Genomic DNA, 45,433 nt, shown 5'->3' with positions numbered 1-45,433 from the left:
GGCTCCTTGCGTATGCGCACCGTGACGGTCGTGCCTTGCCCGCGCTCGCTGCGAACCTCCAGCCCGCAGTCGCCGCCGTATTCCAGCTTGATTCGCTCCTGCACGTTGCGAAGTCCGTATCCGCTGCGGAACAGCGCCTGATCGCCGGCGGTCTCGAGCGGCCGGTCCTCGCGGAAGCCCACTCCGTCGTCCGTCACCTCGAACACGATCATCTCCCCGCTTGTCTCTGCGGTTACCGTAATCAGACCTTTGCCGCGCTTTTCGCTGATGCCGTGCTTGATGGCGTTCTCCACGAGCGGCTGCAAAATCAGCTTCAGAATGCGCAGCTGGCGCACCTCGTCGGGGATGTCGTAGCGGATCTCGAATTTGTCCGGAAACCGCATCAGCTCGACGGTGACGAAGCTTTGCACGAGACGGATCTCTTCCTCTACCGGAATGAATTTGTCCCCCTTATGCAGGCTGATGCGGAAGAAGGTCGCCAGCGAAGCGATCATTTTCTCGATGTCGGGCTGCTTCTTGAGCCGCGCGATCCAGGCGATCGCATCCAGCGTGTTGTACAGGAAGTGCGGATTGATTTGCGATTGGAGGGCGACCAGCTCCATCTTGCGCTGTTTCTCCTTCTCCTCGTCGTTCTCGGTCAGCAGTTGGTTGATGCGCTCCACCATCTGGGAATAGCTGTTTTCCAACTCGTTGATCTCGTCGCCCCGGAGATGTCGCGTCTCCAGCGCCTTCAGCCCGGTTTTGCCGATCGTGCCGATCTGTCTTCGCAGACGCAGTACCGGATCGGTAATTTTCGCGGCCAGAATCAGGGACAACGCCAGCAGGAAAAGGAAGGTCACGGCGGCGAACGCGATCGCGGCCCGATTGCCCTCGGACACGGCCGTCAGCAGCTCGGGGCTGGAGACGACGCTGACGAACTTCCAATCGATGCCGAGCGCCTGCAGCCTCTTGTTCAGCGGATACGTAATAACCAGATGCGATTGGCCGTTCAGCGTCACCGAGCGGTAGCCTGCGCTGCCGCCGGGATGGAGCAGATCGGTTTCCGGCAGATCGTCCCCCAGTCTCGATTTGTCCGGGTGGGAGACGAGGCGGTTGCCGTTGCCGGCGATGAAGGAATAGCCGAGCCCTTCCATGCTGTTCTCGTATACTTCGTAGAACTCCGATTCTTTAATGTAGAAAATAAGGTCTCCGATGTTCTGTCCGGTATTGAAGTTGCGCAGTCGCTGTCCGAAAGGGATGTAAGCCGTTCCGTCGAGACTGTGCTTAACCGTCCCCACGACCGGAATGCTGGAGGTGCGAATCCGGTGCAGGAACAGGTCGTCGGGCCGTTCCACGATCCGGCTGTCGTCGAGCAGGCGATAGGAATCGGAATTCCCCGTAATGACGAATACATCGCCGATCAACTCGTTGCGGTCGATGGTCTGCGCCGCGAGCGATCGGAAACGGTTCTGCTTGTCGGCCGGAGCCAATCCGTCGTCCTCGATCAACCGATAGATGTCGGAGTTGACCAGAAAGCGCAGAAACAGCATCTGGATGTCGTCGACGAGCAATTCGATGCTGAGGCCGATCTGGATGTGGGTTTGCTCGACGTGCCGATACAGGCTGTTCTTCAAATATTTCTGGGAGAACACGTTAAACACGACCAGCATAAGCGTCAGATGCAGCGTTAATCCGGCCAGCAGGACGAAGACGATCCGCGACCGGATGTTCAGCCTCCGCAGCCCTCCCGCCGCGTTATCCTTCTGTTCTTGCATATTCGCTCGGCGTCATTCCCGTCATTTTTTTGAAAATCTGGCTGAAATACTTCGCATCCCCGAAGCCGACCCGGTCGCTCACCTCGTACACCCGGTATCGGGGGTCGCGCAGCATTAGCTTCGCTTCTTCGATGCGGCATTCCGTCAAGCATTCGTAGAATGTCTTGTTCAGCTCTTTGCGAAACAGGTGCATGAGATGGGTAGGGCTGACGAACACCTCGGCGGCAACCTTCTCGACGGTAATGCTATCGGAGTAGTGGCGGCGAATGTACGCCAGCGCTCCGCGAATTTCCCGCCGGGTCGCCATCTCGCCGACGTCCTCGGCATACCAGACGCCTCCGACGCTGGATGCGGCTCGTTGGACAGCCTCGACCGCGCTTCCGTAGGAAACGTTCAGCTGTCCGGAAGTCCCCGCGAGTTTGCCGATGCCGATAGCCAGTTCGAGTTCTCCGGCTTGTTTCGCGCGGGCGGCTAGCCCGTAGCCGAAAGCCCGGATACGGCCTAGCGTCTCGCTCCATTCCCCGGATGCCGCCAACACGACGGTCCATTGCCCCGGGCCGGACGGCACGATGGCTTCGGCCTGCAAGGAATGCGCTTTCAGTTCGGCGTCAACGACCGCCTCTCCGACGAGCGCGCTGCCGGAAGCGGAAGGAGAGGAGGCGCGCTCCTTCGGCTCAAGCACGACGGCGATCGCGTATTCCGACTGCTCCTCAAGCCCCAGCAGCCGACGCTTGCTCGCGATTTCTTCCTCCTGCCGGATTCTGCCGTGCAGAAGATCGAGCCAGAACTGCCGGGATATGGCCGGAAGCTCGCCCTTCAACTTGCCGTAGTAATCGCGATCGCGCAATCTTGCCTGCGCCTCGAGACCGATCGCGCGGACGGAAGCGGCCAACTCGTCGGTATCGACCGGCTTGAGCAGATAGGAGGAGGCTCCGTGGCGGATCGCCGCCTGAGCGTATTGGAATTCGTCGTACCCGCTCAGCACGATGATCCCGGCGTTTAACCGATATTCTTTTAATTTCTCGATAAATTCGATTCCGTTCATGTAAGGCATGCGGATATCCGTTACGATCACGTCGGGCTCGTGCTGCATCGCCAGCGTCAGACCGTCCGAGCCGTTATCCGCTTCTCCGACAATCTCGATGCCGTGCGAGGCCCAGTCGATCGTCTCTCGAATGCCCATGCGCACCAAATATTCGTCGTCGACGACAAGCGCTTTCAACATGCTGCTCACCCCAAGTTAGACTGATCGAATGCTGCTGTATAACCCTTTCGACAATTCGAGGACAAAAACCTTCCTCGCCGCCAAGCTGAGCAGGATGGCAAACCATTTCGCAGCATTCCGGGCTACAGCGCGGGGAAAAGGGCGTGATACGATGGGCGGGAAAACGCATCGGAACAGGAGGAGACGGGGGATGGATGACGGAGGACAAGGAGCGGGGAAGAAGGAGCGTTCGGCGGCGTATGTCCTGGCGCTGATGCTCGCGGCTCTGCTGCTGGCGGCGGGTTCGCTCGCTGCGGGGTACGGCTGGGCGGATTCCGGCTCCGCATCGGAGCAGCGGGAGCTCTCGGTAAACGGCGAGCCCGTAACCGCGGAGGAGCTGGCGCTGTACGTCAGCCGGAATCGCGCCCTGGTGGCCGATTACTTCCGGCAAGCTTACGGAGCCGAGTACTCGGAGGATTTCTGGTCGGCTTCGTTCTCCGGAGAGGCTCCGCTGCTGAAGCTGAACGAGGCAGTGAAGGAGCAGCTTGTCCGTACGAAAGTCGAGCTGCAGCTCGCCAAGCGCGCGGGCGTGGAGGAGAACATCGGCTATGAGCATTTTCTGGAGCGGCTGAAGATCGAGAACGCACGCCGAGCCGCTGCGGTCGAGCGCAACGAAGCGGTGTATGGCCCGACGCGGCTGGATGCGCGGAGCTACTACTTCCATGAATTGACGCTGATTCGCCAAGCTGCGATCGAAGCGATGCTGGCCAGCGGAGCTCTCTCTGTGACGGAGACGGAACTGAAGGAGCAGTATGAAGCGTACAGGACGCTTGCTGCCGAAGCAGCGGGAACGACGATCGCGCAATGGGCTTCGCTGGCGTACGGGGATGCCGCAGGGGCTCCGACCAGGGAGCGGGCTTACGAACGGATGCGAGAGCTTCAGTCGGCGTTGTCCGCTGGAGAGGCTCTGGAGGAGACAGCCGCTCTGCTTAGTATTCCGTTTGCGAGCGCGACACTGAACGAGACGACCCGTCGTTCGTACGCATTGGACCATCCGTTGGCGATCTTGGCAATCGACGGCATGGAGGCCGGAGAGGCAAGCGATGTGCTGGAGGAGAACGGAGCCTTCCATCTGATCCGGGTAGAAAAGAGAACGCCGGCTGAGGCGCGGGAGTATGAGGAAATCCGCGGCAGTATGGCCGAGCGGCTGGCGGAACGGAAGTATGAGCGGCTTGTCGAGGCGGAGGCAGGCGCGGCGGATGTCCAATGGGACGACGGATCGGCGGCGGCGCGGATTGGCCGGGTTCTTGGAATCGAATAGGCGGAGCAAGGCGATTTTGCGCAGGGTGGTCCTCCTTTTCACAGGATCGTCTACTGTCGAAAGCCGCTTTTTCTCTGCTAAAGTTCAAACTGCACGACAGAAAGAAAGCGCTTTATTAAAAAGGAGGAGACAAGATGATGTTCAGAAAAGGGTTAAGTCTGATCTTGGCTGCGCTGCTGTTGTTTACGCTCGCGCCCGTGATGCCAAGGGCCTTCGCGCATGCGGAGGTTACGATTAACGATCCGCTCGAGAATGGCTCCTACGTGTACTCGCACACCGCAAACTGGCTCTTCGATACGACGAACCCGTCGTATTTCGGAGGAGATGCATCCAGACTCGTCAGAACGAACACCGCAACGGCTTCCATTGTCTATCAGCTTCAGCAGATGCAGGAATTCAGCGTGGTCGCGCACGCGTATTCCTCTTCTGCCGGAACGGTCAAGGTGTACAGATCCGCGAACAATTCGACCTGGACGCAAGTGCCCACCGTGCAGAGTACGCCGGTGTCCACCGGCAATCCGGCATGGAAATCCTCGATCTATTCGCCGGCGGCCGCCCTGCCGACAGGAACGCAATATTTGAAAATCGAGCTGAGCGGCGGAAGCGCGAATTGGCATCTGCAGCTCGGTTCGGTCAGCGTCTCGAACGTGTCCTCCGCTCCCGTCACGATAACGGATGAGCTTGCGGACAACTCCAAGCTGCATGCGTTCACCTCGGGGTGGACGATCGATTCCACGAATCCGGCCTTCTTCGGCGGGGATGCGAACCGCAAAGTTCGTACCGGTCTGACGTCGCAATCGATTACGTACCATCTGCACAACATCCAAGCCGCCTCCGTCAAGCTGCACAGGTATGCCGGCTCGACAGGCGCGCTGAAGGTGTACGGTTCTCCCGACAATACGTCTTGGACGGAGCTGATGACCGTTCAGGATACGCCGGTGTCGACGGGAGATCCCGTCTGGTCGTCCGCCAATCATACCCTTGTCGGCAAGCCTCCGGCAGGCATCCACTATTTGAAAATCGAGCTGAGCGGCGATGTGGCCAACTGGCTCATGCAGCTCGGATCCGTCACCTTGTCCAATGTCTGGGGCGGGGTAGGCAGCACGGGCGGACTTGGAGACTATTACGTCGACTCCGCGAGCGGCGACGACGGCAATGACGGTCTGTCTCCGGGAACCGCCTGGAAGACGTTCGCCCATGTCAACAATACGATCTTCGCGCCGGGCGATCGCATTCTCTTGAAGAAGGGAGGCATCTGGAACGGGCGGCTGTATCCGAAGGGAAGCGGGGCTTCAGGCAATCCGATCACCGTTGCGTCGTATGGAACGGGCGATCGTCCGATCGTGAACGGAGGGGGGATGGCCGGAGCGGCGGTCTATCTGCGCAACTCCTCGCACTGGGTCATCCGCGATCTTGAGGTGACCAATTACGCGCCGGAGCGGGGCGACGTCTTCCGCCAGGGCATATTCGTCGAGAATGCCGGAGGCGGTACGCTGAGCGGCATCGAGATTGCGGACAACTACGTGCACGAGGTGTCCGGCAGCTTCAGATATCCGGTCGTGGCCGGATTTAACGGCGGGCCGCACGCTTTCGGCGGCATCTCCGTCTATGTCGGAGGAAGCGTGGGCACGGACAAGTTCGACGGGGTGCTTATTCAAGGCAATTTGGTGGAAGACGTCGGACGGTCCGGCATCGTCGTATGGGATCAGGTGTGGAACGGCGCAGGATACGCGACGACCAACACGGTTATCCGCGAAAACTCCGTCAAGCGCTCGGACAGCGACGGCATACTGACGTTCGGCGCGGACGGCGCGCTGATCGAACACAACGTGGCCGAAGGGATCGGCTGGTATTCCGAGCCGAACCAGTTCAACGGCTCCGCGGGCATCTGGCCGACGCGCGGCAAGAACAACGTCGTGCAATTTAACGAAGCGTTTAATACCCGCCGCACGGAAGGCGACGGACAAGGCTTTAATCTCGATATGGATTCCAAGGACAGCATCGTCCAATACAACTACAGTCATGACAACGAAGGAGGATTCGTGCTGCTTGTCGACGCTCCGAACGTGCCTGGCGTCGAGAACGGCTCGGAGAACAGCATCGTTCGCTACAATATCAGCCAGAACGACCGCAAGCATCTGATCACCTTTGCCGGAGGCGTCACAGAAGGAACGGAAATCTATAACAATACGTTCTATATCGGCAAAAACCTGCACACCAAAATCATCGATCATGAATGGGACGATGCCGGAAACTTGAACGGGCATTATTCGTTCAAGAACAATATCGTCTACAATCTCGGCTTGGGAGATTACAAGCTGCCGGGCGTGAACGGGGTGTTCGACAGCAACCTGTTCTACGGCAATCATCCGGCCAACGAACCGTATGACGCCAACAAGATCACGGCGAATCCGCAGCTGGTCGCCCAGGGAACCGGAGCGACGGGCTGGAGTACGGTGTCGGGCTACATGCTGAGAGACGGCTCGCCTGCGCTTGGAGCGGGGGCCGTCGTTGCGAACAACGGCGGAGCGGATTATTGGGGCAATGCCGTCTCTGCCGCGGTTGCGCCTAATATCGGAGCTTACAACGGAGAGGGGATCGATCCGAACACCGTTCCGTCTCCTCCGGATGACGAGTTTACGCCGACCTATTTTCACTATTCGTTGATTCCCGCCATCGCAAATGACGGGTCCGGCGACAAGTCGCTGAAAATCGTCTTTGCCAATCCGACCGATTCGGCCATGGCGATCTCGGACCTCGCCTGGAGCGTGGGGACGTTAAGCGGCTCGGAGACGTCGATTCCGGCCATTGCTCCGCATTCGCAATGGACGTATACGGCGACCTTGTCCGGGCTAGCCGAGGGCGTGCTCTATCCGGTGGAGGTTACGGCGGACATTGCCGGATACGAGCCGCTGCAGGTCAACCGGACGATCGATTTCAACCGCGTGCTTCATAAAACCGATACGGCAAGCTCTGCGGTCATCGATCTGGCGGACGGCGTCAATCTGGTGACGGGTTACACGGGACCGGGCGATCTAAGCGGACAGGTCGAGCTGCGCTGGGACGCCGCCAATTTGTATCTGGAGGCGGACATCGTCGACAACGTTCATTCCTTCGATTCGGACGGCTTTATGATTTTCCAGAACGACGGCTTGCAGTTCAGCATCGCTCCGGGCTTGCCGGGAGAGGCGCAGGGCTGGTACGAATACGGCATTTCGCAGACGCCGAGCGGACCGCAGGTCTATCGCTGGCTGGCGATGCAGGGAACGGCAACCGGCAGCGTGACGGCCGCTTCGCTCTCCGTAACGAGAGACGAGGTCAACAAAACTACCTCCTACAGCCTGGCGCTTCCGTGGAGTGAGCTGACTCCGATTGTTGCGCAAGCTGGCGGCGTGCTCAGCTTCTCGCTGGCCGTCAACGACAACGATGGAGCCGGGCGCAAGGGCTATATCGAATGGGGTTCGGGCATCGGCGGGGCGAAGGATTCGACGCTCTTCCGCAGCGTCGTTCTGATGCCGGATTGACAGCTTTGCAAACCATTTCGCAGAGTTGACGTCTGAACGGGAGAACGCCAAGGTGGTACGATGGGCGGGAAGACATGATGAGGGAGGCTGCGAGTATGCGCGCTCTTGTGTTCAACCCGGACAATCTCGTTCCGCTTAGCGCGTTCACCGTCTTGGACGGCGATCAAGGGACGGTAGACATTGCCGTTCGCCCGACAATGATGAGCTATGTCCTTCGCAGCGGAGGCAGGCTGTCGATCGCCCGTTCCCATAACGGAACGGTAAGCATAGTGGAAGCCGACGCGTTCGACGCCGAGGCGGGCACGGTTGCGGTAAAAGCCGGAGACGGCGGCGTGGCGGTCGTCGTCTCCGGTCTTCTTCGCAACGAGTTTCCGATTGCGACGCATTGGGATGCCTCTCTGCGCGAGGGGCGAGGCGGGCCGAGAGAAGGCGCTTCCGATGCAATCGGCGAACTGAAATTGGAGATGGGGGATGGGAACGGGACCGAGCCGGGGATCGGGACCGTCACCTCCTCGTTGGAGATCAGGGACAACCGGCCGGAGAGCCCTTACGCGTTCGATACGGAGCGTCTGGGCTTGTTCTCCGCGAGGCCGGGGGAGTCCGTTCGCCGCGCTCCCGGCTTCGACCGCTATATCGGCGACGTCTACAGCCTGTACGGCGTGCCGGAGGAAGTCGCGCTGCTGCTGTCGGCGGAGGCGCTGAAGATGACGGGGTACCCGGTTATGTTCCGCAATGCGGGGAGTGGCAGCGGAGGGCCGGTCAGCGGTCTTCCCGTGTTCCAACTGTTCAACAATCACGTGATTCGGGATGCGGAAGGAATCGGCAGCTTGGCCAGCTTTATCGTGCCGCCGGGATGGTCCGAAGACCGCTCCGGCGGCTATTCGTGCCTGTTCTCCGGTTATTACGATCAGAACGAGAACGTATATCGTCATTGCGGCCTGCCGCTGATCAAGGCGATTGGCAGGGCGATGGAGCATACGGAGCAAGGAAGCGTCGGCATCGTCTGGAACGGCGGGGGCTCGATCGGCACGCGAACCCAGCATCCGTCCGCATTCGGCCAGTTGAATTTACTGTTCCGGCTCGCGGCGGACCGTTACGCCGTTAACCCTCATGCCGTCGTTACGGTCGGAGGCTCGCGCGGCGGTCTGACGGCGCTTCTGGCAGCCTGCAATCCGCTGGCGGAAGGGTATGCGGTCCAATATGCGCTGTGCTACGGGGTTCCTTTCTCGCTCTACGGTCCGGCGGCCGATTTGCTCAACGTCTCGTATCCCGCCCGGTGGGAGGCGATCTGCTCCGATATGGGTCTCAAGCACGCTTGGCGGCCCGGATGGAGGGACGAAGACGGACGAAGTGCCGTCGAACGTTACTGGCACAATACGTTCGGCACGGCGGACGAGGAACGGATCGCTCGGGAACTGCACCCGCAATCGGAGCGCATGCTTAATGCGCTTAAGGAAAGAGGTGCGCGGGTGTGGCTGAACTCGTCCACGCACGATCCGTTTACGTCGTTCGCGCCGGCTCTGGAGTGGCTGCGCCGGGCTCGGGCGCACGGCATTCCGGTTCGACACGAGATCGGCCACCGTCACGGGCATAACAACTGCACCGACTTGTACGAAGCGGCTGTTCGCTGTCTGGCGGCAATCGCGTCGGGAGAGGAAGCGGTGTCGGACGAGACCGTTCACTATCGGAGAACGGGTGAAGGAACGGACGTATGGACGCGAACGGAGAGCTACGTTCCGGAGCGGCAGCCGGTGTTCTTCGAGGGACCGAAGCTGGCAGTCGCCGGACTGACGGCGGCGCTGTCGGTGTACGGCCCGCCGGGGACGGGCTACAGGCTGGCGATTCGTCCTGCGGCGAGGGGCGGGGTGGAAGCGAATGCGAATGCGAATGCGAATGCGAGTGCGAGTGCGAGTGTGTATTCGGACGCAAGTTCGGATGCGCCCGAAGCGGGCGAGCTTGTGCTAATGGAAGGGGTTCTGCCGGCACAGGACGACCCTCTGACGTGCTCGTACGCTTCGGCGACCTGGGAGGTGCCCGGTTCGCTGGCAGGCTCTGCGTATCTATACCAACTGACGTACTGCCACGATCTCTCTGCGGGCGACTGGATTGACGTTCCCTCCGCTAACGTGCCTCATCCCGGAACGGATAGACCCCGCCGACCGGAGCTGACGATTACGGCGGAGGTTCCCGATTTTACCGGTCCGGCGTGGTTTGAAGCGACAATGGTCAATTTTATCGGCTGGGGCTTAAGCGAGATATAAATCGGTCTGACAAGGAGACAGCATAGATGACGGAGAACGATTCGTTTATTCCATTCGGTTTTCAATATTACCGCTCGCCGACCCCTTATCGGGATCAGTGGGAGACGGACTTGCGCCGAATTGCGGACAAAGGCTTTAATTGCGTGAAATATTGGATACAATGGCGGGCCAGTCACCCCGAGGAAAACCGCTTCGAATTCGTTGATGTGCGCGAACTGATGGATCTGGCCGAGCGGAATGGGTTGAAGGTCGTGCTGAACGTCATTTTCGACGTGGCCCCTGCGTGGTTTTACAGGCGTTACCCCGACTCGGTCATGATTGCCGCGGACGGCTATCGGTTGGAGCCACGGGCGCTCAACAGTCGGCAGATCGGCGGGGCGCCCGGACCGTGTTATCATCATCCCGAAGGGCAGCGGGAGAAAGATCGCTTCCTGACCGCAGCGGTCGAAGCGTTCAAGGATCATCCCGCCCTGTGGGTGTGGGATCTGTGGAACGAACCGGAGCTGACGACCAGCATTCGGCGGGAGCTGGCATTCGACAATCAGGTGTGCTATTGCGGCCGCTCTACGGCCGAGTTCGGGGAATGGCTGCGGAGAAAGTATGTCGATTTGCCCGCGCTCAACGAGAAGTGGCAGCGGACTTACGGCTCTTGGGAAGAGATCGAGGCTCCCCGCGGCAAAGCGGTCTTCAACGATATGGTCGATTGGCGGCTGTTCATGTCGGATGCGCTGACCGGCGATCTGCGCAGGCGGGCCGCCGTCGTCCGGGCGCTCGATACGCAGCATTCTGTCATGGTGCATACGGTGCCGGGGCCGATTTTCAATCTGATTACGTCCGGTTCCGACGACTTCCGGCTGGCAGAGCAATGCGACCTGTTCGGCAACAGCCTTGGATCTTCGGCGTGGTCGGCGGATTTGCTCCTGTCGGCGGCCGAAGGCAAGAAGGTCATCAATTCGGAAATTCATGCGCTTCCCGGGGATACCGCGATGAAGCCCAAGCAGCTGGAATGGTCGGAGCTTAAGCGACATATTCTGATTCCGCTGGCGCGCGGCATAACGGGGTACTTGTTCTGGCAATATCGGCCCGAGGTGCTCGGGCATGAGGCGCCGGCTTGGGGCAGCACGTATTTGGACGGGAGCGACACTCCCTGGTTGAAGGATATGGAGAGGCTCAACGAGCGGATTCAGAATTCGAAGGAGGAGCTGCTGCGAGGGAGCAGGCCGTCGGATCGAATCGCGATTCTGTACAGCCCCGAGAACCAGATCGCCAACTTCGCCGCTTACGGTCATCTGGATACGTACTTCGAATCGGTTCAGGGCGCGCACAAGCTGCTGCACGACCTCAATTACAAGGTCGAGTTTCTGCACGGAGGCCAATTGACGGAGGAGTCGCTGGCCCGTTACCGATGCTTGTGGATGCCGTATCCTCTCTATCTGGACGAGCGGACTTGCGCGGTCATTCGCGCATGGATAGAGGGCGGAGGACGTCTGGTGTCGGAATGCTCCTTCGGGGCGCTGCAAGCCGAGAACGGCTCGCACAGCTACAAGGTGCCAGGCTACGGCTTCGACGAAGTGTTCGGCGTGCGCGAGACATGGATTCACTCCGTCCAGCATCTGGAGCACAGCTATCGGGAGGAGACGGTAAGCGAAGCCGGGCGCATTCCTCTGCAGAGCTGTGACGGGGAGGAGCTAAGCGGCGCGTATTACAAGTCGGACGTTGTCGCTCGCCATGATGTAGAGACGCTCGCCCGCTATGCGCAGGGTAATGCTCCTGCGATTACGCTGGCGGACTGCGGAAAAGGGAGCGCGATGTGGATAGGCACGCTGCTCGCATCCGCTTATTGGCGGGATGGCGGAGCGGGGACGAGGTCCTTTTTCCGCAGAGTGCTTGAAGAGAAGCTGGGGGTGAGCGCCTGCGTGAAGGTAAGCGTTGACGGCGTGCGCGCGGACGTGTTGACGGACGGTTCGGAAGCGAACGGCGAAGCTCCGGTCGCTCACCTGTTCGTGCACGGCTGGGGAGAAGAGCGCACGGAGGCGATCGTCGAGCTTCCGGGCCGATACGCGGCAACGACTCCCTGGTTCGAGGACGGAGAAGCGCGCATCGAGTTCAGCGGCGATACGACGGGGATCAGAGTCGCTATCGAGCCGGGGGATATCCAAGCGTTCCGCTTGGCGCTTACTGAACATTAATGAATGGAGCTGTACGACCAGAGAGAGGCTTCGTCAGCCGTTTTGCCCATGCGCAGCATGGGCGGAGCAGGCTTGACGGAGCCTCTTGCCGTTCGCGATTCGGCGTCGGAGTTTATCGTTTTCTGCCTCTTTTGGCCGCTATCCCGTCCACTCAGCTTTTCTGCGCCACATTCGGAATGAGTACGCAGTGCCATTTCCCTTCTTTTGACGGTATCCCGTCCAATCAGGCTGGTCGTACGCCTCCTGTGAGATCGGCCATGCCATCCACACATTTGTCTGTATCCCAACAGCTCAGAAATCTGGTTATCGTGTGGAAGAATGGATGCAATCGGCGCGCAACTGGATGAGGCTCTCAACTGACTCAAAGGGATAGCGGCAAAAGGGGGGGATAACGGTAGGCAGCGGGAGTACGAACTGACCGGAGGGGATAGCGGCAAAAGGGGGGGATAACGGTAGGCAGCGGGACTACGAACTGACCGAAGGGGATAGCGGCAAAAGGGTGGATAACGGAAGGCAGCGTGAGCGCGAACTGACCGGAGGGGATAGCGGCAAAAGGGGGGATAACGGAAGGCAGAGGGAGTACGAACTGACCGGAGGGGATAGCGGCAAAAGAAGTTGAAAGTGGAGCGGGGAGGAGCAGACGACCTGATGATAGGGGGGAGTGTGAAATGGGAGAAAGGAGACGAGGGGGCTGCCTTTGTTCAACCCACCGCCCGTGAGCTCAAAAACGGTCAATTTAGGTTAAACTTCCCACTTAATTTGTTAAAGATCCTCCCGCCAATGTCGTCTAAAATAGATGTAAGCGCTGTATTTTTGGGGGTGAGGGGGAGTCCAATGTTCTATTCCATTCGTACGCAGCTGATCGCGATGATCGTCCTGCTCATCGTTCCATTCGTGCTGATGGGGTACTTTTTCTGGAATCAGGCGGCTACCGCATTGAGGGACTCCATCGAGACGACGACGGTGCAGACGATGAACCAGTACGCCGATTTCGTAGAGAGCTCGACGTCCCAGGTGCTGAATACGGCCAATCAGATTCTGAGGAACGACGCGACGCAGAGCTGGATTCGTTCGCGAATCGAGGCTGTAAGCCCGTCCGAGGCGATTCAAATGAACATCAAGATGAGAAAATATTTCGACGCCGTGCTGAGCAACACCCCGGCGGTGTTCTCGGTCAACGTGTTTTACGAGGAATGGGATTTGTGGAATTTGGAGGGGGACGAGTACCTCGGCAGCGAGTGGTACAAGGATTACCGGAACGAGGGAGCGCGTTGGTCGTCCGCCCATACCGACGATCGGCAGAACGGCACCTACCAGAACAGCGAACGGGTGAATGCGCTCGCCTATCCGCTGTCCGACCTGCTGAACCTGCGGGAGGCCGGGGTGCTGAAGCTCAACATGAAAACCGCCGCGCTGCAGGAGCCGCTGGACAGGCTGACGCTGGGCAAGACGGGCAAGGCGTTTCTGCTCGATGCCGAGGGCGCTCCCGTACTCGATCAGAGTGCGGAGGAAATTCCCCCGGCGTTGCTCGCGCGGATTCGCTCTCCGGACTGGAAGGGGCGCCAGGGCACGCAAGTATACCGGGACGACGAACGCAGCGCCATCTATTTCTATCAGCAGATGGAGACGACCGGCTGGATCGTGGCGGGGACGGTATCGGAGAAGGAGCTGTTTCTGGAAATCACCCGGGCGAGGCACAACGTCATTCTCGTCGCCGCCCTGCTGTTCGTCGTGGCCGTGTCGCTGGCGTTCTGGTTTTCGTCGGGCATCGCCAATCCGATCACGCGCATGGTGCGTTCGATGAGGTTCGTCGAGGAGGGCGATTTTCTGAAGGGAAACGCGGTCATGACGCCGAGCAGAAGCAGACAGAACGAGATCGGATTTCTGACGGCCAACTACTTGAAGATGGTGCAGCGCTTGAAGACCTACATCGAGACCGAATTCGCGCAAAACCTGAGGAGGCGCAACGCGGAGTACAAGGCCCTGCTGCTGCAGATCAACCCCCACTTCCTGAACAACACGCTGGAGGTGATCTCCTCCCTCGCGGCCCAGGGGCGCAGCGGGCATATCGAGCAGGTCGTGAGCGACCTCAGCCTGATGCTGCGCTCTTCGCTGCGGACGGATACCGAGCTGATCTCCGTGGTCGAAGAGCTTCGAATAATCCGCGCCTATACCTCTATTCTCTCCGTCTGCTACGGGAGCCGAGTCCGGTTCGAGATCGCGGACGATTCCGTTGCCGAACAGGTGCGGATGCCAAAGCTGCTGCTTCAGCCGCTCATCGAGAACGCGGTCAAGTCCAGCGTCGGGCTCGTCGAGGTCGCGATCGTCTCCATCCGAATCCGCGAGACGGAGGAGGGGCTCGTCATCGTCGTCCAGGATAACGGAGTGGGCATGCCGGAGGAGGCGCTGAGAGATTTGCGGGCGGCAGCCGAGTTGAAGGTGCCGCGGGATGCGCTGGACATCGGCGAGAAAGGCATCGGCTTCACTAACGTGATCGCGCGAGGAAGAATGCACTACGGCTCGCGATTCGTCGTCGACATTCTCAGCGCTCCGGGCCAAGGCACCGAAATTACGATGATTATCCCAATCCAGAGGTGATCCGAGATGTATAACGTCATGGTCGTGGACGATTCGGCCGAGATCCGAACGGGGTTGAAGCTGAAGCTGAACTGGCGGGAGTACGGCTTCGACGTTGCGTCGGAGGCGGCCAACGGCGCCGAGGCGCTGTCCCTGCTGGCGGACCGGAGGGTGCCGATCATCATTACGGACATCCGCATGCCGGTCATGGACGGACTCGAGCTGCTGCAGCAGTGCGCGCTTCGTTACCCCAAGACGAAGACGGTCGTCCTCTCCGGATACGACGACTTCCCGCTCGTGCAGACCGCCATTCGCAAAGGAGCCAAGGACTATTTGCTGAAACCCGTCGTCAAGACGGAGCTTGCCTCCGCTCTACTGAAATTAAAGAGGGAACTGGACGACGAGAGAGAGCGGCTGCTGGCGAGAATCGTCCGCGAGGAGCCGCTGCCGGTCGAAGCCGCGGCGATGATGGCCGCATACGGCATGCCCGAATGGTCGCAGGAGGACCGCCCCGTCGTCTTCGCGACCTCGGAGCTGCGCATTCCTCCCGGCCGCCTGTCCGGCAGCGGCGCGTACGGGGCCTCCTTCAAGGAGGCTTACCGGCTGCTCGCGCGGGAAGTCGTCTCCCAATGGGAAGACCGCATCGTTGCCTTCGAGGACGTCCATCTATCGGATCGGATTCATTATATCGCTTCATCCGCGGAGTCGCCGGAGGAGGAGGGGGAGTCTCTGCTCTCCCGGTTTTCGGCGGATTTGAAGGAGAAGGTCGTTCGCTTCTTGCGGCTTGAGGTGGTGGTAGGCATCGGTCATTCCGTGCTCGGACCGGCGGAGTGGAAGGCGGGACTGGAAGCGAGCCTGCTCGCTTTAAGCCGCAGCCGGCCGGAGCGGGTGTCGCAGACGGTGTTCGAAGGGACCGAGGGAAACGAGGAGGGGCCGCAGCCCGCGCTGCTCAAGCAGTTCGTCCTGGCGATCGGTCAGGCCGACGAAGGCGAAGCCTTGCGGGCGCTGGAGGCTATCTCCGAAGCGGGCAGGCAGGCCTCGGTGCAGGCTTTCTCCATGTTCCTTATCCAGCTGTGCCTGACGCTTGACGAAACCGTCCGCGAGCACGGGCTGAAGGAGTTCGATCTGCAGCGGATGCTGTGGCCGTACATCAATTCCGCCTGGGGGTGCGAGGCGCTGGAACGAATCGTCGGCAATATCCGCGACGTCTCACTGCAGGCGATCGCGTCGTTGAAACGCCACAAGGTCAGGGGAGGGGCGGAGGAGACGATCGAGGCAATCCGCGGATATATGCTGGCGCATTACGCGGAGGAGCTGACGCTGTCCGCTATCGCCGAGCGGTACCATTACAACGTCGCCTATTTGTCGGATCTTTTTCGCAAGCTGACCGGCTGCACCTTCAGCGATTATTTGCTGCGCATCCGCATGGAGCACGCCTCGCGCCTATTGCTGGAAAGCGAGCTCAAGATCGCGAGCGTCGCCGAGCTGACCGGCTTCTCCAGCTCCGCCTACTTCAGCAACGTGTTCAAGGGCTACTACGGCGCAGGTCCCAACGAATACCGCAGGCGAGCCGCCGATCCATCCTGAACGAAGTCCAAAAATATTGCATCCCATCGTCCAAAACGGCTGTATGTAGCCCCGGCAGCCGCCGTGCTATCCTGAATTCGCAGTCATCAATCTTGTCTAAAGGCGGGATAACATGCTCAGGTTGCGAAAAATGATGATCGTGCTGCTGATCGCGTGCTTCGGCATCGCGCTGCTGTCGGCTTGTTCGACGAAGGGGTCGGGCGGGGAAAACGCGGGAGCGGGCGGCGCAAGCCATGGAACAAGCGTGGAACCAAACAAAGGGGACGGCAAAAAAGTAGAAATCCGGTATTGGAGGCACGACTTCGCACCCGAAGTCCAAACGCTCTGGAAAATGATTCAATCGTTCGAGGCGCAAAATCCGAATATCAAAGTCAAGATGGAGGTTATTCCTTACGGGGATTACGAAACGAAGATCCGCACGGCTCTGGCCGCGGGCAACGCGCCGGACGTGATCGGCCTGGACGGCCCGACGCTGGCCGCCTACGCCCATCAAGGCGCGGTTATCCCGCTCGACGCGTACTTCGAAGCCGACGGGAACAAGGAGGACATCGCCGCTCCGGTGCTGGCGAGCTTGACTTACAAGGACCAGATTTACGCCGCCCCTCTTAACGATGCGAGCATCGGAATGTTCTACAACAAGAAGCTGTTCGAGAAGAACGGCATCGAGCTACCCTCCAAGGATCCGAACCAGGCGTGGACCTGGGAGCAGGTGCTGCAAGCGGCGCAAAAAATCAACGATCCGGCCAACAAGGTGTACGGCATCGATCCGGGCTGGGGACTGGGAGAAGGGGAAGGCTCGACGTTCGTCAAGCTGCCCTTCATCTGGCAGGCCGGCGGAGAGATTCTCAGCCCGGACGGGACCGAAGTGAAGGGCTATCTCGATTCTCCCGAGTCGAAGCGGGCTTTGTCCTTCTTCTCCTCGCTGTACAACGAATACAAGGTCGCGCCGAAGGAAATTCCTCCGGAAGCGTTCGAGACCGGCAAGCTGGGCATCGTCGTCAACGGCCCTTGGGCGATCTCGGGCTTCGCGACCTCGCATCCGGACTTCAAGCTGGGCGAAGACTGGGATATTGCGCCGCTCTGGAAGGACGCCAAGCAGGTCACGCCCAACGGAAGCTGGAACATGGCGATCACGAAGGATTCCAAGCAGCCGGACGCCGCATGGAAGTTCGTCAACTGGGTAACCGGCGTCGAAGGCGCGAAGTTCTGGTACCAGGAGACGAAAAACTTGCCCGCGCGCCTGTCCACGGCAAGCGCGATTCCCGAGCTGACCGAGTATCCGATGAACATTTTCGTTGAGCAGTCCAGCAAGTTTGCCCATCCGAGACCGGTTACTCCGGCGTACCCGGTCATTACGACGGCCGTCTCCAAGCTGTTCGCCGATCTCGGCGTCGCCGGGCGCAATGTCGACGAAGCGGTCGCGGAAGCAGTCGCCGCCATCGACAAGGCTCTGGAGAAGTACCGCTGAGCTGACGGAGGGGGCGATAGCATGAAAATGAATTCCGCATTCGGCAAACAAGAGGAGCGAGCGGCATGGCTGTTCGTGCTGCCGGCGGCGGTCAGCCTGGCATTGTTCACGTTCTACCCGATGCTGAACGCGCTGACGATCAGCTTTAAGGAATACAGCCTGATCAATCCCGAGGCCGTCTTCGTCGGACTGGCGAACTACAGCGGCCTGCTGTCCGATCCCAAATTTATCAACAGTCTGCTTCATTCGTTTCATTTCGCGCTGGTTGTCATTCCCGTACAGACGGCGCTTGCGCTAGGGCTGGCCTTGCTGATCTATCGCAGCTCGTGGGTAACCGGTCTGTTCCGGACGGTCTACTTCATGCCGGTCGTCATCGCCATAGGCGTAGCCTCGACGCTGTTCAAGCTGATCTACAACCAGGACTACGGACTGCTGAACAGCCTGCTCGGCTTCTTCGGGGCGGGGCCGGTGTCGTTCCTGTCCGATCCGAATCTGGCACTGTACGGCATTATGCTGCTCGGCATCTGGAAGTCGGCGGGCTTCTTCATGATCATTTTCGTGGCGGGGCTGAACGGCATTCCGAACGACCTGTACGAGGCGGCGGAGGTGGACGGGGCGACCCGAGTGCAGAAGTTTGTCAAAATCACGCTGCCGCTGTTAAGAAGAACGCTGACGTTCGTCATCATTATTACGACGATGGACGCTCTGAAAATTTTCGTCCCGGTCGCACTCGTCACGGGCGGCGGTCCGGCGGATTCGACGACGACGGCCGTGTACTACATCTATAAAATCGCCTTCCAGCAAATGGAGATGGGCTACGGAACGGCGGCCGCGTTTATTCTGTTCGTCATCGTCATGTGCATCTCGATCGTGCAGCTGCGCTTGCTCAGAACGGACGTGGAATATTGAGGAGTGGATCGGCTTTGGAACGCATAGGACATCTCTTGAAATGGATCGTCATGATCGCCGTCGCCCTGATCTCGCTGCTCCCGATCTTCTGGATGGTGATGGGGGCGTTCAGGCCGCGTCAGGAGCTGTTTCAGTACGTGTCGCTCGAATGGCATCTGTTCATCCCCGTCGAATGGACGCTGCAAAACTTCATCGATCTGTTCAGCGATTCGAGCAAGCCGCTGGGCAGATTCATCAACAATACGCTGCTGGTCGCCGTGTCGGTAACGCTGCTGTCGCTGCTATTCAATTCAATGGCCGCCTTTGCGTTCTCCAAGCTCAGGTTCCGCGGCCGCGGCATCGTCTTCGCGGTGTTCCTCTCCGCGCTCGTCATTCCCGGAGAGGTGACGATGGTTCCGACCTATTTGCTCGTGCACGCCTTCGGGTGGATCGACAGCTTCAGGGCGCTGATCATACCGGCCGCGGTATCGGTGTTCAGCATTTTCCTGCTCGTGCAGTTTTTTGCGGACGTGCCTCGGGAGCTGCTGGAGGCGGGTAAAATCGACGGCGCTTCATGGCCGGGCATCTATGCGAAAATCGTGCTCCCGTCGATGGTGCCTGCGCTCATTACGATGGGGCTCATTACGTTTCTCGGGCAGTGGGACGCCTATCTGTGGCCGCTGATCGTCATCAACGACGAGAGCAAGCAGATGCTTCAGGTCGCCATCGCGACCTTCACCAACCTGCAGGCGACGGAGTGGGGGAAAATATTGGCCGCGGACACGGTGGCCTCCGTTCCGATCCTGATCCTGTTTCTGTTCCTGCAAAAATATTACGTGCAATCTATCGTGAACTCGGGAATTAAAGGCTGAGCCGCCCGGAGGATGGAAGGAGTATCGCATATGAGACCTGTTCACGAATTGGTCTGGCTGGATTCGGCGTTCAAGAAATTCATCGGGTCGTTGACCTGCGATTGGCTGAGCGGCGTACGGCCCGACATCGAAGTAACCTATCCCCGGGAGGGCGTCGCCAAAGTAAGCCTCGCCTTCCTGCTGGAGGAGGAGGCGCGGCAGGACGATTGGCGGATCGAGCTGCGGCCGTCGTTCGCGCCGTCGTTCCATTGGGTTCCCCATCTTGCTCCGACGGACCGGCACATCATCGACCAGCATGTTTTCCGCGCTCCGGCGCTGATCGTGCATGACGGCGCGCGCAAGCTGACGGTCATCCCCGACCTGGACGTACTGGCGGGAGCGGGCGAAGAACCGCGGTGGTACATGGACCTCGACGCTTCGAACAACCGTCTGACGCTGGGCATGTGCCGTACATCGGTGAGAGAGCACGTGCTGTTCGTGCGCGAGCCGGGCGCCGTTTTTCCGAAGGGGCGTACGGAGTTCGGTTTTTACGTGCTGGCTTCCGACGACGCGGAAGGGATCGCCAATCCGTGGCGGGACGCGTTGGCGTTCGGTTGGGAGCGCTGGGGACGTCCTCTGCTGGAGAGGCAGGATGGAGGACGGCTGGACGTCTATGCGGAGCGGGCTTACCGATGGGCGTTCCGGGAGTGGGAGCCGGCAGTATGGCAGAGCTTCGCGGTGGACGGCAAGGAGGTCGGGGCTCCGGCTTTTATCGTCAACGTGACCCAGAGTCCGAACTACCCGGGACCGTATCGTCAGAGGGAGACGCTGTCCGTATGGAATCAGGCGTGGTTCAGCTCGCTTCGCTCGGCGCATGGCTTGTATCGCTATGCGCGGCTGACCGGGCAGCAGGAATACGCGGAGCGTGCCAGACTGATGAAGGAGCTGGCGCTGGCCGCTCCGCAGACGGAAGGCTTCTTCCCGGCGGTCGCGGCCACGGAGACGGAGCAGGTCGAGGTCGACGGCCAGACGTGCAGCCGCTCCAAAGGCTGGTCGACGCTATACTGGGGCAATTCCGATCGCAATCCGTTCGGGCTCGGCATTCGCGAGGCTCCGCTTCACGTGCTCGACATGAGCTGGACCGCTCTGCTGATGCTGCGCTGGCACGAGGAGCTGGAGCGCGACGAGCGGCTGGCAGAGTATGCGATAACCTATGGGGATGCCTTGCTGAAGCTGCAGGATGAGCGGGGGTTTTTCCCCGGCTGGATCGACAAGGCGGATTTCCGGCCGTGCGGCGTGCTCGATCAATCTCCGGAGACTTCGCTTTCCGTCACTTTTTTGCTTAAGCTGCATGAGGCTGCCGGTAGGCCGGAGTACGCCGAGGCGGCGTACCGGGCGATGGATGCGGTGTGCGCGGAAATCGTGCCGGAGGGCCGCTGGGAGGATTTCGAGACGTACTGGTCCTGCAGTCGATGGGGACAGGAAGGGCTCGGGCGCAAAATCGAGCGGAACAACCTGTACAAGCAGTGCAATTTCTCCATGTTCTGGACGGCGGAAGCGCTGCTGGCCTGTTACCGGGCGACGGGCAAGGAGGCGTACTTGCGGCTCGGACGCCGCTGCCTGGACGAAATGCTGATGACCCAGGCGGTATGGCAGCCGCCGTACATTCACGTGCCGGCGCTCGGCGGCTTCGGCGTCATGAACGGGGACGGGGAATGGAACGACGCCAGGCAGAGCCTGTTCGCCGAACTGATCGTCCAGTACGGGATGGAGCTGAATATGGACGAGTACAAGGAGCGGGGAAGGGCGGCGCTGCTGGCTTCGTTCGCGCTCATGTACTGTCCCGAGAACGAAGCGGTAAAGACGAGATGGGAGCAGGCATGGCCTTTTCTGAACGAAAGGGATTACGGCTTCATGATGGAAAATTACGGACACGGCGGAAGAACGAGCCCGACGGACGATCCGATGGGCGAATTCACGATCTTCGACTGGGGCAACGGCGCGGCCGCCGAAGGTTATCTGCGAATGCGGGAGCGATTCGGGGAAGCGTTCGTAGCCGGACAATCCAAGACGAGAGGCGGATGAGAGCATGGCGGGAAGAAGCTGGAAGCTGTTGTTGGTAATGGCGTTGGCGCTGCTGTCGGTCATGCCGTACGCCGGGCCGGCGGGCGCGGTGACTCCCTCGAACGTGACGAAAGTCGCGCGCGTGACCGGCGCTACGCCTGCAGGCGAGACGCTGCCCAACCCGAACCAGACGCATACCAATTACCAGGTGGAAGGCACGGATCTGGGCATGATGTGGGACAAGGGCGGCGGGGAGATTTTCGTGCTGTTCGGCGATACGTTCGGTCCCGGCTGGTGCGGCGACGGCGGCTGCGGCACCGGATGGAGGAGCAACGTGCTGGCGAAGTCCGCGGATGCGAATCTGGCCGACGGGCTGACGTTTGCCACGATGATTCAGGATACGCCGGGCCATGCCAAGGAAATTCTGTCGTCCAAGAAAATCAACAACGACGAGATTACCGTCATTCCGACGGCGGGAGTCACGGTCGGAGCCCGGCACTACATCCACTACATGTCCGTACACCATTGGGGAGACCCGGGCATGTGGTATACGAACTATTCCGGCATCGCGTATTCCGACGACGACGGGCAGACGTGGACGAAGCATCCGACCGCGAGATGGCAGAACAACGCGGCCTGGAGCAGCAAGTTCCAGATGGCCGCGTTCGTCAAAAGCGGCGGCTACGTCTATATGTACGCGACGCCGAACGGAAGATTCGGCAGCATCTACCTGGCCAGGGTGGCGGAGGCCGACATGCTGAACATCGGCGCTTACCGGTATTGGGACGGCAACGCCTGGAACGCCTCCGAGGCGTCGGCCGCGCCGGTCGCGATCGGGATTGCCGGGGAAATGTCGGTCGTCTACAACACGCATTTTAACCGGTACGTCATGGCGTATCTCAATCCCTACACGGAGGCGCTCGTTATGCGGGACGCGCCCTCTCCGACGGGACCGTGGAGCGGGGAGAAGATCATTTTGCGGGGCAGCGATTATCCGGGCATGTACGGCTCGTATATCCATCCGTGGTCGAACGGCGGAACGGAGCTTTATTTTCTCATGTCGGAGTGGGGGCCTTACAATACGTTTCTGATGAAGGCGGATTTGAGTCCGGACGCCTTCGGCGCGAATATGATCTCCGAGCCGGGCTTCGAGACGCAGGCAGCGACGACGCATATGGCGCCTTGGTATTTGCAGGGGCACGGGGGAATCGACCGGGGGCTCGGCTTTGCGAGAACCGGGCAGAACAACGGCTTCGTCCGCTACAACAGCGGTTGGAACGCCCTGAAGCAGAGCGTCGCGGTTCAGCCTTATACCAATTACACGCTGAAGGGCTGGATTCGGACGTCGGCCAACAACGACAGCGGCTATTTCGGAGCGCGCGGGCCGCTGAACGGGCCGATCCGGAACGAAACCCGGTTTTATGCCCTCGCGAACTATACGGAGCTTACCGTAACCTTCAATTCCGGCCCCGATTCGATCATGGAAATCTACGCCGGAATGTGGGCGAACGGGGATACGTGGATCCAACTGGACGATGTCAGCCTCGTGAAAAATTAGCGGCGTTTGCGGACCGGGCTGCCGGCGTTCGTGCGCGGGGGCCGGGGAGCTGTGCCGAGCGCGCTGAAGGCAGGATGCTGCGTCGGAGTCGGGAGTTGCGTCGAAGCTGGATATCGCGGAGGGGACGGAGCGGAATCCCTGTACTCGTTTAATCGCCCGGCCCCTTGGCGAAGCTTCGCGGACTTTGCCCGTACGCCCTCCGGAATAAAGCGGCGAAATGATTGTAGTTGTTGAACCCTACGTCCAGAGAGGCTTCGGTGGCCGATCTGCCCATGTGACGCATGAGCAGGGCGGCTTGCCGGAGTCTCATGCCGTTTAAATAGTCGAGAATCGGAACGCCCATCTCCTGCTTGAACAGATGCGACAGTCTGGAAGCGGACAGGCCGACCTCGGAGGCAATGCGCTCGAGACGGATTTCCTCCGGCATGTTCTGCGACAGGAACTGAAGGGCGCGCTCGATGCGGGGATCAAGGCGTTTCTCCAGACGCTGTGCGACGAGCAGCAGCAATTCGCGGATCGCGTTCTCGAACAGCGCCTGCCAGTAGGCCGAACGCTCGCGGGAGTCGCGGAGCAGACTGCGGAACGCGCGGTAAGCCCGTTTGCGCGTTTCTCCTTCAGGCAGCTCGGCGACGACAACCTCCTCGTCGGGTAAATAGCTGGTTTCCGATAGTTTGCCGAAGTGAGCCCAAACGAAGTTCCACTGTTGTCCCGGCACCGTTCCGTATTCGTGCGGAGTTCCGGAGCGAAGAATCGCGATGTGACCGGGGGGGCACCGTTTCTCTCCTGCCGGCGTGCGAAAATAGCCCTCCCCGCTTAGCGTCATGGCGATGAGCCAATCGGATCTAGCCTCGGGCCGGCGGATGACGTAGCGGTCGTTCTCGCGGAAGTGTCCGGCGAGCATGGCGCCGATCGACGTGTCGACATATTCCTCGGGATGTTTATTATGCGGCATAGACAATCTCCGTTCGGGCTGGTTTGCAGCAGAATACAAGTACTTTACAGCAGTAATCTTACTTCATCCACGATACGAAAGCGGGTAAGCTGATGTCAAGAGCAACGACATTGCCGCCAAGGGAGCGATGAAGATGGGAACGAAGCTGAAGGCGTTGACCGACGAGCAGTTCGCTTTTTTCGAAAAGGAAGGCTACGTCATCGTAAAAGGGTTGTTTTCCGAGAAGGATTTGCGGGAGATCGACGCAACGTTCGAGGAGATGAGTGACAGGGCGGTGCCCGGTTATTTCGAGCCGGTGCTGGACGGGGAAAACGCCGATCCGCTGAAAAGGTATCCGCGGGTCATGCACCCTCATCGGTTTAATGAGACAGCCAAACGGTACATGCTGCACGGCCCGGTGATGGAAGTGTTGGCCGATCTGTACGGAGAAGAGGCGCTGGCCGCGCAGAGCATGTTCTATTATAAGCCGCCGGGCTCCCGAGGCCAGGCGCTGCACCAGGACAATTTCTATCTCCAGGTGGAGCCGGGCAACTGCATCGCCGCCTGGACGGCGATCGACGCGGCGGACGAAGAGAACGGCGGGCTGCTTGTCGTGCCGAAGACGAGCGACTTCGAGATTTCGTGCCCGGAGACGGCCGACTCGAACGAGTCGTTCACGACTCACTACGTGAAGCCGCCGAAGGATCAGAAGGCGATTCCCGCGGTGATGGACCGGGGCGACGTGCTGTTCTTCAACGGCAATCTGATCCACGGCTCCTACCGGAACAAGACGAAGGACCGATTCCGCCGCGCGTTCATCTGCCACTACGCCAATGCGTCGGCGACGCGCATCAACACGCACTACCGACCGCTCTTCCGCGCCGACGGCACGGCCGTCGATCTCGAGCCGAACCCGGACGGCGGACCTTGCGGCATCGAATTCGAGATGGCTTATCCTCATTAAGATATCTGCATAAGTTTCCCGGAAGTTGGGCCCGCGATGCGAGCTTAACTTCCGAGGGACACCGCCGCCAACAGCCTCATTAACGGTCCAGCAGACCGTTAATCCCACGAATTCCCCGCCAACAGCCGCATTTACGGTCCAGCAGACCGTTAATCCCACGAATTCCCCACCGACAGCCGCATTTACGGTCCAAGTAGACCGCTATTCCCACGAATTCCCCGCCGACAGCCGGGATAACGGTCCAGCAGACCGTTAATCCCACGAATTCCCCGCCGACAGCCGGAATAACGGTCCAGCAGACCGTTAATCCCACGAATTCCCCGCCGACAGCCGGGATAACGGTCCAGCAGACCGTTAATCCCACGATTTCCCCGCCGACAGCCGCATTTACGGTCCAGCAGATCGTTAATCCCACGATTTCCCCGCCAACAGCCGCATTTACGGTCCAGCAGACCGCTATCCCACCGAAGTTCCACTAACAGCCACACAAAACGGCTTCGCAGACCGCTGCGTCCAAGAAAAGGGGCCGCCATTCCGGCAGCCCCCCGTTCTTTTACAGCACCTGGGACAAAAGGTCCTCCTTAAACTGCTGGATAGCCTCGTCCGTATCGATCGTGTAGCCGCACTCCAGGCCGACGAAGCCGGAGAAGCCGGTGTTCTTGATGGCGCGCAAAATGTTGACGTAGTTCAGCTCGCCGGTGCCCGGCTGCTTGCGTCCCGGATTGTCGGCGATGTGATAGTGGTTGATGCGGTCGATGTAGCCGGTCGCGTTGCGGATGACGTTGCCCTCGGTAATCTGCTGATGGTAGACGTCGAACACGAGCTTGACGTTCGGGCTGCCGACCTGGTCGATGACGTCGACCGATTCGTCGGAGCGCTGCAGGAAGTGGCCGGCATGATCGACCAGACCGTTCAGCGGCTCCACCTCCAGCACAATGTCGGCTTCTTCGAACAGAGGCGCGCAGCGCTTCAGCGTCTCGACCATCGCCTGCCGCTGCTGATCCCGCGGCACGCCGTCCAGCACGTTGCCCGTCTGGGAGATGACCGAGCGGACGCCGAGAATGCGGCACGCTTCGATCGTCTGGCGAACGCCCTCCAGATAAGCGTCGCGCAGCGACTCGTCCACCAGACTGATGAATTTCGTGCAGGTGGCGCTAAGTCCGACGCCGATGCGCTCCTGCTCCGCCGCCAGCTTCTTCAGATCGCCCAGATCCCACCACGCGTAGTATTCCAGGCCCTGGAATCCGTGCTCTTTTACTTTTTCCAGATGATAGACGACGTCCTTCCCTTGATAAGCCCCGATACACAGCGAAAATTTCATGTCGCTCCAAGCTCCTCTCTGTAGATCCAAATAGGATAACAAGTTTAGCCTATCTTCACCGCTTGGCCGGATAGCGCCGATTCGTTCGCCGCAATCGTAATCTCGTGCGTTCTCAGCGAGTCTTCATAATCGGACAAAATTAGCGACGTATCCCCGGTACGCAGGGCATGCAGGAAAGCCTCGTCCTCGACGTAATAAGGGTTGGCGACGTTCGAATGTACCGTCGTTCCTGCGGCGGTAATCTCCTTGAGCGCGTCGCTTCTCAGCTCCAGGACCCCGCTGCCGGTGTAGATGTCCAGTCCGACGTGATGGCCGACCGGAAGCAGGCAAGTATTCGAGATCGTCGCGACCATACCGTTAGCCAGCTTCAGTGTTACGGTGCCTACGTCGGGTACATCGGTGCCTTCGACCTTATCCCCCATCACCTGAAGCGCGTAGGCGGCGTACACTTCTTGCACTTCCCCGCATACGTAGCGGAGGAGATCGACGATGTGAGTCGTCTGTTCGACGAATTGACCGCCGGATCCGGCTTGCACTCTCCACCATGGAACCATCGGCATTCCGCCCATCCAATAACCGAGAGCCATGCCGGGCTTGCTGTCCGCCAGCAGCTTTTTGGCAAGCGCCGCAGATTCATTATAACGCCAGTGGTAGCCGACGGAAGTGATTAATTTGCGATTTTTCACCTTTCCGCCGATGGAGCGGGGGAGCTCCCGATCGATCCCGAGAGGCTTCTCCACCAGAAAAGGAATGCCCCGCTCGACGAGCCGCTCCTCCGCTTCCCCGTGGGCCATCGGAGGGACGCAGACGTAAACGCCGTCCAATCGGGAGCCGTCCAGCATTTCGTCCAATTTTGAATACGCTTTCGCTCCGGCGTGCTCGCCTGCGGCTTTTTGCGCTCGTCCGAGATCGACGTCGTAGAACGCCGCCAGCTCGACGCCTTCCATCTGCACCAAATTGCGAATGTGATGATTGGCAATGCCTCCGGTTCCGATAAAACCAAGCTTTAACGTCATGCGATGATCCGCTCCTCTGCCAGGTAGGATGTCGTATAATTCAACTTACGCCCTTATTGTAGTTGAAGGCAGAACCGAATTAAATATAATATACTTCTTATAACGTATCGAAAAATGAAACTTAAGGAGTGCGAGGGGATGTACTATGGGAGGCATTTTGTCACGACGGAGTGGGACCGGAGATTGCCGCTTCATTTGACGAGCATCGGCTATACCGATCAGTCGCCGATTCATCGGGAGCACGGGTTTCAGAGCTTTCACTGGCTGCATACGGTCGAGGGGAGCGGGGAATTTACGGTGAACGGAACGACCTGCCGGCTTCAGCCGAATCAGGGCATTTTCCTGAAGCCGCATGTGCCTCACAGCTATGCTCCCGACCCGGACGGCCGCTGGTCGACATGGTTTATGACGTTCGACGGAGCGCTGGCGAACCCGATCGCGGCAGCCTTGGACATCCCGACGATGACGCCGATCGGTTGGGACGAGGATTGCCCGCTGGCCGGCGTTCACGAGCATTACAGAGAGAGAATCGGCCACAGCTTCGATTTCGCGGGGATCAGCGGGTCGCTCGAAGTGTACGCGTTCCTGTCGTGGTTGAAGCAGTATGGCCGATCGAGTGGTCAGCCTTCGCTGTCCAAGGGCCACGAGAGACTGACGCCGATTTACCTGCTCATCGAGGAGCGGTACGGCGATCCGGACCTCGGCCTCGGCCGCATGGCGGACACGCTGGGCGTCAGCCCGCAATATCTGAACACGCTGTTCCGCAAAAGCTGGGGAATCAGCCCCTATCAGTATTTGGTTCAATTCCGCATTCAGAAGTCCAAGGAGCTGCTGATCTCGAACCGCTCCCGCACAGTCCGGGACATCGCCGCCGAGGTCGGCTTTCAGGACGACAGCCATTTCGTGCATACGTTTCACAAGCTGTCCGGCATGACTCCGGTTCAGTTTCGGAATCAGTATGGGGATTGAGGGTAGATACCAGGCTAACTTAATAATCCATTAAGTCAGAATTTGTACACCTAGGTACACAACAATCCGGTATTCTGTTCGGATAGAATGGATCGGTAAATGGTATCCTGAGCGACAAACAGTCGGGTGAAATCGCTGAGATGCAAGTAGTTCCATGTTTTATGAATCTCTTTTTTAATTTGCTATAATACGGATGTACGACAGGCTTGGGTGGGGAAGTATCGCCTCCAGAGGGGGGTGATGCTCATGCAATTTTCGTTTACGGAAGTGATAATGCTCGGCATGTTCTTGCTGGCGTTGCTCACTTATCCGAAAAAGCGAAAATAACCCGCCCAGGTTCGCGCCAGGGGATACGGGTTATTTTCGGGTTTGTTCGGAGGTTTCCCATCCAAGATGTTGTACAGGGGAGTCGGATGGCGTCCGGCTCCTTGTTTCTATTCTTATGATAGCACGAGGCAATTATACGTGCAACTGATGAGAAGCATTGCGCAAATCAGACACCAATAAAGGCGCCTTTTTTTCGGCAGATGACTTCCAGGGGCGCAGCCCTGAACCAGCCTCTGACACGATGGACTTGAACGGCGTGCGAAGAGAGCGAAAGAACAGCGCCAGCGTTCGTCTGGATCAACTTAATTTAAAATGGAGAAACATGTAAAAGCAAAGATAACCTAGTTACCTTTTAAGTTAAGCAAGAGAAAGCATATCCATCTGGAAAACATTAATTAGAACTGTCCCAAATCCGATGAAACACACAGCTTTTTCACAAGTTGATGGCTTGCAGTCTTTCCCAGAATCCTTGTTTCTATCGCTTAGAAAATTCTGCCTTCCTTCGTTCAATGAATCAAAATCGGGCAGGCCTTTGCTCTGGTTGCCGTCAAAAATTGTCCGAATATCCAGCTGCAACCGCCGGTATCTCCAAACTACAATCGGCGTTCATGCCTGACCTTCTTCCGGCGAGTGAAGTGTTGTCTTCAATCCAATCAGGTAAGCTGAACAAAATATGGCGGAGGGGACAGCTTGTTCTCGGAGTTAAACAATAAATGCTCATGAAACAATTACGACGCAGTACGAAACGGAAAGCGTAGACGGCACCAATAAGTTCAGGGAGATCTGGTCCGTACACAGGAGACAAACCTGCGGGTTGCTCAAGTCGGTGTAATTAACCTTCCAAGACAGCAAAGTTTTGTAGTTACGGAGATGTGATTATGGGAATAGCAATAATTATATTCGGCCAAGCTTTCCTATTTTTTCCCAAACAAATTTGGATGCTTGAACGCTTTATGGTTCAGATTAAAAAGGGAAAAGTTAGCTTTGAATCAGATCGCCCTACAACTTTAGTAATTATTATTAGTAGAGTGATCGGTGTCTTCTGCCTTTTGTTAGGCGTATTGCTCTTAGTTACTTAACATTTAAGGACAGCGATAACTAGTAGTCGACAACATGGCGAGTGTAACAACGTAAGCGTCAAACCCTCCCCACCTTCGAATCGTGCAACTGCCATGAGATAATCCCCCTCAGAAGCCAATCAGAGGAGGATATTTCTATGGGCAGAGATGAGGTACGAATGAAATTTTTGATCCACATTCGGGCGCGACAACCTCATGTGGTTTCTTTTTTTCAGAGGTTTTATCAGGGGGGAAGGGCGCGGTTGTTGCTGGGCCAAAAAACTACCCCAGCCTTGCGGCAGCATAAAGAACCACACCATAACCTGATGGCCAGAGCAAGCGGCTTGCCCACTAGTTGATTTTCCCGTAGGAGTGGCTTGCAGCCTTTCATTTCCATTTGACGGAGTTTCTGTCTTCAACACTAAGAAAGGCTGTATTAAGAACCTAACCATATCACTGATGACCGGAGCAACGTATTTAGCTCGCCTCTGTGATCGGCGGTTGACTTCCCAAACTGCCGATGTGCCTGACGCAAAGCGCGCACGACAATGAAGGTGATTACGATACCGACAAAGTACGTGAGCGCTGACATTTTATACGGGCGAACCCATCCATGTTTAGATTCCATATAGACAGAATATTTTGGCGATGTTAGTATTGTTTCTGTAAGAAACAATATTGTTTTATTTGAATATAAAAATAGGGAGGATCGTATTTATGGGGACGATTGAAATGAAAATAGCATCCTTTGACGGGACGAAGCTTTATTTCAGCAAAGATTTGGTTAGCGAGGCGAAAGCAGCTGTCGTAGTCGTTCATGGTTTATGCGAACATGCCGGACGCTACAATTATTTGACGGAAAAATTAAACGGGCGCGGCTTTAACGTATATCGTTTCGATCATCGCGGTCATGCCAGATCGGAAGGTCAGCGCGTATTTTACAGTGACTTTCATCAACTCATTGACGATGTGAATGTCATTGTCGAGGCGGCGCTTCAAGAGAGCGGCGACCTCCCTCTTTTTGTAATCGGACATAGCATGGGAGGCTTTGCGTCTTCTTCCTTTGGAACCAAATATCCCGGGAAAGTAAAGGGGATCGTTTTATCGGGAGCGCTTACCCGCTATCACACAAAGGTCGCAGGCGAGCTGCCGCTTGAGCTTCCTTCGGGCACGTATTTTCCGAATGAGCTTGGCGATGGAGTGTGCAGCGATCCGGAAGTTGTATCCGCTTACGCTAATGATCCTCTTGTGGAAAAACAAATCTCCGTAGATCTGTTCAACAGCTTGGGCTATGGCGTAGAGTGGTTGAAACAGCATGCCAAGCAATTTGTAGATCCGGTTTTCGTTATGCATGGGGCCAATGACGGGCTAGTGAGCGAACAGGACTCCCGCGACTTCTACGGCGACATCGCTTCTACCGATAAATCATTAAAAATCTATGCTCGTCTCATGCATGAAATCTTCAATGAGACAAGTCGCGACGAAGTCATTGAAGAAGCGATTGAATGGATCGAAAAACGGATATAACTTGCGCGTCGGTATATTCGGTGCTGCGAGTCGGCGGCTGTTAAAAGCATTGTTCGATATGGTATGATCCTTTCTATAAAGGAATAAGGATTCCAATGCGAAAGGGTATACCGATGAAATTAGAATGGATGGGCAATCATCGAGTATTGATCGAGAAGATCATTAAGTACGGAAATGCCTACTCGAATACCTATAAATTGCAGCGGAGCTACGGAACGGACGTCATGTTTTCCGCTTCGCAAATTCAGACGCTGGAGTATATTCTGGAGTCTGAGGATAAAGACGAGAAGATGTCGGAGATGGCGGCTCGGCTCGGAGTGAGTCGCAGCACCTTTTCCAAGAACGTTAAAAATTTGACGGAAAAAGGCTTGTTGGAAAAGTATCATCTCAGCGGCAATCGCAAGGATATCTACGTGAAGCCTTCTGCAAAAGGACGCGAGGTGTACGCGAAGTACACCGACTTTGTTTGCAAAATTTGCTTTAACGATATTTTTCAACATGCCGACAAAATCCCGGAAGCCGAGAAGGAGCAATTCATTCGCATTTTGGATTTGCTTGCGGATGTTTTGCTCTGGTACGGCGAGAAGGAACAAGGGCCTCGCACGCTTGTTAAAATTGACTGAGGATAGACGAAGTTCTACCACGGACAACCCCGATTCACCATGAAATTTCAAGTCCGCACCAAGCTCCTCTGTGAAGGAAAGTCCTACTTTCTACCTTTTATTCAAGTGCGTCATATAGTAAGCCTTCCGGTATTCTGTAGGAGTAATTTTTTCGTATTTTTTGAACAGTCTCATGAAGTATTTCTCGTCCGAGAAGCCGACTTCGTAGGCGACTTCCTTCACGCTTTGCCGGGTTTGCGCCAGCAAGTCCTTCGCCTTCGACAGTTTCAGGGCGTGGATATATTCCTGAAGACTCATGCCCGTCCTCCGCTTGAAGTAGCGCGACAGGTAATCAGGGTTGTACTGGAACCTTTCGGCCAGTTGGCTTATGCTGATCGATTCCGCCAAGTGGATACGCACCCACTCGATCAGGTTCGCCAGCAAATCGTCCGCCGGGTGATCGCCCAAGGCGATCCGCAAGCCGGCCATGGTCTGTTCGGATAGCTCCAGCATTAACGACGTTGTCATATATCCCGCTGCGAGATGGGTTGAGTAATCGGAATTGGCAATATGGAGCAGCTGGTGGAACAAAATATTGAGCCTCTCGATGCCGGACGGCGTAGAGAACACAGGGATGTAGATGGAGGAGTTCATGCGGTGGGATTCCGGATGGGTAAGGAGCATGCGCAATTCGTCCGGAATTTCTGGCGCTTCGATCAACTGGGAAGGAGCTGGACATAAAAAATGAACCCAGTAGAACGAGCTGTTCTCTCCGCTTACGGCGTAACCTTGATGAACGCGGCCGGGAAGCAGCAGCAGAACATCGCCCGGGCGAAGGGCGTACCGTTCCTCGTCCTGCTGTAAATATACGGTTCCATTCAACCCCACGATGAGTTCGAAGCTATCGATCACCCGCTGCGAATGTCTCCAGGGGACATTGGATACGAACTTGCCCGCCGATACGAATTCAAGAGGCGCGGAAACGTCTGTTTTGAACAATCGCATGCCGTATACTCCTTGCCAACGGAATACCCTCGAAGTCGAGCGTAACGAAAAAAGTCGGTTTTGTCCACTAATTCTCACCATCAGGCTACCGACAGAGAAGGAACGCGATGCTATCATGAGATCAAGCAGTCAACCGATGAGGGGGATTTCATAGTGTTTCAACGCCTGTTTTCTATTCCGTTAAAAAACGTAACGATAGACGACGCCTTCTGGACTCCTAGGCAAAACCTCGTCCGCGATACGGTAATTCCGTACCAATGGCAAGCGTTGAATGACGAGATCCCGGGCGCGGAGCCGAGCCATACGGTTGAGAACTTCCGGATTGCTGCGGGAGAGCGGACCGCCGAGTATTACGGCCAGGTGTTCCAGGACAGCGATCTGGCGAAATGGCTGGAAGCCGTCGGATATGCCTTGTCCATTCAGCGCGACGAGAAACTTGAAGCGATCGCGGACGATGTCATCGATCTGCTCGGCAGGGCGCAGCAGCCCGACGGGTACTTAAATACGTATTTTACGGTCGCGAAGCCGGGTAGGAAGTGGACGAATCTGCGCGACGATCATGAACTCTACTGCGCGGGACATCTGATCGAAGCGGCTGTCGCTTATTACGAAGCGACGGGTAAACGCAAAGTCATTGATATTATGAGTCGGTACGCGGATCATATGGTGAAGACGTTTGGACCGGAGCAAGATCAGATTAAAGGCTACGACGGTCATCCCGAGATCGAGCTTGCGCTCGTCAGGTTGTATCGGATCACAGGCAATAAGAGCTACTTGGAGCTGAGTCGCTTTTTTGTCGAGGAACGGGGACAACAGCCTTCCTTCTTCGACCAGGAGGAATCGCTGCGAACGGAACACCGGGTGGCGAGGAGGAAGCCGGAATATTTCCAGGCGCATCTGCCTGTCCGTGAGCAGAAAACAGCCGAAGGGCATGCCGTTCGAGCGCTGTATCTCTTCAGCGGCGTGACGGATCTGGCCGCAGAGTACGAGGATGCCGGGCTGTTGGAGGTATCCAAGGAGCTCTGGAGAAACGTAACCCGCAAGAGAATGTACGTTACCGGTGGGGTAGGGTCGAACGAATATTGGGAATCGTTCACGATCGATTACGATCTTCCGAACGACCGGGCCTACACGGAAACTTGCGCAGCCATCAGCCTGATGTTCTGGGCGAGCCGGCTGCTGCAAATGGAGGCGGACGCAGAGTACGCGGACGTAATGGAACGAGTCCTGTACAACGGCATACTGAGCGGCATTTCCCTCGATGGTAAAAGTTACTTCTATGTAAATCCGCTGGAAGTATGGCCTGAGGCTTGCGGAATTCGCGAAGATTTGCGCTCCGTGACCCCTGCCCGCCAGCCCTGGTTCGGATGCGCTTGCTGTCCGCCGAATATCGCCCGACTTATTGCCTCGCTTGGACAATACATTTATTCTTATAGTAGCCGCGACCGGGAGTGGTTCGTCCATCTCTATGTCGGCGGCCAAGCGGAGCAGACGATTGGCGATCGGTCGGTACGGCTAACGCAACAGACGAACTACCCTTGGGACGGCCATATTCAGATCAAGGTCGAGACGGAGGAAGCGGCAGAATTCACGATCGCTCTTCGGGTGCCAGGATGGTGCAAAGGTGCACAACTGAAGGTGAATGGAGAAGAAATTGACGTCTCTTCTCACTTGCATAAAGGGTATGTTAAGATAAGCCGCACATGGGTAAACGGAGACGAGATCGAAATGGTGCTGCCCATGGCCGTCGAGAAAGTGCGTTCCCATCCGAGGGTGCGGGCCAATGCAGGCAAGCTCGCGCTGCAGCGGGGACCCATCGTATACTGTCTGGAAGAGGCGGACAACGGCGACAACCTGCCGGATATTCGGATCGCCGACTCCTCCCAATTCGAAGCTTCATTCGAAGCCGGACTCCTGGAAGGCGTTGTCGTACTGAAAGGCGAGGCCAAGCGCGTGATGCTGCCAGATCACGGCGAGGAAGAATTGTACTTGACGGGTCCGAACGAATTCGCCGATGTTCCTGTTACAGCGGTACCTTATTATGCCTGGGCGAATCGCGAGCCGGGTGAAATGCTCGTCTGGCTCCAAGAATTAAGATCTTAATTGCGCGTTCCTATTCCTCCCAGAAACTGAATGATCCGGTTTCTGGGTTTTCCTTTCTTTGTATTTCCTAAGACGAAAGGGGCGCTCGTGATCCGTAGAATTCGCGAAATGATCAACATCAGCACCATCCGCGGCAAGTTTTTCTGGCTGACAACGACGCTCGTGATCGTTCCGATGGTTATCTTGAGCACCATCTTCTACAATATGACCGCGGATAAACTCGGAAGCAATGCCAAGAAGCACGCGTACTCGTCTTTGAATATGGCAAGTCTCTATATGGATCAGGTCGCTAAGGACATCAATGATCTCGCGAACGTCATTATGGGCAACCTGGAGCTTCAAGCCATTTTACTCGAGAAGGACATGGACGACTACACCTATATGCGCAATATTAGCCGAATTTCCAAGCTGATGAGCGTGTACACGCAATCGAAGCCCTTCATTACCTCCTATCTGGTCTACTCCAAGAACGGGATTGGCGTTAAGCGTCTCTTCCGGGGAACCGAATCGATTGCATTCGATTACCGGAACATGATGAGCGAGGACATCGGCGAGAGTTACTTACAGATGCTCGAGGCTAACAATCGGGTCCTATGGTTGAATAAACAACCTTCGGAAGAGTCGTACTACTCAGAGCGAATGATCGTCGGAAAGCTTCTGAAGGAAACGGAAGGCAATTACGACACGCTCGGTTTTCTTATGCTGGAGATCGATAAGGACGCTCTTTTTAAAGGACTGCAGTTTCTCAATCCTTCCGAGCAATCGCAATATTTCTTCTGGGACAACTACGGAGGATTGGTGTACCATATGCCCCGCGAGACAGACCCCATCCTGGGGCAGGAAATCATTAATCAAATGCAGCATGTGGAATTTTCAGAAGCTTTCGACAAAAGGGTAATTACACTCGGTAACCGGAATTTCTATGGCGCTTCGGTCTTTATCGAGAGAACCGGCTGGACGATGACGACGCTGATTGAGGATTCGATCCTGCTCGAGGACGCGAACAAGTTCGGCAAGTTAACGATTCAGACGTTTATGTTCGTCTTGGTCATCGGATGGATGATCGCTTTCCTGTTCAGCAATTCCATTAGCCGGCCGCTAAGAAGACTCCGATCGATGATGATCGTGAATCCTAACGCCGAATCGCTGCTGCAATATCGGTTTGAAGCGAGTGACGAGGTCAGTCAAATCGGAGAAAAGTTCATTCGGCTGATGGAAGAAAACCAGAAGCTGAACGATCAAGTGTTCGATGCGCTGCTCAAGCGCAAGGAAGCGGAAATCCAGGTGCTCCAAGCCCAGATCAACCCGCACTTCCTGTACAACACGCTGGAAAGCTTAAACGGTTTCGCCGTGATGCGCGATCAACCCGAGATGAGCGAGGTCATCGGCGCGCTGGGGAAGTTCTTTCGGGTTACGCTTAGTCGGGGGAACGAACTTATTCCGATAGCCGATGAAGTGGAGCATGTCACTTCGTATGTGAAGGTTCAGCAGTTTCGATTCAGAGGTAAATTCGAATGGATCTGCGAAATAGACGAGGAGATGATGCCCTATTGGATGCCCAAGCTGCTGCTTCAGCCGCTTGTCGAGAATGCCATCTATCATGGATTAAAGAAAGAATCCGGAGGGGGCGTGATCATGCTCTCGGGACATTTGACCGACAATGCGATCAAGTTCATGATCAGCGATGACGGACCGGGCATTCCGGAAGATAGAATGAAGGAGATTGTAGAAGCGTTAAGCACAGGGGAGTCTGGAAAAATCTATGGATTAAAAAACGTACATGACCGAATTCATATGAGGTTTGGAGCGGGATACGGCTTGGAATTGTCGAGTCAGCCGGGGACATTCACGACGGTGTCGATCACGATCCCCTTTTTGGACAGCCATGGACAAGTGATCGACAGCTAGGACGATATCCCGACAAAGAAGGGAGCTCAAAGAGATGAAGGCGATGATCGTAGACGACGAATATTACATCCGGGAAGGATTAAAAAGGTCGAGCCTTTGGAATGAGCTGGCCATCGAAGTGGCAGGCGAGGCGGAGGACGGCGCTTCCGCATGGAGCGCTTACCTGGAATGCCAACCGGATATCATGCTGCTGGATATTAATATTCCTGACTATAACGGGATAGAGCTTGCCAAACGGATTCGCGGTCACAGCGCGGATACGCAGATTATTTTCCTGACGGGCTACGATGAATTCCAATGGGTGAAGGAAGCCGTCTCACTGCAGGCTTCGGATTATTTGCTTAAGCCTGTCGTCCGGGAGGAGCTCTCCAAAGCGCTTAGTAAAGCCAAGCTTCAAGCCCAGCTCAGAGAGGATCGCAACCAACGCGAGGATCTGCTCCGCAGGCAGGTTCACGACTTCAGTAAAGCGGCTCATGAACAATGGCTGATTGATCTCGTGCAGCAGCGCCGTCCGCTTGACCAAAGCTTGGAATTGCTTGCGTCAAGCGGGGTTCATCTGGATCCTGCAGAGGAGTATGCGGTTCTGTGCTGCGAGGTCGACGATTTCTCTTCTTTTTTCGAAGGCGCCTCTGCGAGCGATCGACAATTAAGTCAGTATGCGTACCGCAAGCTCGTGGATGAAGCGCTGGAAGCTTACCCTCGCGTCTATTCGTTCGGAGAAGTCGCTGGCCGGATCATTCTGTTGGTCCGTCTCGGCAACGGACACAACCAGCTAAGTGAGATGGCGGAAGCGGTGCGATCTGCCGTCTTGAAATACTTGAAGCTGACGGTCAGCATCGGAATCAGCCATCCGGTGGAGGGTCTGGAAAGAACGTTTAACGCCTACCACGAAGCGATCCGCGCGATGGAGTACAAGGCAATCGTCGGCGGAGGGCAGATCATTCCGTACTCGTCGACGGTCGTGACGATGACCCATAACAATCGGATGCTGGACAAGGAGTTGTATCTGCTCAGCGAAATCCGCGCGGGCAACGAAGAGAATGTCGATCGCATTCTGCGGGAATGGACGGATAACTTGCGGACGATGGCTTGGAACGATATGAGGCTCGTCGCGTCCCAACTGGTCATGTTCGTCATTCGTCTGCTCAAGGAAGCCCAGATTCCGAACAAGCCGGTCGTTCACGAGAATCCGCTCGTGGGGCTGTCGGATTGCAGGACGATTGATGAATTGATCCAGTTTCTGACCGAGTACCTCACGGAGGTCGGCCGCGTCATTCGACTGTCCAAGGAATGCCGTTCGCACAAGGTGATCGAACAGGCGAAGGGATGGATTCGCGAGCATCTGGCTGAGGACCTAAGCCTGGTCAAGCTGGCGGAACATTTGAACATGAGTCCGAAATATTTAAGCAGCCGCTTTAAGCAAGCGACGAATGAGACGTTCGCGGATTTTACGACACAGATTCGCTTCGAACGGGCAAAAGCGCTGCTGGCCGATCCCGAGATGAAAATATTGGACATCGCGGCTAAGGTCGGCTTTACGGACACGAACTATTTTAGCGTGGCTTTCAAGAAGCATATCGGCATGACGCCGACGGAATACCGCAAAAAATATTTATAGTGCGTGTTCAAAAAGTCCGGTTTTCAGCACCGAGAAGGTTGGATGAAGACCGGGTATGAGGAGCGGAGCGTAGTGGAAGCTACGTGAGCACCGGAAGAACCGGCTGAATTCAAGATTCGACGCCGAATCCGCTTCCTGAATCGCTTCGTGATCAAAAGCGGACTTTTTGAACAACCTCTTATAGAAATGTTCATACCAAAACAAAGAGCATGTGGACATATTCAATTGTTCGGTTGGCGGCTCCCCAGCATAATGAAAAGGTAATTTCAAAACGGTTACGAGGGGAGAAGGGTCATGGTTATGAAAAAATGGAATCTGATTTTCTTAACGCTCGTACTTGCCTTTACGCTGGCCGCCTGCGGCAAAAATGATGCGAACAAAGCGGACGAAGGCAGCGGAAGCAGCAGTTCATCGGCAGCGCCTAAAGAAGCGGTTAAACTGAAATTTATGTTCTGGGGAAGCAACGATGAGAAGAAAGCGGTAGAAGGGATGGTCAAGTCGTTTAACGACAGTCACCCGAATATCCAAGTGGCTGCGGAACACGTGCCTGGAGACTACAATACAAAAATCAACACGCTGATGGCGTCCAACGAGCTTCCGGACGTGGCCTATTTGCCGGATTCGCTCGCATCGAAGTGGGGTTCGGAAGGAAAGCTTCTGGACTTTACGCCTTACGTGGTCGGGGCCGATGAATTGCAGAATCGCTTGCCGGCATCGTTCTACTACAGCGAACCGGGCAAAGTCGTCGGTTACGCGACAGCGGCTGAAGTGATGGTTATCTACTACAATAAGGACTTGTTCACGGAAGCGGGCCTCGAGCTGCCCCCGGTAGAAGCGGAGAAGGCATGGACTTGGAATGAATTCCTCGAAGTCGCCAAGAAGCTGACTAAGGATACGAAGGGCAGAACGGCGAACGATCCGGACTTCGATCCGAAAAATATCGATCAATACGGGTTCTCCTTCGGATCGGACCGCTCAACCTGGGCGCCTCTATTAGCGAGCAATGGCGCGGGCATCACGGACGAAACGGGCATGCAATACACGATGAACAGCCCGGAATCCGTCGAAGTGTTCCAGGCGCTGCAGGATATGCTGTTTAAGCATCATGTGGCTCCGGACCTTATTCAACAGAAGAACATGCCGGACAACTACGTTCGTCTGCAAACCCGCAAGGTCGCTATGGTGATGGACGGAACTTGGGCGCAGCTCGATATCTCCAATGCGAAGCTGAATTATGGAGTCGGCGTTCTGCCCATCTTCAAAGAACCGAAAACAACCTATATCGCCGGCGCCAGCGTCGTGTTCGCCAACACGAAGCATCCGGATGAAGCGATGGAGTTCTACAAGTTTCACAACAATCCGGAGCAAGTTGACTTGTACAAGATCGGTTTGTGGATGCCTGTCGAAACGAAGTATTATACCGACCAGGCGGCGATCGACTCCTGGACGAATCAAGTTCACCCGCCCGAATGGAAGACGGCTGCGATTGATTATGCGTTGAAGTATTCGACGAAATCCCCGTCGTCCAGTCTGAAGAACTGGCCGGAGCTGAATGCGAAGATCACGCCGGCCCTGGAGATGATCTGGACCAACAAGAAGTCGGCCCAGGAAGCGCTGGACGAATTGGAAGCGCAAGTTCAGCCTATGCTTCAAGGGAAATACGCGGATAAATAAGACGTAATCGGACCAAGGAAGAGCCTCGATGGATTCGGGGCTCTTCTGCGTATTCGGGGAGAATTCCGCGCGCGTCCGCAGAAGAAAAAAATCGTACCAAAACAAAGAGAGGGTGGACACATTCGATTGTTCGGTCCCTACCTCTAAGTGATAATGAGATCATGCATTCAGCGACTACGTTTGCGCCACAAGACGACAGAAAGGGGATTCGATCTCGCATGCGCAGCAAAGCTTCGGGCGTCGCCCGGATGGAAAGAAAATGGGGGATTATTTTCGCGTTGCCGCCGATACTGGGCTTGTTGATTTTTACGCTTTACCCCGTGACGGCTTCCTTCTTCTACAGCTTGACGGACTGGAGCATTGGCAGCGACTGGACCATGATTGGCTTCGACAATTACAAGACGGTGTTTACGGATGATCCTTTGTTTAATAAGGCGCTGTACGCGACGACGTATTATGCGCTCGGCAGCGTTCCGATCGGCCTTGCGGTCGCCTTCGCTGTGGCCATGCTGTTGAATCAGAAGGTCAAGGGCTTGTCGATCTTCCGGACGATCTTCTACTTGCCTACGATCGTTCCGAGCATCGCGAACACGATTCTATGGCTGTGGATCTTTAATCCGGACTTCGGCTTATTAAACTCCGGGCTGAAAGCCGTCGGGCTGCCAACCTCCCAATGGGTATATGCCGAAGAGACGGCGATCCCTTCGCTGATCATGATGAGCACCTGGGGCGTAGGCAACACCATCCTGATCTTCTTGGCCGGCTTGCAGGGCGTTCCCGGACATTTGTACGAGGCGGTTGAGGTCGATGGAGGAAACCGCTGGCACAAATTTTGGAACATTACGATTCCATGCATGACTCCGACGATTTTCTTCAACCTGATCATGGCGTTGATCGGCACGTTCCAAGCCTTTAATCAAGCGTACGTCATGACCGAAGGAGGGCCTAACAATTCAACGTTGTTCTACGTGTATTATCTGTACCGCAAAGCGTTCACCGAGTCGAAGATCGGATACGCTTCCGCACTGGCTTGGGTGCTGTTCCTGATCATTATGTTATTAACGTTTATCGTCTTTAAGACTTCGAACAGATGGGTGCACTATGAAGAAGGAGGCGGAAAATAATGACGATTGCAGGAAAAAATTTTGCCCCCCTCCGCGCTCTGCTCTATGTCCTGCTTATTGTCGGCAGCATTGGGATGATCTTTCCGTTCGTATGGCTGATTCGCAGCTCCTTAATGGAGAACAGCCAAATCTTTGTTTTTCCTCCGGAATGGATTCCGGATCCGTTCAAGTGGAGCAACTACAAGGAAGCGCTGACTTCCGTGCCGTTCGGCCGATACTTCCTGAATACCTTAACGATTGAGCTGTTTGTGATCAGCGGCGTGTTGATTACGAGCGTGATGGCGGCTTACAGCTTCGCTCGGTTGAACTGGCCGGGAAGAAATCTGGTGTTCGCGCTGCTGCTAGGCTCGATGATGCTCCCCTATGCGGTGACGCTGATTCCGAACTTTATGCTCTGGAGAAGTCTCGGAGGGATTAATACGTTCATGCCGTTGACGGTTCCGGCATGGTTCGGGGGCGGAGCGTTCAACATTTTCTTGCTCAGGCAGTTTTTCATGGGCATTCCGAAGGAGCTTGACGAGGCGGCTTATATGGATGGGGCGGCGCCGTACAGAGTGTTGTGGACGATTATCGTACCGCTTGCGAAGCCCGCTATGATCGTCGTGGCGATCTTCTCTTTTATTGACGTGTGGAATGACTTTCTTGGACCGATTATTTATTTGAACAGCAACGAGAAGTTTACGCTGGCGCTCGGGTTGGCCACGTTCAAAGGCTTGTACAACGCCCAGTGGGGTTATTTGATGGCCGCCTCCGCGACGATCGTGGCTCCGATTCTGGTGCTCTTCTTCTTCGCTCAGAGACAGTTTATCGAAGGGATAACGTTAACTGGAATTAAGGGTTAATAGTGCTTGAATCCGATTGACAGTTCAACATAGTTGAATTAAAATTAATATTGTTGAATCTAGTGAAATTACGAGAAGGTGGCGAACTATGGGAGCACGAAGGCTGGAACGCGTCAGGAAGCAGCTCGAAGCGCTGGGAGTGGACGGATTATTCATTACAAATCCGTATAACCGGCGGTATTTGACCGGATTCACCGGTTCATCCGGATATGTTCTCGTTACGTCGGACAAGGCGCTGCTGTTCACCGATTTTCGTTATACGAGCCAAGCGGCCGAGCAGGCCAAGGCGTACGAAGTCGTCCTGCATGCGATCAACCCTGCAGAGTCGATCGCGGAGGCGTTGAAGGCATACGGCGTAAGGAAGCTCGGCTTCGAGAAGAACCACGTTACCTACGCCGCTCATACAGGCTATGTGGAACAGTTCGCAGGCGTCGAGCTCGTACCGACCCAGAACGTCGTTGAAGCGCTGCGCGGCATTAAAGACGAAGAGGAGCTCGGCTACATTCGCAAAGCGATCGAGATTACCGAGGTGGCCTTCGAGAAGATTCTCGAGATCATGAAGCCGGGGATCTCCGAGCTGGACGTATCGGCGGAGCTGGAGTACCTCATGCGCAAGAACGGAGCCCCTTCTTCCGCTTATGCGACGATCGTCGCTTCTGGTCCAAGAGGAGCGCTCCCTCACGGCTTAGCCAGCGGGAAGCTGCTGGAAGCGGGCGAGTTCGTCACGCTCGACTTTGGGGCGAGCTATGAAGGCTACTGCTCGGACTTGACCCGAACGGTGTTCCTGGGTACGCCAACCGAGAAGCATAAAAAGCTGTACTCGATTGTTCTAGAAGCGAATCGGGCGACGTTGGCAGGCTTGAAGCCGGGTATTTCAGGCAAAGACGGAGACTCGATCGCCCGGGATTTGATCGCGAGCCACGGCTACGGCCCGAACTTCGGACACGGTCTCGGCCACGCCTTCGGGCTGGAAATTCACGAGCCCGTGAGACTGTCGCAGCAGAGTGCGGACATTCTTGCTCCGGGTATGGTCATTACGGTCGAGCCGGGAATCTATGTGCCGGGATTCGGCGGCGTCCGAATCGAAGACGACATTGTCGTTACCGAGACGGGCATCGAAGTGCTGACGAAGTCGAATAAAGAACTTATCGTTCTGTAAAAGGAAGAAGTGGAGAGACGATGAAGTCCGATTCGGCAGAGGTTGTGGTCATCGGCGGGGGCATCATCGGCATGTCGATCGCTTATTACGTCGCGAAGCTGGGGATGGAGGTCGTCGTCGTCGAACAGGGAGAGGTCGCCGGAGGAACCTCTTCCAAGTGTGACGGGAACATCTTGGCCATTGATAAGGATCCGGGCTTCGATAGCCAGATGTCGCTCAAGTCGCAGGAGCTGGTGGCCGAGCTCGCGCGGGAGCTCGACGAGGAGTTCGAATATCGGGCGCCCGGCAGCATTCTCGTCTGCGAGAGCGAAGAAGAGATGATCGCCGCAGAGCGGTGGGTAGCTCGTCAGAAGGAGGCGGGATTGCCCTTCCGAATGCTCGACCGCCAAGATTTGCGCGACGAATGGCCCTACATGGCGGACGATCTGCCCGGCGGCTTGGAATGCGCCACGGACTCGACGGTGAATCCTGTCCTGTTGACCTATTCGCTTGCGGCTGCCGCACGCCGATTGGGCGCCCGTATTCGGACGCATACGCCGGTTACGGGAATCCTGCTCGACGAACGCCGGAGAATTCGCGGAGTAGACACGCCTAACGGGGAGATCAAGACGAATGTCGTCATCAATGCCGCCGGGATATGGGCCAAGAAAGTCGGGCAGTTCGTCGGCATCGACATCCCGATCGAACCGCGCAAAGGCCACATTCTTGTGGCTTCGCGCACGACGAGCATCGGCAAGCGCAAGGTCATGGAGTTCGGCTACTTAATCAGCAAGTTCGGCGGCACGCGCAAAGTCGATTCGAGGTTCGCGGAATACGGCGTCGCGCTCGTCTTCGAGCCTACAGCCTCTCAGAACTTCCTGATCGGCTCCAGCCGCCAGTTCGTCGGCTTCGACACCCGCGTCGATCAACGAGTGATCCGGCTGATTGCCGAGCGGTCGATCCGGTTTTTCCCGGTGATCGAGCATATCCCGATGCTGCGAGCTTACGCCGGACTGAGACCGTGGACGCCGGATCATCTTCCGATCGTCTCGCGGATCGACGAAGTTCCCGGATTGTATACGGCCGCCGGACATGAAGGCGACGGAATCAGCCTGGCAGCCGTTACAGGCAAGCTGATCAGCGAAATGCTGTCCGACTCGCCGACTTGCATCCCGACCGAGCCGTTGCGGTATGACCGTTTCCGCGACGGACGCGACCCTCAGGAGGTGCTCCTATGAAATTCGGCAAAATGATTACGACGATCGATACGCATACGGGCGGCAATCCGACCCGCACAGTGACGAGCGGAGCGCCTGTTCTGATCGGAAAGACGATGACCGAGAAGATGGTGTACATGTCGGAGCGCCACGACGATTTTCGTCGGGCCTTAATGTACGAGCCGCGCGGTCACGAGGTCATGTCGGGCTGCATCCTGACCGAGCCGTGCGACAAGACGGCCGACATCGGCGTCGTCTTCATCGAAACGGGCGGATATTTGCCGATGTGCGGCCACGACACGATTGGCGTATGCACGGCATTAATCGAGAGCGGCCTGTTCCCTCCGGACAAAAATGTACTGCGTCTCGATACGCCGGCCGGGCTTGTGGAAGCGACGCTGGACATCGAGAACGGCAAAGTGAAGCAGGTTGCCTTCACGAACATCCCGTCTTTCCTCTATAAGAAAGACGTGACCGTACTCGTCGACGGCCTTGGAGAGCTGACGCTTGACATCGCTTACGGCGGCAACTTCTACGGACTGGTCGATGCCAGGCCGCTTAACCTGCCCTTAGTGCCTAATCGGGCTTCGGACATTATTCGGCTGGCGATCCGGATCCGCGAAGCGGTGAATGCGCAAGTCGAAGTCGTTCATCCGGAAATTCCGGTTATCCGCGGCTTAACGCATATCGAATTCTTCAGCGATCCGGAGTCTCCTGAGGCGGACTGCCGCAACACGGTCGTCGTGCCGCCGGGCGGAATCGACCGGTCTCCTTGCGGGACCGGCACGTCGGCCAAAGTCGCCGCGTTGTATGCCAAGGGGGAGCTGGGCCTCCGGGAGCAGT

General features: G+C 56.8%; 33 protein-coding genes. 25 read left to right on the top strand and 8 right to left on the bottom strand.

The annotated features are described in order from the left end of the window. Together ACESLM_RS18685 and ACESLM_RS18680 are read right to left on the bottom strand one after the other, a co-directional pair. A partial coding sequence (locus tag ACESLM_RS18685) for a cache domain-containing sensor histidine kinase (RefSeq protein ID WP_372633087.1) occupies positions 1-1,754 on the bottom strand: 1,754 nt, incomplete at its 3' end. Continuing rightward, positions 1,735-2,979: a response regulator transcription factor gene (locus ACESLM_RS18680; protein ID WP_372633086.1), complete on the bottom strand. Its 1,245-nt coding sequence runs from the start codon at positions 2,977-2,979 to the stop codon at positions 1,735-1,737. The genes ACESLM_RS18685 and ACESLM_RS18680, both read right to left, overlap by 20 nt. Before the next feature lie 190 nt (positions 2,980-3,169). Between ACESLM_RS18680 and ACESLM_RS18675 the strand changes: the two genes are divergently transcribed. From ACESLM_RS18675 to ACESLM_RS18625, 11 genes are all read left to right on the top strand, one after another. After that, positions 3,170-4,279 carry a peptidylprolyl isomerase gene (locus ACESLM_RS18675; RefSeq protein WP_372633085.1) on the top strand — a complete coding sequence of 370 codons (1,110 nt, stop codon included), beginning with the start codon at positions 3,170-3,172 and terminating at the stop codon, positions 4,277-4,279. A 134-nt stretch (positions 4,280-4,413) separates the two neighbouring features. Further along, positions 4,414-7,803 carry a sugar-binding protein gene (locus ACESLM_RS18670; RefSeq protein WP_372633084.1) on the top strand — a complete coding sequence of 1,130 codons (3,390 nt, stop codon included), beginning with the start codon at positions 4,414-4,416 and terminating at the stop codon, positions 7,801-7,803. Between the two features lie 95 nt (positions 7,804-7,898). After that, on the top strand, positions 7,899-10,064 hold the full coding sequence (locus tag ACESLM_RS18665) for a hypothetical protein (protein ID WP_372633083.1): 2,166 nt from the start codon (positions 7,899-7,901) through the stop codon (positions 10,062-10,064). 26 nt (positions 10,065-10,090) lie between these two features. Next, a complete protein-coding gene (locus ACESLM_RS18660; RefSeq protein ID WP_372633082.1) occupies positions 10,091-12,253 on the top strand; it encodes a beta-galactosidase in 2,163 nt (720 codons plus the stop codon). A gap of 834 nt (positions 12,254-13,087) precedes the next feature. Continuing rightward, positions 13,088-14,851: a cache domain-containing sensor histidine kinase gene (locus ACESLM_RS18655; protein ID WP_372633081.1), complete on the top strand. Its 1,764-nt coding sequence runs from the start codon at positions 13,088-13,090 to the stop codon at positions 14,849-14,851. A 6-nt stretch (positions 14,852-14,857) separates the two neighbouring features. Further along, positions 14,858-16,417, top strand: a complete 1,560-nt coding sequence (locus tag ACESLM_RS18650; protein ID WP_372633080.1) for a response regulator transcription factor — start codon at positions 14,858-14,860, stop codon at positions 16,415-16,417. Between the two features lie 112 nt (positions 16,418-16,529). Further along, on the top strand, positions 16,530-17,885 hold the full coding sequence (locus ACESLM_RS18645; RefSeq protein ID WP_372633079.1) for an ABC transporter substrate-binding protein: 1,356 nt from the start codon (positions 16,530-16,532) through the stop codon (positions 17,883-17,885). Between the two features lie 21 nt (positions 17,886-17,906). Further along, entirely contained in the window at positions 17,907-18,794 is an 888-nt protein-coding gene (locus ACESLM_RS18640; RefSeq protein WP_372633078.1) for a carbohydrate ABC transporter permease, read from the top strand. A gap of 14 nt (positions 18,795-18,808) precedes the next feature. Continuing rightward, positions 18,809-19,645, top strand: coding sequence for a carbohydrate ABC transporter permease (locus ACESLM_RS18635; protein ID WP_372633077.1), 837 nt, complete (start codon positions 18,809-18,811; stop codon positions 19,643-19,645). Positions 19,646-19,675: 30 nt separating this feature from the next. Further along, positions 19,676-21,709 carry a hypothetical protein gene (locus tag ACESLM_RS18630; RefSeq protein WP_372633076.1) on the top strand — a complete coding sequence of 678 codons (2,034 nt, stop codon included), beginning with the start codon at positions 19,676-19,678 and terminating at the stop codon, positions 21,707-21,709. 4 nt (positions 21,710-21,713) lie between these two features. Beyond that, positions 21,714-23,246, top strand: coding sequence for a glycoside hydrolase family 183 protein (locus tag ACESLM_RS18625; RefSeq protein WP_372633075.1), 1,533 nt, complete (start codon positions 21,714-21,716; stop codon positions 23,244-23,246). 148 nt (positions 23,247-23,394) lie between these two features. On the opposite strand, the gene ACESLM_RS18620 is transcribed toward ACESLM_RS18625, so the two are convergent. Continuing rightward, complete coding sequence (locus ACESLM_RS18620; RefSeq protein ID WP_372633074.1) at positions 23,395-24,198, bottom strand: helix-turn-helix domain-containing protein; 804 nt, start codon at positions 24,196-24,198, stop codon at positions 23,395-23,397. A gap of 133 nt (positions 24,199-24,331) precedes the next feature. On the opposite strand from ACESLM_RS18620, the gene ACESLM_RS18615 reads away from it, so the two are divergent. Beyond that, positions 24,332-25,141 carry a phytanoyl-CoA dioxygenase family protein gene (locus ACESLM_RS18615; RefSeq protein WP_372633073.1) on the top strand — a complete coding sequence of 270 codons (810 nt, stop codon included), beginning with the start codon at positions 24,332-24,334 and terminating at the stop codon, positions 25,139-25,141. A 79-nt stretch (positions 25,142-25,220) separates the two neighbouring features. Here the strand turns inward: ACESLM_RS18615 and ACESLM_RS18610 are convergent, their stop codons facing one another. The 3 genes from ACESLM_RS18610 to ACESLM_RS18600 form a co-directional block, all read right to left on the bottom strand. Next, positions 25,221-25,556 (bottom strand): hypothetical protein, encoded by a 336-nt coding sequence (locus ACESLM_RS18610; protein WP_372633072.1) that lies wholly within the window; start codon positions 25,554-25,556, stop codon positions 25,221-25,223. Positions 25,557-25,694: 138 nt separating this feature from the next. Then, positions 25,695-26,462, bottom strand: coding sequence for a TIM barrel protein (locus ACESLM_RS18605; protein WP_372633071.1), 768 nt, complete (start codon positions 26,460-26,462; stop codon positions 25,695-25,697). Between the two features lie 44 nt (positions 26,463-26,506). After that, positions 26,507-27,478, bottom strand: a complete 972-nt coding sequence (locus ACESLM_RS18600) for a Gfo/Idh/MocA family protein (protein WP_372633070.1) — start codon at positions 27,476-27,478, stop codon at positions 26,507-26,509. A 138-nt stretch (positions 27,479-27,616) separates the two neighbouring features. Here ACESLM_RS18600 and ACESLM_RS18595 point away from each other — a divergent pair, with 138 nt between their 5' ends. Further along, on the top strand, positions 27,617-28,447 hold the full coding sequence (locus tag ACESLM_RS18595; RefSeq protein ID WP_372633069.1) for an AraC family transcriptional regulator: 831 nt from the start codon (positions 27,617-27,619) through the stop codon (positions 28,445-28,447). 684 nt (positions 28,448-29,131) lie between these two features. On the opposite strand, the gene ACESLM_RS18590 is transcribed toward ACESLM_RS18595, so the two are convergent. Next, a complete protein-coding gene (locus ACESLM_RS18590) occupies positions 29,132-29,350 on the bottom strand; it encodes a hypothetical protein (RefSeq protein WP_372633068.1) in 219 nt (72 codons plus the stop codon). Between the two features lie 302 nt (positions 29,351-29,652). Here ACESLM_RS18590 and ACESLM_RS30405 point away from each other — a divergent pair, with 302 nt between their 5' ends. From ACESLM_RS30405 to ACESLM_RS18580, 3 genes are all read left to right on the top strand, one after another. Continuing rightward, complete coding sequence (locus ACESLM_RS30405) at positions 29,653-29,853, top strand: DUF6199 family natural product biosynthesis protein (RefSeq protein WP_483862603.1); 201 nt, start codon at positions 29,653-29,655, stop codon at positions 29,851-29,853. Between the two features lie 696 nt (positions 29,854-30,549). Beyond that, on the top strand, positions 30,550-31,359 hold the full coding sequence (locus ACESLM_RS18585) for an alpha/beta hydrolase (RefSeq protein ID WP_372633067.1): 810 nt from the start codon (positions 30,550-30,552) through the stop codon (positions 31,357-31,359). A 113-nt stretch (positions 31,360-31,472) separates the two neighbouring features. After that, complete coding sequence (locus ACESLM_RS18580) at positions 31,473-31,982, top strand: MarR family winged helix-turn-helix transcriptional regulator (protein ID WP_372633066.1); 510 nt, start codon at positions 31,473-31,475, stop codon at positions 31,980-31,982. 90 nt (positions 31,983-32,072) lie between these two features. Here ACESLM_RS18580 and ACESLM_RS18575 read toward each other — a convergent pair whose 3' ends face one another. Beyond that, complete coding sequence (locus tag ACESLM_RS18575; protein ID WP_372633065.1) at positions 32,073-32,966, bottom strand: helix-turn-helix domain-containing protein; 894 nt, start codon at positions 32,964-32,966, stop codon at positions 32,073-32,075. Positions 32,967-33,119: 153 nt separating this feature from the next. Between ACESLM_RS18575 and ACESLM_RS18570 the strand changes: the two genes are divergently transcribed. From ACESLM_RS18570 to ACESLM_RS18530, 9 genes are all read left to right on the top strand, one after another. Next, positions 33,120-35,069 (top strand): glycoside hydrolase family 127 protein, encoded by a 1,950-nt coding sequence (locus ACESLM_RS18570; RefSeq protein WP_372633064.1) that lies wholly within the window; start codon positions 33,120-33,122, stop codon positions 35,067-35,069. A gap of 87 nt (positions 35,070-35,156) precedes the next feature. Then, the gene (locus tag ACESLM_RS18565) at positions 35,157-36,977 is read left to right on the top strand and encodes a cache domain-containing sensor histidine kinase (protein WP_372633063.1); all 1,821 of its coding nucleotides are present in this window, start codon (positions 35,157-35,159) and stop codon (positions 36,975-36,977) included. 34 nt (positions 36,978-37,011) lie between these two features. Further along, the gene (locus ACESLM_RS18560) at positions 37,012-38,595 is read left to right on the top strand and encodes a helix-turn-helix domain-containing protein (RefSeq protein ID WP_372633062.1); all 1,584 of its coding nucleotides are present in this window, start codon (positions 37,012-37,014) and stop codon (positions 38,593-38,595) included. A 300-nt stretch (positions 38,596-38,895) separates the two neighbouring features. Beyond that, positions 38,896-40,269, top strand: a complete 1,374-nt coding sequence (locus ACESLM_RS18555; protein ID WP_372633061.1) for an ABC transporter substrate-binding protein — start codon at positions 38,896-38,898, stop codon at positions 40,267-40,269. Between the two features lie 218 nt (positions 40,270-40,487). Next, positions 40,488-41,393, top strand: coding sequence for a carbohydrate ABC transporter permease (locus ACESLM_RS18550; RefSeq protein WP_372633060.1), 906 nt, complete (start codon positions 40,488-40,490; stop codon positions 41,391-41,393). Continuing rightward, positions 41,393-42,235, top strand: a complete 843-nt coding sequence (locus ACESLM_RS18545; protein ID WP_372633059.1) for a carbohydrate ABC transporter permease — start codon at positions 41,393-41,395, stop codon at positions 42,233-42,235. Before ACESLM_RS18550 ends, ACESLM_RS18545 begins: the two co-directional genes overlap by 1 nt. An 88-nt stretch (positions 42,236-42,323) precedes the next feature. Then, on the top strand, positions 42,324-43,394 hold the full coding sequence (locus ACESLM_RS18540; RefSeq protein WP_372633058.1) for a M24 family metallopeptidase: 1,071 nt from the start codon (positions 42,324-42,326) through the stop codon (positions 43,392-43,394). Positions 43,395-43,414: 20 nt separating this feature from the next. Continuing rightward, on the top strand, positions 43,415-44,611 hold the full coding sequence (locus ACESLM_RS18535; RefSeq protein WP_372633057.1) for an NAD(P)/FAD-dependent oxidoreductase: 1,197 nt from the start codon (positions 43,415-43,417) through the stop codon (positions 44,609-44,611). Then, on the top strand, positions 44,608-45,433 hold an 826-nt coding region (locus tag ACESLM_RS18530), incomplete at its 3' end, for a proline racemase family protein (protein ID WP_372633056.1). The genes ACESLM_RS18535 and ACESLM_RS18530, both read left to right, overlap by 4 nt.

Source organism: Cohnella sp. (assembly GCF_041641335.1).
Classification (GTDB): Bacteria; Bacillota; Bacilli; order Paenibacillales; family Paenibacillaceae; genus Cohnella.
This window is presented reverse-complemented; position numbering and strand designations above follow the sequence as displayed.

Coding starts and splice junctions, on each gene's coding strand:
- ACESLM_RS18605 (WP_372633071.1), bottom strand. CDS start 26,462: ATGAAATTTTCGCTGTGTATCGGGGCTTATCAAGGGAAGGACGTCGTC.
- ACESLM_RS18625 (WP_372633075.1), top strand. CDS start 21,714: ATGGCGGGAAGAAGCTGGAAGCTGTTGTTGGTAATGGCGTTGGCGCTG.
- ACESLM_RS18670 (WP_372633084.1), top strand. CDS start 4,414: ATGATGTTCAGAAAAGGGTTAAGTCTGATCTTGGCTGCGCTGCTGTTG.
- ACESLM_RS18665 (WP_372633083.1), top strand. CDS start 7,899: ATGCGCGCTCTTGTGTTCAACCCGGACAATCTCGTTCCGCTTAGCGCG.
- ACESLM_RS18575 (WP_372633065.1), bottom strand. CDS start 32,966: ATGCGATTGTTCAAAACAGACGTTTCCGCGCCTCTTGAATTCGTATCG.
- ACESLM_RS18615 (WP_372633073.1), top strand. CDS start 24,332: ATGGGAACGAAGCTGAAGGCGTTGACCGACGAGCAGTTCGCTTTTTTC.
- ACESLM_RS18600 (WP_372633070.1), bottom strand. CDS start 27,478: ATGACGTTAAAGCTTGGTTTTATCGGAACCGGAGGCATTGCCAATCAT.
- ACESLM_RS18620 (WP_372633074.1), bottom strand. CDS start 24,198: ATGCCGCATAATAAACATCCCGAGGAATATGTCGACACGTCGATCGGC.
- ACESLM_RS18650 (WP_372633080.1), top strand. CDS start 14,858: ATGTATAACGTCATGGTCGTGGACGATTCGGCCGAGATCCGAACGGGG.
- ACESLM_RS18585 (WP_372633067.1), top strand. CDS start 30,550: ATGGGGACGATTGAAATGAAAATAGCATCCTTTGACGGGACGAAGCTT.
- ACESLM_RS18535 (WP_372633057.1), top strand. CDS start 43,415: ATGAAGTCCGATTCGGCAGAGGTTGTGGTCATCGGCGGGGGCATCATC.
- ACESLM_RS30405 (WP_483862603.1), top strand. CDS start 29,653: ATGGGAATAGCAATAATTATATTCGGCCAAGCTTTCCTATTTTTTCCC.
- ACESLM_RS18655 (WP_372633081.1), top strand. CDS start 13,088: ATGTTCTATTCCATTCGTACGCAGCTGATCGCGATGATCGTCCTGCTC.
- ACESLM_RS18595 (WP_372633069.1), top strand. CDS start 27,617: ATGTACTATGGGAGGCATTTTGTCACGACGGAGTGGGACCGGAGATTG.
- ACESLM_RS18580 (WP_372633066.1), top strand. CDS start 31,473: ATGAAATTAGAATGGATGGGCAATCATCGAGTATTGATCGAGAAGATC.
- ACESLM_RS18545 (WP_372633059.1), top strand. CDS start 41,393: ATGACGATTGCAGGAAAAAATTTTGCCCCCCTCCGCGCTCTGCTCTAT.
- ACESLM_RS18550 (WP_372633060.1), top strand. CDS start 40,488: ATGCGCAGCAAAGCTTCGGGCGTCGCCCGGATGGAAAGAAAATGGGGG.
- ACESLM_RS18560 (WP_372633062.1), top strand. CDS start 37,012: ATGAAGGCGATGATCGTAGACGACGAATATTACATCCGGGAAGGATTA.
- ACESLM_RS18640 (WP_372633078.1), top strand. CDS start 17,907: ATGAAAATGAATTCCGCATTCGGCAAACAAGAGGAGCGAGCGGCATGG.
- ACESLM_RS18630 (WP_372633076.1), top strand. CDS start 19,676: ATGAGACCTGTTCACGAATTGGTCTGGCTGGATTCGGCGTTCAAGAAA.
- ACESLM_RS18680 (WP_372633086.1), bottom strand. CDS start 2,979: ATGTTGAAAGCGCTTGTCGTCGACGACGAATATTTGGTGCGCATGGGC.
- ACESLM_RS18555 (WP_372633061.1), top strand. CDS start 38,896: ATGAAAAAATGGAATCTGATTTTCTTAACGCTCGTACTTGCCTTTACG.
- ACESLM_RS18660 (WP_372633082.1), top strand. CDS start 10,091: ATGACGGAGAACGATTCGTTTATTCCATTCGGTTTTCAATATTACCGC.
- ACESLM_RS18540 (WP_372633058.1), top strand. CDS start 42,324: ATGGGAGCACGAAGGCTGGAACGCGTCAGGAAGCAGCTCGAAGCGCTG.
- ACESLM_RS18675 (WP_372633085.1), top strand. CDS start 3,170: ATGGATGACGGAGGACAAGGAGCGGGGAAGAAGGAGCGTTCGGCGGCG.
- ACESLM_RS18645 (WP_372633079.1), top strand. CDS start 16,530: ATGCTCAGGTTGCGAAAAATGATGATCGTGCTGCTGATCGCGTGCTTC.